The organism is Amycolatopsis sp. NPDC047767, from assembly GCF_040704195.1.
GTDB lineage: Bacteria > Actinomycetota > Actinomycetes > Mycobacteriales > Pseudonocardiaceae > Amycolatopsis.
Map to the genome: position 1 here is coordinate 173015 of NZ_JBEYSJ010000015.1, position 55878 is coordinate 228892.

Here is a 55878-nt window from a genome sequence, read left to right on the forward strand (position 1 = left end):
GCCCTGCGTGCGCGTCGTTCGGGCGCCCACCGCTGGGCTGTCGCCGCGAGGACCGCAGCGGACGCCGCCACGGCCCTCACCGCCGCGGTGGTCCCGGAAACCGCCCGGCCGGTCGGCGAGGAACCGCCGGAGGTCGCCTTCCTGCTGCCCGGCGGCGGCACGCAGTACGTCGGCATGGGCGCCGAGCTGTACCGCGAGGATCGCGCGTACCGCGAAGCCGTCGACCGGTGCGCCGCGATCCTGCAGCCGGTGCTGGGCCACGACATCCGCACGACCCTGCACGACGAGGCCGACCCGTTCAGCGTGGAGTCGTTCCTCGCGCTCGCCGTCGTCGAATACGCCCTCGCGGCCTCCCTGATGGCGAGCGGGGTCCGGCCGAGTGCGCTGCTGGGGCACTCCCTCGGCGAGTACGTCGCCGCGTGCCTGTCCGGCGTGATGACCCTCGAAGAGATGCTGCCGCTGCTGGCCACGCGCGTCCGCCTGATGATCTCGGCGGGCGGGGCGACGGTAAGCGTGGCACTGTCCGAACAGGACACCGCACCGCTGCTGGACGAGCGGCTTTCCTTGACCGCCGTGAACTCGCCGGCTTCGTGCACGGTGGCCGGGCCCGCCGACGCCGTGGACGCGCTCGTCGAACGGCTCGTCGCCGACGGCGTCACCCACCGCCGCATGCGCCTGCCCGCCGCCGCGCACTCCGCCGTGCTGGACCCGGTGCTGGACGACCTGGCTGCGGCCTTCCGCGGCGTCGCGCTGCGGCCGCCCCGGATTCCCTACGTCACCAACGTAACCGGCACCTGGGTCACCGCCGAGCAAGCCACCTCGGTCGAGCACTGGGTCGCGCACACCCGCCGCACAGTCCGCTTCGCCGACGGCGTGGAGACCCTGCGCGCCGGCACCGACCCGGTGCTGGTGGAGATCGGCCCGGGTGACGTCCTCTCCCGGCTGGCCGCGGCCGTCGGCGACGGCCGTCCGGCTCGCGCCACCGTGCCGACCATGCGTCACGCGCGAGCCACCGGACCCGACGCGCGCGTGCGGACGGAAGCCCTGGCCCGCCTGTGGTCCGCCGGTGCCGCGGTCGACATCGGTGCCGTGCCGGACGAACCCGTGTCGCGCGCCGCGCTGCCCGACCTCCCCGGCTACGCCTTCGCCCGGGACCGGCACTGGATCGACTCACCCGCCGTCCGCGCGCTCGGCACCACAAACCCGGAACCGCGCGAAAACGTCCGCGACACCGCGTCGCGGCGCACCCCACGGCCGGCGCTGCCCGTGCCCCACGTGCCGCCCGGCACCGACCTGGAACGAGCGGTGACGGCCGAGTGGGAGGCCGTGCTCGGCGTCGACGGGATCGGGCTCGACGACAACTTCTTCGACCTCGGCGGCGACTCGATGCGGGCGGTGCTGCTCGGCGGCCGGATGCGCAACGCCGGTGTCCTCGACGTGCCGGCCGCCGCCCTGCTCGCCACGCCCACGATCGCCGGGCTGCTCGACCGCACCGGGCGCGGCGGCGCCGTCGGACAGGAGGCCTTCGCGCCGGTTCTGCCGATGCGCGAAGGCGGAGACCTGCCGCCGCTGTTCTGCGTGCACCCCGTGAGCGGCGTCGCCTGGCGCTACGCGGGGCTGCTGCCGAACCTCGACCCGCGCCGGCCCGTCTACGGGCTGCAGGCCCTCGGCCTCGACGGCACCCGGGCCGCCGCGGCGGACGCCGGCGAGGTGCTGCGCGACGCGCTGGAGCGGATCCGGGAGCTGCAGCCGCACGGGCCGTACCACCTGCTCGGCTGGTCGTTCGGCGGCGCGGTTGCCCACCGCCTGGCCACGGCGCTGGAAGACGCCGGCGAGGAGGTCGCACTGCTGGCCATGCTCGACACACCTCAACCCGACGTCGGCGCGCTGGACGGTCAAGCGGTCGAAGCGCAGGCCGCCGCGCTCGTGCTGCGCCTGGCCGGCCTCGACGTGCCCGCGCCGGCCACGGTCGACGAGTCGCTGGCCCTGCTCGACTCGTCGCACCGGGACCCCGACGCGGTGCCCGGCACGCTCACCCGGGACGAGGCCATCGCCGTGGCGAAGGTCGTGCGCAACAACCTACGGATCGCCCCCGCGCTCGTGCCGGACCGGCTGCGTGGCGACGTGCTGTTCGTCAGCGCCACCGAGGTCGGCGCCGACGAGCCCGAGGTGGCGGGCGGTCCCGCCGACCGGGCCGCGGCCTGGCGCCCGTTCGCGGGCGGCGTCTTCGAAGAGGTGCCGCTGGCCTGCTCGCACTACGCGTTGACCGACTCCGGGCCGATCGCCCGGATCGCTGAAGCACTGGAAGCGCATCTCCGGCGCACGGGCCGGTAATCCGACCGTCCACTCCGAACCCGAGGAGCCCCGATGCTCGACTCCGTCCGCCTGCTCTGCCCGCTCGAGGTGATGCACGTCGAGGAACGCAGCCGCGCGGTCCTCACCGTCGGCGTCGAGGGTGTGCTCGACCTGGCCGTCCTGAATTCGGCCTGGTCCCGGATCCTCGACCAGCACCCCACGGTGGCCAGCCGGATCGTGCCGCACGGCGACGGCTACGCGCTCGAATCCCTGGCCGAGCGGCCCGTCGTCGTCGAGCTGCAATCCGACGACGACGTGCTCACGGCCGTGGCCTCGTGGGCGCTGCCCGTCGGCGCCCCGGTCGCCCGGCTGTTCGCCGCGGTGGACGGTGCGGCCGCGACCGTCGGCCTGAGCGTCGACCACGTGGCGACCGACGCCAAGAGCGCGCTGAGCCTGTTCACCACCCTCTGGCAGCACTACGCCGCCGTCCTCGCCGGACAGCCCGCGCCGCCCGCGGCGAAGGAGTGGCCCGCCACAGTTTCGTCACAGCTGCCTGAAGTCCCCGAGGAGACCGTGCAGGCGTTGCTGACACAGCGCCTGGAGCGCGCGCGGACCCGGCCGGTCCCGCTGGTGCCCTACCACGCGGCCGGCGCCGACGCGCCCCCGCCGGGACAGCAGCCCGTGCACAACACCCGCGTGACGCTGTCGCCCGAGCAGACCGCCGACCTCGCAGCCGGCGCGCGCTCACTGGACACGACCGTGCACGGCGTCGTGGCCGCGGCCCTGCTGCTCGCCACGCACGACGCGCTCGGCGGCGGCGAAACCCGCGCGCTCGGGTGCTTGTCTTCGGTCGACCTGCGCTCGCGCGTCGAACCCCCGGTGCCGGCCGACGTGATGCTGTCCTACGTCTCACCCTTCCCCGACGTGCTCGACGTGGCCGGGGACCTCGACCTGGACGGCATCAGCCGCCTGGCCCGGCAGGTGATCGGCCACCTGCGCGACGCGACGGCCGACGGCGGCTGGGCCGTCGAGACCGCGTTGCTGGGCCACCTCGGCGAGCACCCGGAGCTGATGGACACCACGCTGTTCGTGTCGAACATGGGCCGCATCGACGGTCCCCCGTCCCCGCCGGGGCTGCGCCTGCACGACGCCATGATCATCCCCGGACGCGAGGACTACTTCCCCCAGTTCGGCATGGGTCCGCTGTTCGCGTGCGTCACCGCGATCGACGGCGTCTTCGCCATCGACCTGCCCTACACCCCCGTGTGCTTCGCGCCCGCCCAGATGGAGCGCGTACGGGCGCGGACGCTGGCGGCGCTGGAGCAGGTCGTCGCCGCCGGAGCCCGCGCCACCCAGCCCGCCTGACCGACAACCCGGAGGACTCCCGTGCCAGACCCGACCGATCGCCTCGCCCTCGTCACCGGAGCCGGCCGTGGCATCGGCCGCGCCGTCGCCGCGCGGCTCGCCGCGGACGGCGTCGTCGTCGCTGTCCACTACGGACAGGACGACGAGGCCGCCCGGCTGACCGTGAAACAGATCCAGGACGCCGGTGGCCGGGCCTTTCCGCTGCGGGCCGAGTTCGGCCGGCTGAGCGCGCTCGACGAGCTGTGGCGCGGCTACGACGAGGCTGTCGCGGCGCTGCTCGGCACAGCGGGGCCGGCGCCGGTGGACATCCTGGTCAACAACGCCGGCATCACCGTGCCCCACGGCGTGCGGGAGCTCACGGAGGCCGACTGGGACCGGCTGTTCGCCGTCAACGCGAAGGCGCCGTTCTTCCTCGTCCAAAGTGCACTGTCCCGCCTGCGCGACGGCGGCCGGATCGTCAACGTCACCACCGCGGCGACCCGGGTGGCCATGCCGATGATCTCCGCGTACACCATGACGAAGGCGGCGCTGGAGACGTTCACCGTCGACCTCGCCGTCGAGCTGGGCCCGCGTGGCATAACCGTCAACTCGGTCGCCCCGGGCTTCACCGACACCGACATCAACCCCGCCATGAAGGACCCGGCCGGCCGCAAGGCGATGGCCGCGTCCAGCGCGCTCAAGCGCGTCGGCACGCCGGGTGAGGTGGCGGACGTGATCTCGTACCTGGCGAGCCCGGGTGGCCGCTGGGTCACCGGGCAACGCTTCGAAGCGTCCGGCGGGGTGAGCCTCGGTCTGTGACCATCCTTTGAGGACGGTGGCCCGACCTGTGGAACTCCACGGGCCGGGCCACCGTCGGCTCAACCCTGGCGCGGCGTGAAGCGCACCGGCAGCGAACGCAGGCCCCGCATGATGAAGCCGAAGTTGCGGACCAGCGGGGTCTCCTCGTCGAGCCGCAGATCGTCGACACCACCCAGCAGGGCCCGCAGCGCGACCTCGCCCTTCACGCGGGCCATCACGGCGCCCAGGCAGTAGTGGATGCCGTGGCCGAAGGCCAGCTGACCCCGCACCTCGCGGTGGACGTCGAACACTTCGGGGTTCTCGAACTGCGCGGGGTCACGCAGCGCGCTCGCGAGCGACACGAGCACGACCTCGCCCTTGCGCACGCGCATCCCGCCGATCTCCATCGGTTCCAGCGCGTAACGCGGAGTGGCGGTCTCCACCGGCGGATCGAAACGCAGGATCTCCTCCACCGCCTGGGGAACCAGCTCCGAGTCCGCCCGCAGCTGCGCCATCGCGGCGGGATGTTCCAGCAGGGCCAGCAACCCGTTGCCGATCAGGTTGACCGTGGTGTCCTGCGCCCCGTACATGAGCTGAAAGGCCATGGAGACCAGTTCGCGGTCGGAGAGGCGATCGCTGCCGTCGCGGATCCCGACGAGCGCGGACAACAGGTGCCCGTCGGGCTCGGCGCGCTTGCGCTCGACGAGTTCGGCCAGCTCGGCCGTGAGGTCCGCGAACACCGCGGGCATCCGTTCCATGTCCTCGGGCTCGGCCAGGCACAGCAGCCGCAGATACTCCTCGAAGCGGGCGCGGTGGTCGTCGGGCACGCCGAGCAGGTCGCAGATGATCCGCGCGGGCAACGGGAAGGCGAACTCGCGGATGAGGTCGGCGCTGCCGCGGCCGGCGAAGTTCGCGACCAGCTCGTCGGCGACCTCCATGATGCGCGGGCGCATCTCCACCATCGACCGTGAGGTGAACGCGCGGGAAACCAGGCGGCGCAGGCGTTCGTGGTCGGGCGGGTCGGTCATCAGCAGCATCCGGTTCACCAGCGCGTCCGGATCCTCCGGCACCAGCGCCAGCTCCCGCCACGAGTCCTCGGCGTGCACGGTCTCCTTGGAGAACCGCTCGTCGGCGAGCACCGCCTTCGCCAGCTCGTACCCTGTGACGAGCCACACATTCGCACCCAGCGTCATCCGCACGCGATGCGCCGGCGCCGCCTCGCGCAGCGTGCGGTACCAGGGGAACGGATCGGTCTTGAAGTCCTGGTCGAAGATCTCGAAGACCGGCAGCTCGCGCGCCGAGGCCTCGTCGACGGTCATGGCAGATGCTCCTCTCCGCCCGGGCTTTCCCCGTGCCGCAAGGCGACGCTAACCACGCAGATCTAGGGAATGTGCCAAAACCCGGTTGGTAGACCAGATTCCACGTCAGCCGACTCAGGACGAAGGTGACCTACAGCCATGATCGACGGATTCGTCCCCTGGCCCCCCGACACCGCCGAGCGCTACCACTCCGCCGGGACCTGGGCCGGTGAGACGCTGGGCGCCCTGCTCCGCGCCGAAGCCGCGCGGACCCCGGACAACGTCGCCCTGCTCGACGGCGACCGGTCTTTCACCTACGCCGAGCTCGACGGCTGGGTCGACCGCCTCGCCGGCGGCTTCTCCGCCGCCGGCCTCAGCGCGGGCGACCGCGTCGTGCTCCAGCTGCCCAACATCGCCGAGCACGTGGCGGTCTCGTTCGCGTTCTTCCGCCTCGGCGTGCTCCCGGTCTTCACGCTGCCCAACCACCGCATGGCCGAGCTGGACCACATCTGCGGCCTCACCGGCGCGGCCGCCTACGTCACGATCGAGCGGTTCCTCGGGTACGACCACCGCGGTCTCGCGAAGGCCTTGCAGGCCAAGCACGAATCGCTGCGGCACGTGTTCGTGGTCGGCGACCCGGGCGATTTCTCCCCGCTGCCCGAAGCACCCTCGGCTCCGGACACGCCGGGGCCGGACGCCTCGGACGTCGCCTTCTTCCTGCTTTCCGGCGGGACCACGGCGCTGCCGAAGCTGATCCCGCGCACTCACGACGACTACGTCTACCAAGCGCGCACGGCCGCGGAGATCTGCGAGTACACCGCGGAAACCCGCTACCTCGCCACGCTGCCGATCGCCTTCAACTTCACCTGGGGCTGCCCCGGCGTCGTGGGCGCGCTCGCGAACGGCGCGGCGATCGTGCTGAGCACCGTGCCCGACCCGCAGGTGTGCTTCCCGCTGATCGCCCGCCACGGCGTCACCACGACGTCGATCGTGCCGACCATCGCGCACTCCTGGGTCGGCGCCGCGCCGGAGCACCGTGACAGTCTCGCGTCGCTGGAGCTGGTGCAGGTCGGCAGCGCGGTGCTGCACCGCACGCTCGCCGAGGAGATCGAACCGGTCCTCACCGCGCGCCTGCAGCAGGTGTTCGGCATGTCCGAGGGCCTGCTGTGCCTCACGCGCCGCACGGACTCGCCGGAAACCGTGCTCTCCACGCAGGGACTGCCGATCTCGAAGCACGACGAGCTGCGCGTGGTCGACCTCGAAGGCAACGAGGTCCCCGCCGGCGAGGCGGGCGAACTGCTCACCCGCGGTCCGTACACGCTGCGCGGCTACTACCGCGCCGAGCAGCACAACGCGGGCGCGTTCACCGAGGACGGCTTCTACCGGACCGGCGATCTCGTGCGGGTCACCGAATCCGGCCACGTCGTGGTCGCGGGCCGCGCGAAGGACGTCATCGTCCGCGGCGGCGACAAGGTCTCCGCCGCCGAGCTCGAAGGGCACCTGACCAGCCACGACCGGATCGAGCAGGCCGCCGTGGTGCCGATGGCCGACGAGGTCCTGGGCGAGCGCACCTGCGCGGTGCTCATCCCGGACGGCACCCCGCCCACGCTCGGCGAGCTGCGGCGCTACCTGCGCGACCGCGGGCTGGCGTCGTACAAGTTCCCGGACCGGGTCGTGACCGTCGAGGCGTTCCCGAAGAGCGGGCTGGGCAAGGTGGACAAGAAGGTGCTCGTGAAGCAGCTCGGCCTCGACGCCCCGCCCGCCCCGGACGGCGCCGGGCCCGAACCCGAACTGGCCGGTGCCCGGGACGCCGCCCGGTCGTGAGCCAGACAGCGGCCGACCGCGTGCTGAACGTCCACCCGAGCCGGGGCAGCCTGCTCGGCGAGGAGGAAGCCGCCGCCGTCATCGAAGTGCTCCGCTCCGACGCACCGCTGTCGATGGGGCCGGTGCGCGAAGAGTTCGAGCACGCCTTCGCGCGGCACGTCGGCGCCGCGCACGCCCTGACGGTGACCAGCGGGACCGTGGCGCTGGAGTTCGCGATCCGCCTGCTGGACCTGCGGGCGGGCGACGAGGTCGTGGTGACGCCGCAGACCTACCACGCCACCGCGCAGCCGCTGCTCGCCACGGGCGCGACGGTGCGGTTCTGCGACGTGGCACCGGACAGCCTCAACATGGACCCGGACGTGCTGGAAACGCTGGTGAACGAGCGCACCAAGGCCGTGATCCTCGTCCACTACGGCGGCAACCCCGCCGACATGGACCGGATCGCCGCGATCGCGGCGGCGCACGGCGCCCTCGTGGTGGAGGACTGCGCGCACGCGCTCGGCGCCGAGTACCGCGGCCGCCGTCCCGGCTCGCTCGCCGACCTGTCGTGCTTCAGCTTCCAGGCGTCCAAGAACATCACCACCCTCGGCGAAGGCGGCATGGTGTGCACGCCGTCGGCCGAGCTGGCGCGGCGGATCGACCGCATCCGTTCCAACGCGGTCGACGGGTCCTTCACCCCGGCCGTGCTGCGCGAGGCACCGGCGGCGCTGCCGTGGATGGCGTACTCCGCCTACGCGTACGAGGAGGACTGCACGGCGCTGCGCGGCAGCGGAACGAACGCCGCGCTGTCCGAGGTCGCCTGCGCGGTCGGGCTGGTGCAGCTCGGCCGCTTGCCCGAGTTCGTCGCCCGCCGGCGCGCCATCGCGGCGGAGCTCGACGACGTCTGCCGCCGCTTCGGCGCGGTGCCGCTGACCGCCGCGGCCGGGTCGGTGCACCCGTACCACCTCTACACCGCGCTCGTCCCGGGCGAGGGCCGGCGCGACCGGGTGCTCGACGCCCTGGACCGCACCGGCACCCCCGCGCAGCTGCGGTACCACCCGGTGCACCTGCTGCCCGAGTGGCGGCTGCGCGGCCACCGCGAAGGCGAGTGCCCCGTCGCGGAACGGCTGTGGTTCGGCGAGCACCTCAACCTCCCCTGCCACCCCGCACTGACCGACGCGCAGGTCGAACTGGTCTGCGCGAACCTGGGCGCCGCGCTGAGCGGACAGGACTTCACCGCCCATCGAGAGAAGGAACCGTCGTGCCCCTGATCCAGGTCAGCCTCTACGAGGACCAGCTCACCGCCGACACCCGCAAGGCCTTGATCGAAGAGCTCACCGAGGCCGTGGTCCGGGCGTTCGGCCCCGAAAAACGCGACGTGACGTGGGTGACCCTCACCGGGGTCCCTCGCGACCAGTGGGGAATCGGAGGTACCCCCGGATGACGACCACCGACGAGCGGGCGACCGGCGTGGCGCGGCCCGCCGCCGACCCGACGATCGAGCTCGACGGGCGCAACCTGTCGCTGGCCGCCGTGCGGCGCGTCGCGACCCGGCCCGGCCGGCAGCGGGTCACCCTGTCGGCCGCGGCGGCCGAGCGGATGACCGCGTCGCAGGAGTCGAAGGACCGCATCGTCGCCTCCGGCATCCCGATCTACGGCGTCACGACCGGCTTCGGCGACAGCAGCGGCCGGCAGGTCAGCGCGGACAAAGCCGCGGCGCTGCAGGAGAACCTGCTGCGGTTCCTGCGCGTCGGCACCGGCGCCGCCGCGCCCGACGAGGTCGTGCGCGCCACCATGCTGATCCGCGCGAACAGCGCCGCCCGCGGCACCTCGGGCATCCGGCTGGAGCCGGTGGAGCTGATCCTTTCCCTGCTGCAGCACGATCTGCTGCCGGTGATCCCCGAACGCGGGTCCGTCGGGGCCAGTGGTGACCTCGCGCCGCTGAGCTACCTCGCGGCCGCGCTGACCGGCGAGGGCACGCTGTGCCGCCAGGGCCGGGCGCTCGACGCGGCAGACGCCCTCCGGGCCGCCGGGCTCGCCTCCGTTTCCTTGCGGGCCAAAGAAGGGCTCGCCCTCGTGAACGGGACCTCGTTCATGGCGGGCTACGCCGCGCTGGCGATCGCCGAGGCGGCCGAGCTGGCGTGGGCCGCGGAGCTGTGCACCGCACTGTCCACAGAGGTCCGCCGCGGCAGCCGGGACCAGTTCACCGCGTTCCCGCACGAGCACAAACCGCACCCGGGCCAGCTGGGGAGCGCCGCGAGCGTGTACCGGATGCTGGCCGGCTCGCCCGCCGTGGTCAGCGACGTCGACCTCGTCGGTCCGGGCTCCAGCGACGAACGCCGGTACCTCGAGCTCGAACGCCGCATCCAGGACCCGTACTCGATCCGCTGCGCCCCGCACGTGATCGGCGTGCTGCGCGACACCCTCACCTGGGCCGAGGACTGGCTGACCACCGAGATCAACTCGTCCAACGACAATCCGCTCTTCGACGCGGACACCGACACCGTGCACTACAGCGGCAACTTCTACGGCGGCCACGTCGCCCAGGCGACCCAGGCGGTGTCCACCGCGGCGGCCGGCATCGCCGACCTGCTCGACCGGCAGCTGGCCATCCTCGTCGACGAGAAGTTCAGCTACCGGCTGACCCCGAACCTGGTCGTGCCGACCGCGCCGGACGACCCGGAGGCGGGCCTGCACCACGGGTTCAAGGGCGCGCAGATCGCCGCGTCCGCGCTCACGGCCGAGGCCCTGCACCTGACGACGCCGATGAGCTCGTTCTCCCGCTCGACCGAGGCGCACAACCAGGACAAGGTCAGCATGGGCACGATCGCCGCCCGCCACGCGCACACCGTCGTGCACCTGACGAGCCAGGTCACCGCCATCCACCTGCTCGCGCTGTGCCAGGCGGCGGACCTGAGCGGCGTCGATCAGCTCGGCGGGGCGACGCGCGCGGCGCACACGTACGTGCGCGGGCACTCCGATTTCCTGGCCGCCGACCGGCCACTCGACACCGAGATCGAAGCCGTCGCCGCGCTCGTGCGCAGCGGCGAGCTCCGGCGCGCCGTCCACCACCACGTCTGACGGGCCGGGAGGAGCCGTCATGCCGAACCCCGCCGCGCTGTTCGCGCCCGCCCGCATCGTGCGGCGCGACCGGCCGGACGGCACCGTGCTGCTCGAGTCGGCCCGGCAGCTGGAGGCGTACCCCGCGTCCGTGGCCGGCCACCTGCGCCACTGGGCCGCGGTCGACCCCGCACGAACGCTCGTGGCCGAACGAGGACCGGACGGCGAGTGGACGCAGTGCACCTACGGCGAGGCCGCCGTGGCGACGGCCGCGATCGGGCAGGCTCTGCTCGATCGCGGCCTGTCGGCGCGGCGGCCGCTGCTGATCCTTTCGGGCAACTCCACCGGGCACCTGCTGATGACCCTCGGGGCGCTCGGCGCGGGCATCCCCGTGGCGCCGGTCAGCGTGGCGTATTCGTTGCTGAGCAAGGATCACGCGCGGATCCGGGCGATCTCCGAACTGGTGCGGCCCGGTGCCGTCTACGCCGAGGACGCTCAGCGGTTCGGCCCCGCCCTTGCCGCGCTGGGTGCCCCGGTGGTCATTTCCGTTCGCGGTGGTCCGGCCGAGCACTCGCTCACGTCATTGCGCGGCACCGTTCCGTCGGCCGCGATGGAGGCGGCGTACGCGGCGGTCACCGGCTCGACGGTCGCGAAGATCCTGTTCACCTCGGGCTCGACCGGCGCGCCGAAGGGAGTCGTGACCACGCACGGCATGCTGTGCGCCAATCAGCAGATGATGCGCCAGGTGTGGCCGTTCCTCGCCGAGGAGCGGCCGGTGCTGCTCGACTGGCTGCCGTGGAGCCACACGTTCGGCGGCAACCACAACGTGAACCTGGTGCTGGCCAACGGCGGCACCCTGTTCCTCGACGACGGCCGTCCCGCGCCCGACCTGTTCGGCCGCACCCTGGCCAACCTGCGCGACGTCTCCCCGACCATCGCGTTCAACGTCCCCGCCGGCTACGCGCAACTGGTGCCGGCCCTGGAAACCGACCGCCGGCTCGCAGAACGGTTCTTCGCACGGCTGCGGCTCGCGTTCAACGCCGCCGCGGCCCTGCCGCCCGCTCTGCGTACCCGGCTGGAGGCCCTCGGCCGCGCGGTCACCGGCCGGGACGTGCCCGTGACCGGCTCGTGGGGCACCACCGAAACGTCCCCCGCTTCCACCAGCGCGCACTACCCGTTCACCGATCCGCGGTGCATCGGCGTTCCGCTGCCGGGGGTGACGGTGAAGCTCGTGCCGACGGAGCCGGGCACCTTCGAGATCCGCGTCCGCGGCCCGCACGTGACCCCGGGTTACCTGGACCGTCCGGACCTCAGCGAGGCCGCGTTCGACGCCGAAGGGTTCTACTGCCCCGGCGACGCCGTCGCGTTCGCCGGCGGGACCGACCCCGGCCTGGTGTACCGCGGCCGGCTGGCGGAGGACTTCAAGCTCTCCACCGGCACGTTCGTCCGAGTCGAGGCCGTCCGCACCGCGCTCCTGTCGGCCACGCCGATCCTCGCGGACGCCGTGATCACCGGCGAGGACCGCGACGAGGTGTGCGCCCTGGCGTGGCTCAACGCGGCCGAGACCGCCCGGGTGCTCGGCGCCGTCCCATCCCCGGCCGGCGAGATCGTGCACTCCCCCGCGCTGGCCGACCACCTGGGCCCGGCCTTGGCACAGCTCAACCGCGCCGCCGGCTCGGCCTCCCGCGTCCGGCGGCTGCTGGTGCTGGCCCGCCCGGCGGACCTGGACTCAGGCGAGATCACGGACAAGGGCTACGTGAACCAGCGACGGGTGCTCGCGGCGCGAGCTGCGCTGGTTTCTCAGCTCTACGCGGATCCCCTGCCGGACACCGTGATCACGCCGTCGCCGGCGAGATAAGGCAACCTCAGACCTTTCCGCAACGGCACGATATCCCCGACACCACAATGAGTTGTCTTTTCCAACTCACTCTGGGACGGTGGTGAAAGTCCCCCACCGCAAGGGAGACGGGAACGGAGAACAGGGATGAGTTCGGACACGGTCTTGGTCACCGGAGCGACCGGGCGGCACGGGGGCACCGGCGCGCACGTGGTGCGGCGGTTGCTGGAGAGCGGGATTCCGGTGCGGGCCTTGGTCCGCGGGCACGATGAGCGGTCCGAGCGGGTGGCCGCGCTCGGGGCCGAGGTCGTGGTCGGCGATCTGAACGACTACCGGACGCTGGTGCCGGCGTTGGACGGCGTGGCGCAGGCGTACCTCACCTACCCGGTCGACGCCGGGATCGTCCAGGCCGCGGCGAACTACGCGGAGGCGGTGCGCGAAACGGGCGGAAACCCGCGGACCGTCGTGATGTCGATGGGCCCGTCGACGCGTACGCATCCGAGCCACCTCGGCCGGGGCCAGTGGCTGTCGGAGGAAGTGCTGCAGTGGGCCGGGCTGGACGTGACGATCCTGCGCATGGCCGCGGTGTTCCACGAGGACCTGCCGTTGTTCTCGACGCAGTCGGTGCGCCACGAGAGCGTGATCCGCAACTGCTTCGCGGAAAAGCCGGTGAGCTGGCTGAACGCGCTCGACGCCGCCGAGTTCTGCGTCGCGGCCCTGCTGCACCCGGAACTGTTCGCCGGCGCGCCGGTGCACTACCTGCCCGGCCCGGAGTTCTTCGACTTCCACCAGGTCGCCAAGGTGTTCAGCGACGTGCTCGGCCGGCCGGTCCACTTCGAACCGGTCAGCCGCGAAGCCTGGGAGAAGGAGCTGCTCGACCTGGCCGCCTCGCCGCAGGCGGGCCTGCTCAAGGCCGACATGTCGCGCCACATCACCGCGTGCGGCTACGCCGTCGCCGAGGGGCTGGAGCGCGGCAACACGAAGTACACCGACACCGACGCGTTCCGGCGCATCACCGGCCGCACCCCGACCACCCTGCACGACTACCTCACCGAACACGCGGCCGTCTTCCGCTGACCCGCCGCGCACGTCGCGGTCAGCCCGAGGTGCGGTTGGCCGCGTCGGGTGTTCACTGGCCACAGTGGTCCTCCCGAGTGGGTGTGACTTTCGTTCGGCGCTCGCACGACCGCCGTCATACGCGGGCCGGCGGGCGCGGCCTAACGTCGGCCGCAGCACGCGAAGGGACACCGCCACGATGGACAGCGACCTCATTCCGAAGCCCGTGAACGACGGCGGGCTGTGGGCCGACGACCTGCACGAAGGGATGCCGTTCCGGTCCGTGACCCACGCCGTGACCGAAGAGCAGATCGTCGCCTTCGCGACGGCGTTCGACCCGCAGCTCTACCACCTCGACGGCGAAGGCGCGCGCGGCACGTTCTTCGACGGCCTCGTCGCGAGCGGCTGGCACACGGCGGCGATCACCATGCGCCTGCTGGTCACCTCCGCGCTGCCGCTCGCCACGGGGATCGTCGGGGCGGCCATCGACCTGGCCTGGCCGTCGGCGGCGCGCGCGGGCGACCTGCTGCACGTCGAGGGGCAGATCGACAAGCTCACCTTCTCGCGGTCGCGGCCCTCGCGCGCCACCGTGCTGATGTCGTACAAGACGGAGAACCAGGACGGCGACGTCCGGCAGAGCACGTCCGCGCGCGTCCTGGCCTTCCGGCGGCCCGGGCGTTAGGCGAGCGGCGAGAACACCAGGCTGCCGTTGTGCCCGCCGAAGCCGAAGCTGTTGGACAGCACCGGGCCCGGCGTCCACGGCGTCAGCGACCGGGCCACGTCGACGTCCAGCGCGGGGTCCTGTGTGGACAGTCCGAGCGTCGGCGGGATCAGCTCGTGCGCCATCGTCAGTGCGACGGCGACGGCCTCCACCGCGCCGGCCGAGCCGAACGAGTGTCCGGTGGCGCCCTTGATGCTGGTCACCAGCGGCCGGGAGGCGCCGAACACGCGGCGGATGGCGCGCGCTTCGGCCGCGTCGTTGAGGGCGGTCGACGTGCCGTGGGCGTTGATGTGCGTGATGTCCTGCGAGGTGTAGCCGGCGTCCTCGATCGCCATGCGCATGCAGCGCTCGGCGCCCGCACCGTCGGGGGCGGGCGCGGTGACGTGGTAGGCGTCGGCGGTCGAGGCGGTGCCGTCGATGGTCAGGTAGATGCTCGCGCCACGCTCCAAGGCGAGCTCCAGCGGTTCGAGCACGAGGATGCCGGCCGCCTCAGACGCGGCGAGGCCGTCTCTGTCCACATCGAACGGACGCGAGATCCCACTGCGGCTCAGCGCGCGCATGTTGGTGAACCCGGCCACGCACACGGGCGTGAGGCTGGAGTCGCTGCCACCCGCGAGCACGAGGTCGGCGCCGCCCGAGGCGATGAGCTTGGCACCCGCGGCGATCGCATCGGTGCCGGCCGCGCAGGCCGTGGTGATCACCGACGCACTGCCCTGGAAGCCGTAGCGGATGCTGAGCGCGGCGGCGCCGGCGTTCGGCATCGTCATGGGCACCGTGTGCGGGGAGACCTTGCGTTCCCCGTGCGCGGCCAGGACCCCGGCCTGCGACTCCAGTGTGGACACACCGCCGATGCCCGTGCCGAGCGAGACGGCGGCGCGTTCGGCATCGCGCACCGCCACCGTCGGCTCGATCTCGCCGGTCAGCAGCCCCGCGTCCGCCAGCGCCTCGTCGGCGGCCGCGACCGCCATCTGCGTCGCGAGGTCCGCCGTGCGCGCCGCCTTGTGCGACATCCAGCGCCGCGGGTCGAAGCCGCTGAGCCGCCGCACGTTCGCCGCGGCGGCCGGACGCGACAGCCCGTCCCAGAACTCCTTCACGCCGATGCCGGCCGGCGACACGACACCGATCCCGGTCACCGCGACGCGCCGGTTGAGGGCTGGCTTCATGCACGTGCTCCTTCGAAAACAGGCCCGAGCTCTGGCTAGGCTTTTGCACAGTCAGGTGTAGTCTACGGGACGACGGCGCCGGAGCCGCACCGACCGAACTCAGGTCACACCGGCGGTTGACGAGTGAGTTGCATTGCGCAACCCTGAGGGCACGCAGCAACTTCACCGGAGAAGGAAAGCAGGCGGGACCGTGCTTGTCGGCATCTACAACGAGTACAGCGCGAAAGGCAGCTTCCGCGACCTGGCCGACGACGTCGTCGCCTACGAACGCGCCGGCGCGGACATCGCCTACGTCGCCGAGGTGTACACGTTCGACGCGGTGAGCCAGCTCGGCGCGCTCGCGGCGCTCACGAGCACCATCCGCATCGGCTCGGCGATCCTGCCGATCTACACGCGCACGCCGTCGCTGATCGCGATGACCGCCGCGGGCCTGGACCACGTGAGCGACGGCCGGTTCATCCTCGGCCTCGGCGCGTCGGGCCCGCAGGTGATCGAAGGGTTCCACGGCGTCCCCTACACCGCGCCGCTCGGGCGCACGCGCGAGGTCGTCGAGATCTGCCGCCAGGTCTGGCGGCGCGAACGCGTCGTGCACCAGGGCAAGCACTACCGCATCCCGCTGCCCGAGGACGAGGGCACCGGCCTGGGTAAGCCGCTCAAGCTGATCAACACGCCGGTGCGCAGCCGGATCCCGATCCTGATCGCGTCGATCGGGCCCCGGAACGTCGCCATGACCGCGGAGCTCGCGGACATCTGGCAGCCGTTCTTCTTCCTGCCGGAGAAGGCGAAGGACGTCTGGGGCCAGTCACTGGCCGACGGCGCTGCGAAGCGCGCCGACGACCTGCCTCCGCTGCAGATCGAGGCCCAGGCGGTCTTCCGCGTCACCGACGATCCGCAGCCGATGCTGGACGCGATGCGCCCGACGCTCGCGCTGTACATCGGCGGCATGGGCGCGAAGGGCCGCAACTTCTACAACGACCTCGTCCGCCGCTACGGCTTCGAGGCCGAGGCGGAGAAGATCCAGGACCTCTACCTCGCGGGCAAGAAGCAGGAAGCGGAAGCGGCGGTCCCGGAAGAGCTGCTCCGCTCGATCTCGTTGATCGGCCCCGAAAGCCACGTCCGCGAGCGCATCGCCGCGTACCGGGAAGCCGGCGTCACCACGCTCACCATCACCCCGGCCGGTGCGACGCGCGACGAGCGGGCCGGCGTCGTCGAGCAGTTCCGTGCACTGGTGGACGAGAGCTGACGATGCCACCGTCATTCACGAGCCTGGTCGAATCGGGCCTCACCGCGGCGGATCTGCTGGCGGCCGGGGCGCCCGGCGCGGTGTTCGACAGCGCGGTCACCGACTGGCCGGGCCTGTCCCGCGAGCAGGCCGCGACCCTGCTCGCCGCGGAAACGACCGGGGTCGAGCACTCCGCGATCACCGAACGGTTCACCGGCAGGCGCGCCGAGGGCCTGATGCTCACCGGCGAGGTCGAGGGCGAGCCCATCCGGCAGATCCTCCTGGCCACCACCGACGAATCCGGGCGCTTGACCGCGGTCAAGAGCTTCCTCAACGCCACGCAGCCGTTCACCACGTTGCGAAACCGCGCGAAGGCCGCGTTCGACGACGTTCCGCCCGAGGCCTGGGCGGTGCCGCGGCTCCCGCCGGACACCGGCGAGTACTCGGCCAAGCCCAACCACCAGTACAGCCCGGCACTCAGCTTCCACAGCCCGATCCTGCGCAAGAGCGTCTCCCCCGAACCGCTGGCGAGCCGCGTCCTCGGCCACGCGACGTCGGTCTACGGCGCCCGGGACTGGAGCGAGCTCAGCCTGGACCGCGGCGACCGCCGCATCGGCTACTTCACCGGCGACATCCAGGGCAAGCCCGTCTCGATCGCGTCCGTGATGCGCTTCGACGACGACGGGCTGGTCGACGTCCTCGCCTGCTCCCGCCCCTGGTCCTCGGCGGTGGCGATCTACTCGCGCATCAAGGCCCGCCTCGGCGAGGAGCTCGGCCCCGACTATTTCTGGGCCGCTCAGCCGGACTACGACGGCTACCTCTGACCCGGGGAACCGCCGTGCCGCCACCACGGCGTGGTGGTAGACCGCCCGCGGGCACAACACCCTGGGGTTTGCCCGACCTGCTGCGGCCGATCACGAACGCTCGGCGGCGTTCCGGCAGCGGCTGAGGAGCGCCCACGGTGAGCTGAGCGTCGTAGGTGCGCACCGAGATCTCGTGGAGCTGGTGGCGGGCGACCGCATCGCACGTCCGCGGCGACTACGAAGTGCCCCACCACCTCCATCCGCCGGAATCAGCGCCCCCGCAACGGGTTCCTCCGGCTCGGCGTAGGCGTGCAGCAGCGGCAGGAGCGAGTACTGCTTCTGCTTCTCCGGCAACGCGCGGATCGCCGTCTCGAACCGCCCAGTACGCGTGATCCGGGCCGGCGTCGCGCAGCGCGGCCAGCCAGGCCACCAGGGCCGCCCGTTCGCGAGATTCCGCCCGGCGGCGACCACCGCGCGCGGAACCACGTGTGGTAGTCCTCGACGCGGCTGATCCGGTGGCCGGCGGCGACCAGCCAGTCCACATAGGTGTCGAGCGAGACGCCGTCCTCGTGCGAGTTCAGCACGTTGTAGGTCCGGTAGCCTTCGGTCTCCAGGCCGAGCGCCGTGATCGCCTCGGCGGTGAAGTCCACGGGCAGCCCGTCGAAGTGCGCCGGCCCCGGTCCACTGTAGAACGAGCGCGGCGCGATGCCCGTGACGATCAGGCTCAGCACCAGGCGCGTGAACATGTCGGGCACGTTCAGCTGCCCGGTGTAACGGCTGTGCGCCAGGATCAGGTCCGAGCGGAACGTGGTCACCGGCAGGTCCACCGCATCGTTGGCCTCGCGCAGCAGCACCTCCCCCGCCCACTTGCTGGTGCCGTAACCGTTGGCGTAGCTGTCGTCGAGTGTCTTCGAAGGACTCGTCTCGCGGATGTCCGACACCTCGTCGCCCGACGCGGCCTGCGCGGCCACGGCGAACGTCGACAGGTAGGTGATCGGCTTGAGCCGCGCGGTGATCGCGAGCCGGATCAGCTCCGCGGTGCCCACGACGTTGGGGCCGAAGAGCTGGTCGTAGGGCAGCACGTGGTTGACCAGCGCGGCCGGGTGCACGATGAGGTCGACGGTGTCGGCCAGCAGCTGCCACACCGGCTCCTCCAGGCCCAGGTCGGCCGAGCCGATGTCGCCCGCCAGCACCTCCAGGTGGCCGGCGGCCAGCTCACGGAAGTGCTGCAGCAGCGCGATGTCGCCCGTGTCGAACGCCTCCTCGAGCCGCGCGTACGCCGCTTCCGCGGTGCGCCCGCGCACGAGGCAGACGAGTTTGCCGCCGGTTTCGGCAAGGCGTTCCAGCCATTCCAGGCAGAGGAAGCGGCCGAGGTACCCGTTGGCTCCGGTCAGCAGGACCGTGCGCACGGTTCCGGTGGCACGCGGCAGGTTCTTCGCCAACGCCAGGGTCTCGGCGTCGACGAACTTGCCGAGCGTGAGGTCGGCGGCGTGGACGACGGTGCTCCCGGCGCCGTGCACGGTGGCGAACGTCGGCCGCTTCACACCCGGCTGCCGCGCGTCCTCGATGTGCCGGGCGATCGCGCGCAGGTCGTTGGCCGGGCTGATCACCACGTCGACCGGAACGTCGACGCCGAAGATGTCGCGCAGCAGGTTCGAGAACGACAGCGCCGACAGCGAGTCACCGCCGAGGTCGCTGAAGCGCGCGTCCGGACCCAGTTCCGCCGCCGACGCGCCGAGCAGCGCCTCCGCCGCGCGCGCCACGGTCTCCACCACCGGCCGGTCAACTCCGAGCTGCCGCAGCTCCCGCAGCTCACTGCCTTCGCGGTCGGCGATCTCGGCGTACAGCGCTTCCAGGCGCTCTCCGTAGTGCTTCTTCAACGCCGGGCGCTGCAGCTTCTTGATCCCGGTGAGCAGTCCGTTGACGGTGCTGAACGGCTCGGTCTCGACCAGGAAGTCGCGCGGGATCTCGTACGAGTTGAGCTCGGCCTCCTTGGCCGCCTGCTGCAGTGAATCGCTCAGCCGGCGCTTCAGCGCGGCGGGGTCGCCCTCGGCGAGCGCGGCCCGCGTCGGCACGATCACCGCGAGCAGGTGCGAGCGCTCGCTGCTGCCGTAGACGTAGATCTGCTCCACCAGCGGGGCCGCCGCGAACACGGCCTCCAGTTTGGACACCGCGACGAACTCGCCCTGCGACAGCTTCAGCACGTTCTTGCGCCGGTCGACGTACACGAGCTCGCCCGAGCTGTGCTCCGCCATGATGTCGCCGGTGTGGTAGTAGCCCTCGGCGTCGAACACCTCGGCCGTGGTGTCCGGCCGGCGGTAGTACCCGGTGACGAGCGTGCCGCCCTGGACCACCAGCTCGCCTCGCGGGTGCGGCAGGTCGGTGGAGAAGTAGCCGAGCTCCGGCGCGTCGAGCAGCCGGTAGCCGGACACCCGGTGCGGCCACATCTTCCCGTCGAGCATGACCACACCGCCGGTTTCGGTGGCACCGTAGCCGTCGTGCATCGGGACGTGCAGCAGGGACTCCATAAACGTGGTCAGCTCCGCCGAAAGCGGCGCGGACCCGAAGCCGGCCCACAGGATCCGGCCGCCGAGCGTCTTCTCGCGCAGCTCGGTCTTCACCTCTTCGTCGAGGCCTTCGCGGAACCCACCGGCGGCGATGCGGCCGTCGAGCTCGCTGCGGTAGTGCTGGAACAGCATTTCGCAGATCCGCGGCACGACCAGCAGCTCGGTCGGGCGCACCAGCGAGTAGTCCTCCAGCATGGTGGACAGGTCGCTCTTGCCCACCAGGTAGACGGTGCCACCGCACCCCAGCGTGCTGGCCATCACGTTCTGGCCGACGACGTGGCTCATCGGCAGGAAGTCGAGCACGATCGCGGGGTTGTCGCGGCCGGGCATGAAATCGCGCCACAGCTCGCGGGAGACGCGCTCGGTGTACATGGCGCCCTTGGGTGTGCCCGTGCTGCCCGAGGTGTAGATGAGCATCGCGAGCGGATCGGGGTCGGCGAGGTCGGCGGTGGCGAGCGGCGCGGCCGGCAGCGCGCAGCCGCGTCCGACGACGGCGGGCAGGACGTCGAGCACGACGTCACTGCCGGCCTCGGAAAGCCGGGCGCGCGCCGCGTCGACGCTGTCGCGGTGTGCGTCGACCTCGGCGGTGTAGTCGAAGACCACGAGCCGCAGCACCGACGGGCTCGCGAGGACGAGGTCGACCGCCGGGCCGAGGTACTCCGGGCTCGCCACGAGCACCTTGGCGCCGGTCTCCTCGATGATGGGCTTGAGCGTGCCGGCGGCGGCTCCGGCCTGCAGGGGCACGGAAACCGCGCCCAGCCGGACGCAGGCGAGCTCGACCGCGACGTAGTCGGAGCTGACGAAACCCAGCGTGGCCACGAAATCGCCCCGGCGCAGCGGCGTGTGCGGGTCGTGGTGCCATTCGCTCGCGACGGCGGTCGCGCGGGCCCAGAGGTCGCCGTAGCTGATCGTCTCGAAGCGTGGCAGCAACCGGACCTCGGTCCGGCCCGTGGCCGGGTCGGTGAAGGTCTCCCGCGCGCGCTCGCCCAGCGCGGGCCGGTCGGCGTAGCCCGCCATGACGGCGGCCACGCTCTCCGCCAGCGACAGGCCCGGCCGGAACGCCGCCTCGCGGACGTCGGCCCGGGGAATCGCGTCGCGAACCTGTGAATCGTTTTCGCACAGCTGCGCCGTCCGCTGCTCGTACTGCCCCCGGGCGTCTTGTGGATGAATGGTGGTCATGACTTTCCTCCCCGAAAGCGAGTGGCCGGCCGGGATTCCGGCCGCGAAGTGGGTTGAGAAACAAAACCTACTACGGGGTGGAAAGTTTTTGCCATCCCCGAATGTGATCTTGAGGGCGCCGTGTCCTATTGGTCGGGAAAAAAGATCAAGTATTCTTTCCGCCCGGCGAAATTCCCGGAAACGGGCAGCACAAAGGCCGTCCTGACCACTCTGCCAGGACGGTTTTTCGTGAATGAATCGCGCTTTTCGATTGGCGTTTTCGGCAAATCCGGTGAACGGACCACCGTCGGCAGAAGATCGGCGCGGCGAACGAACCGGTCAGGCCGACGCTGTTTCCGAGCGACGGCGGGCGGCCGTGTGCCGCACGAAGGCCACGGTCGGAACCGCCATGACCACGAGGACGACTCCGCCCACGAGCAGTCCCACGTGGACAGCGTCGGTGAACGCGGAGGCCACGGAACTCGTGACCGTGGTCGTCAAGGAAGCCGGGACTCCGGCGGTGCTGCCGCCGTGGCTCGCACCGTCCACGATCCGGCGCGTCACCCCGACGGGCACCCGGGCGTCGAGGAGCCGGTCGGACAGGTTCTTCGGGAACTTCGTCGTGACGATCGTGCCCAGCACACTCGGGCCGAGGACACTGCCCAGCTGCCGGAACATGTTCACCGCGGCGCTGGCCATACCCGCCTGCTGCGTGGGGACGCTGTTCACCGCGGCCGCGGTCGAGGGCGCCACGAGCAGCCCGGAACCGAACCCGACGATCAGCAGGCCGGGCCACACCTGCCCGAACCCCGGCGTCGGCCCCGTGACCAGAAGCAGCAGCGCGCCGGCCCCCATGATCACCAGTCCGCCGGTGAGCATGGTGACGAAGCCGATGCGCCGCACGAGCCGGGCGGCCACGGCGCTGACCACGATGTAGGTGCCGAACATGACCAGCATCCGCACGCCGGTGGCCAGCGCGCCGAGGTGCTGCACGCGTTCCAGATAAAGCACGCTCACCAGCGAGATCCCGACGAAGCCGAACATCGTGGTGGTCGCGACCCCCATGACCGCCGCGAACGAGGAACTCTTGAACAGCCGCAGGTCCAGCATCGGGTCGTGGTGTCGCAGCTCGACGCGGACGAACGCCGCGAGCGACACCGCGAAAACCACGTACACGGCGATGATCTGTGCGGCCGCGTAGCCGACGGACCCGCCTTCGATGATCGCGTAGGTCGCCGACGCGACGACGATCGTGCCCAGCACCACGCCGGCCGGGTCGAGCCGCCGGGTCGGGTGCTTGCTCTCCGCCACCAGCACCGGCGTCAGCGCGATCGCGACGACGCCGAGCACGACGTTGGTCAGGAACACCGCGTGCCAGCTCGAGTGGTCGAGGAGGATCCCTGCCACCGGCGGCCCGATCGCCAGCCCCAGCCCCGAACAGCTCGCCCACACGCTGATCGCGCTCGTGCGTTCGCGCGGATCGGTGAAGGAGTGGCTGACGATCGACAGGCTGGCGGGCAGGATCGCGGCGCCGCCGACGCCCATGAGCGCCTGGGCCGCGATCAGCAGGCCCGCGCTGTCGGAGAAGAACGCCAGGGCGCTGCTCGCGGCGAACACCACCACCCCGGCGAGGAACACGGCGCGGCGGCCGATCAGGTCGCCCAGCGTGCCCGCCGTGAGCACCAGGCTCACCACGACGAGCGTGTACGCGCTGCTGACCCACACCAGCTGAGCCGACGACGTGTGCAGATCGGACTGGATGGCCGGCAGTGCGGAGATCATCGACGAGACGTTGACGAACGCCATCATCACGCCGAGACAGACCACCGCCAGCGCCCACCACCGGCCGCGCGAGGGAGCTTCGGTTCCGGGTCTCGCGGCCCCTGACCTGGCCATGGCCACCTGCTGACTTTCCAAAGACATAGCCAGCACGCTAGCAGCCTGACTATGGTGAACGCTAGACAGGTACAGTGTCGGTCATGGCACACACACAGGAGCCCGAGGCGGACCTTCCCGTCGTGACGCGGGTCGGCGGGTTCGTCGACCGCGACGCGTGGACCGCCGAGGGCTGGTGCAAGATCGAGCGCGCGCTGGAGCTCGTCGGCACGCGGTCGGCGATGATCCTGCTGCGCGAGGCGTTCTACGGCGGCCGGCGCTTCGACGAGCTCACCCGGCGCACCGGGCTGAGCGACGCCGTCGCGGCGAAACGGCTCAAGCAGCTCGTGGACGACGGCCTGCTGCGCCAGCAGCCCTACCGCGAGCCCGGGTCGCGCACCCGCCACGAGTACGTGCTGACCGAGCGGGGCCGCTCGCTGTTCCCCGTGGTGGTCGCGATGATGAGCTGGGGCGCCACGTTGGCGGGCCCGACCGGCGGTGTCGAGCTGGTGCACGCCGGCTGCGGGGAACCGCTTCTCGCCGCCGTCCGCTGCGCGGCGGGCCACGACGTGACCATGGCGGACACCGAGGCGCGGATCTCTCGCGAGGCCAAGCGGACGCGGCGGGCGTAGCCTCCCCCGGCTGTCGCGAATGGACCGGCTCACGGCGCCGACCGCCGGCGCCGGGCGCGGGAAGCCCGCAGGTTGGCGATGTTGCCGCAGACTTTGACGTCGTGCCAGACGCGGCTGTTGTTGCGGGACCGGTCATAGAACGCGATCGGGCACGCCGAGCTGCGGCAGGTCTTCAGGCGCCGCCATTCGTCCAGCCCGTCGGCGCGGTGGATCTCGAGCAGCACCGCACCGCCGACGAGCTGCCAGCCGCTCCCGGCCGGTTCGAGGTCCAGCCGGCCGTCGGGGGCGGTGCCCGCGGCGACCGTCAGCCCGGACAACGCTGGCAGCACCGGCTCGCCGTCGGTCCGCACAACGGCCGCGAGCTGTTCGCGCAACTGACGGAGTTCGCCGACATCCGCGGTCCGCAGCCGCACCCGACGTCGGCGATGGCCTCCGGCTTCCGCCCACTCCGCCATCGCCGCGGCCGCCCAGCGCTGCGCCGAGGCCACTGTGGACAGCAGATCGACGAACCCTTTCGCCGGGCTCGGCCGCGTGTTCAGCAGGTCCTGCACGAGCGCCAGGCCACCCGGCGCGGCCGCGATGCCGAACCGCTCACCGGCCGGCCAAGCCAGGGAGAAGCCAGGCAGCTCGGACGAGATCGCCCCCGTCACGGAGCGGGAACGAAACGCGGCCCGCTGGTCACGAAGTCGGCGCGGTTCGCCCGGACGAACTCCTCGACCGAGAGCGGCGGCCGTCCGCCGACCCTCTCGACGACGTCGTTCGTGCCGGAGAACACGCCGTTGCGGTAGTCGATCGCGACGTTCGACAGGTGCTGCACGAGGTGCGCGTCGGTGCCCCGCTGCAGCCCCGAAGCGGCGAACTCCTCGACGCTGATCGGCTCGTAGTGCACCGGGTGGCCCAGCTCGGCCGCCATGGCCTTGGCGATGTCGTGGTGGTTCATCTCGACCGGGCCGTGCAACGAGTACGCCGCGCGGTTGTGCGGTTCGGGCTGCAGGAGCAGCGCGGCGATCACGCGCGACTGGTCGGCCGACGCGATCGGCGCGTGGCGGCCCTCGCCGAACGGCAGGCGCAAGTAGCCCTCGCCGTCGCGCTTCTCCCACCACAGCTTCAGCCACTCGGCGAAGAACGTCGGGCGGATGTGGGTGGTGAGCAGGTCGGTCCGGTCCAGCAGCCGTTCGCACAGCCAGTGCTGGCGCGCGGCGTTGCTGCCGGCCTCCCGGCGGGCCGAGATCTGGGACATGTTCACCACCGAGCGCACCCCGGCCTCGGTCGCGGCCTGCGCGAAGATCACGGTCGACTCCACCAGGCCCGGCAGGATCGGGTGGCAGAAGTACGCGCCGGTGACGCCCCGCAGCGCGGTGGTCATGCCGTCGAGGTCGTGCAGGTCGGCCACGACCACCTCGGCACCGGCCTCGGCCAGCGCGCGGGAGCGGTCGTCGTCGCGATGGACCATCGCCCGGACGCGGTGGCCGCCTTCGAGCAGCAGCTTGAGCGCGCCGCCCCCGGTCTTGCCGGTCGCGCCGGTGATCAGGAACAGCCTGTCGTCGTGGGACACTGCAACACCTTTCGCACTACGGGAAGTCATCGGGACAGGTCGCGGACGAACTCCGAGACCGCGGAGCCGATCAGGTCCGGGCTGTCCTCCTGCACGAAGTGGATGCCGGGCACCGTGATTTCCGTCTGGTTGGGCCAGGCCCGGCAGAACTCCCGCTGGCGGGAGCCGAGGATGGCGCCGGGTTCGGCGTTGACGAACAGCTTGGGCACGGCCGAGGTCGCCAGCCACCGGCCGTACCGCTCGACCACCGCCACCACGTCGGCCGGCTCACCCTCGATGGGCAGCTGGCGCGGCCAGCTCAACGTGGGCCGGCGGCTCTCCCCCGGCGTGCGGTACGGCGCACGGTAGACCGCCATCTCCTCGTCGCTCAGCTCGCGCAGAACCGCGCCCGGCAGCACCTGCTCGACGAACGCGTTGCCGTCGAGGATCATCGCTTCCCCTCGCGGAGAGCGGAAACCCTGGAACGTGCCGCGGAAGGACTCCCGCCGGTCGGCCCACGTCATCGGGGCCACGATCGACTCCATGTACGCGATCCCGGCGACCCGGTCCTGGTGCTGGTACGCCCAGTCGAAGCCGAGCGCCGAACCCCAGTCGTGCACCACGAACACGACGTCGTCGCCGAGGTCGAGGTGCTCCCACAGCGCGAACAGGTACTCCCGCTGCTCGAAGTAGGAGTAGCGGTCAGGGCCCGACGGTTCCAGCCGGCCGGAGTCACCCATGCCGACGAGGTCGCACGCGATCAGCCGGCCCTGGCCCGCCAGGTGCGGCATCACGTTGCGCCACAGGTAGGACGAGGTCGGGTTGCCGTGCTGGAACACGATGGCCGGGCCCTCGCCCTCGTCGAGGTACGCCATGCGCACCCCGTCGATCTCGGCGAACTTCTTCTCTGCGTACGGTTTGGTGTTCACTCTCGCCCTCCCTCGAAGGACAGTGCTTCGCCGGAGAACTCGACGGCGAGGTCGCTGAAGTCGACGATGATGGTCGGCCGGGACGCAGGCTTTCCGTCCACGATGGGGAGCACGTAGCGGTGTGTCGGGAACACCAGGCCGGAAACCCGTCGGTGCGCCTCCGTGTGGTGCGTCGCGGGCAGGTTGCCGAGCACGTAGGGCGCGTAGTCGACGCGGCGCTGCAGGCCGCGTTCGTCGTAGTAGAACGTCTGCTGCGTGCTGTGCGTGGCCAGGTGCGAGGGGAACGTGACGTGCAGCCGCCGCCAGTGGTGGCCGCCGCCCTGCCACGGCTCGAGCTCCTCGGTCCGCACGCCGGGCAGCGTCAGCAGGTGCGGGTTGGTGAGGTAGTTCCACATGCCGTACCCCGCGAAGTACAGGGCGTGCAACGCGTCCCACCTCATCCCGCGGGCGCGCGGCGGAAAGGACTCGCGCGGCGTGCGGCGTTCCTGGAGCACGGCACCGTCGGCGTCTTCGATCGTGACGCGCTTGGGCGTGTACACCCCGCGCAGCCCGCGGCCGGTGAAGTCGGCGAACACCGTGCGCTGCCGGTGTACGTCGACGGCCAGGTCGACACCGGCGAACGTCTTCTCCTGGCCGAGGCCCGTCCACGTGGGACCGACCATGTGCAGGTGCGCCCGGATCGTCCGCGCTCTGCTCCACTGCTCGCGGCCGCCGTGCGTTTCCAGCACCAGGTCCAGCAACCCGGTGCGCTGACCGTCGTTCACCGATCCCGCCCTTCCGCCGGTCCTGCGCGCAGACTCAGACGGCGGCCTTGTCGTCGACCAGGTTGCCCTTCATGAGCCACACGGGACCCTCGGCGTAGGTGCTCGCCTCGGCGAAGAACGCGCCGAAGTACGGGCCCTGGGCGTGGGTGTTGAACGCCTCGACGTCGGCGTAGACCTCGTTGAGGTAGAAGACGTCCGGGTTCTCCTCGTCCGCGATGACCTCGAAGCGGATCGAGCCGGGCTCGTTGGCCAGGGAGTCGACGCCGGTCTTGCGGGCCACGCGCACGAAGTCGTCGCGGTGGCCGGGCTGGACGGTGAAGGAAACGAGGAACTGGTACATCGCTGGTTCTCCTGGGATCAGACAGAGGGTGAGCAACAGAGGCAAACGCAGTTCAGTCAATGAACTGCGGCCGACTGTAGCACAACTCCAGTTCAGTGAGCGAACTGGCGGAGTAGACTGCCCGTATGTCCCTTCCCAGTACCTACGCGGACCGCAACTGCTCCCTGGCGCGAGCCCTGGAGATCGTCGGTGAGCGGTGGACCCTGCTCATCGTGCGCGACGCGTTCTACGGCGTCCGCCGCTTCGGGGACTTCGCGACCCAGCTCGGCATCCCCCGCGCCGTGCTGACGGCCCGGCTGAAGCTCCTCGTCCGCGAAGGCGTGCTCACCCGCGACGAGAGCGCGGGCACCGTCGAGTACGTGCTCACCGACAAAGGCGTCGCACTGTGGCCGATCGTCCGCTCGCTCATCAACTGGGGTGACGACTTCTACTCGCCGGCCGGGGTGAAGCGCGCGCTGCGCCACGACGCGGACGGCGCGTTGCTCGACCACGAGGGCCGGTGCGAGAAGTGCGGCGAGCTCGTCGCGCCCGCCGACACCCGCATCGAACCCGGCCCCGGCTTCACGCCGACCGGCGCCGAGCTCGACCCGGTGTCCGCCGCGCTCAACGTCCCGCGGCGGCTCCTCGAGCCGATCCCGGCGTCGCGCGGCTGACCGCCGGTCGACGGGCCGGCTACCAGTCGAGGGGCACGGCCACGAACGGCTTGTCCTCCGGCGCCACCTTCCGCGCCTCCAGCACCTGCTTCGCGGGCGCACCGGCGGGGACGCGCAGCGGCGGCTCGGGCTGCTCGATGGTGTCGGCGACCGTCGCGGCCACCGACTCCGGCGTCACGACCTCACCGCGCAGCACGGGGAGTTGCCGGTACAGCCCCGAATAGGGGTCGTCGTCCTTCACGTGCACCTTGGCGCGTTCGCCGCCGCCGGAGGAGACCGCGCCCGGCTCCACGAGGCTCACCCGGATGCCGAAGCGGCCGGTCTCGATGGCGAGCGTCTCGGCGAGCGCCTCCAGCGCCCACTTGGTCGCGCCGTACGGGCCGATCATCGGCAGCACCATCCGGCCCTGGATGCTGGAGACGAACACCAGCCGGCCCGAACCCCGCTCGCGCATGGCCGGCAGCACGCCCTGCACCACCCGGAGCGCGCCCAGCGTGTTGAGCTCGAACAGCCGCGCGACCTCGTCGAGCGGCACGCTTTCCAGTGGTGCGCGGACACTTTCCCCGGCGTTGCTGACCACGACGTCGATCTCGCCGGCTTCGCGGATGGCCGCGTCGACGCTTTCCTGATCGGTCACGTCGAGGCGCAGGCGCTGGTCGACGGGCAGGTCGGCGAGCGCCTCCGGACGGCGGGCGGTGGCGATCACGCGGTGCCCGCGCCCGGCCAGCTCGATCGCGATGGCGCGGCCGATGCCCTTGGACGCGCCGGTGATGAGGACGGACGACATGGTGGTTCTCCTTGTCGGATAAAAGGGTTCGGGCTTGGTCGGGCCACAGTGGACATCGGCCGGGCAGGAGCTTCGGCGCAACCGCGTCAGCCCGGAGGCGTTCCCCGTTCGATCAGCATCACGTGGTTGCCGTCCGGATCGGTCAGCCGGACGTGCCCGTCGTCGCCCGGCAACGTCCGCCCACCGGCCGCGAGCGCCTGGGCCAGCGCGGCCGGCAGATCGTCGACCAGCACGGCGAACGCGGGCTGGGCCGGACGTTTCGTATCGGCCGGGCCACACAGGGAAAGCGCCACGTGGTCGGAGGACACCCCGGCCCACCGATCGCCGTCGACCCCGCGCTCGACGCAGCCGAGCGCGGCGTAGAAGGCCCGCGAAGTGGCCACATCGGACACTGGCAAGACGCAGAACCTGATCGAGTTCACACCGTCTCCTTGGCTCAGCTCGCCCGGGCGAGCGGCAGGGCGTGCAGGTCGCCGTCGTGGAACACCAGCGGCCGGCGGCCGAACGTCTCGACGGCTTCGACGCGGCCGACGGCGATCTCGTGGTCGCCGCCGGCGTACACGCCGTCCATCGAGCAGCTCAGCACCGCCGCGATCCCGTCGAGCTCGGGCAGCCCGTCGCGCCGGTGCCAGGCCAGGCCCCCGAACTTGTCGCCGCCGGAGCGTGCGAACACGCGGGCGACGTCGTGCTGGTCGGCGGCCAGCATCTGCACCAGGAACCGGCCGGCGGACCGGATGTGCGGCCACGTCGTGGACGACAGCGCGGCGCAGAACAACACCAGCGGCGGGTCGAGCGACAACGAGGTGAACGAGTTCACCGCGAGGCCGACGGGCGCGCCGTCCGGCCCGGCGCTCGTCACCACGGCGACACCGGTCGGCCACGCCCCGCAGGTCCGGCGCAGCTCGTCCGCGCCGACGCCGCCGCTAGCCACGGCCCGCCCCCGCGGCCGCCGTCGACAGCCCGGCGAGCTTCGGCTTGACGTCACTGGCGAACGTCTCGATGCCGCGCACCGTCTCCTCGTGCTCCAGGAACCCGGCCTGGCCCATGAGCAGCAGGTGCCCGAAGCCGCCGACGCGCTCGTAGAACCGCTCGATCTGCCCGCGCACCGTGTCGGCGCTGCCGGCGAACACGATCCCGCCGTCGATCATGTCCTGCAGCGTCATGGTGTTGAAGTCGTAGGCCGAGCGTTCCCCGGCCAGCCCCGCCGCGCGCACGAAGTACGGCGTGTACCCCGGCGGCTGCACGTGGTGGAACGGCACCTTGTTGGCCTTGACGTACCACATCAGCTTTTCCGCCCCGGCCAGGCCTTCCTCGTCCGTCTGTCCCGTGTAGACCAGGGCGGCGTAGGCGAAGCGGTCGTCACCGGGGACTGGCCGGCCCAGCTGCGCGCACTTGGCGCGGTAGGCGTCGAAGACCTTCCGGGTGCCGTCGAAGCCGGTGAGGAACGACGCGATCACGTGGCCGTTCTCCGCGATCCGGGCGGCACTGGGCGCGGTCATCGCCGTGACCCAGACGGGCGGGTGCGGCTGCTGGTAGGCGCGCGGCCAGATGTTCACGTGGCGCTGCTGGAAGAACCGGCCCTCCCAGTTGAACGGGCCGTCGTGCGTCGTCCACGCCTTGAGGATGAGGTCGTGCGCCTCCCACATCCGCTCGCTCATCATCACCGGCTTGCTGTTCACCGCCGAAACCTCGTACGGCACCCCGCGCACGAAGCCGACTTCCAGCCGGCCGCGGCTGAGCACGTCGACCAGCGCCATCTCCTCGGCCACGCGGACGGGGTCCTTGCGGTTGGCGATGGGGTTGCCCAGGATCAGGATGCGGGCGTGCTCGGTGGTGCGCGCCAGCACGCCGGCGATGACCGGGGCGGCCGGGTCGAGGCAGGTCGCCGTCTGGTGGTGCTCGTTGATCATCACGTTCAGGCCGGCCTGGTCCGCCACCTGCCACTCGGCGAGGTAACGGTCCCAGAGCTGCGCCGCACGCTCCGGGTCGATCACGCCGTTGGGCAGCTGGACGCGGACGGACTCGTAGGTGTCCTCCGGGGGCAGGTACGGGTAGGCGGTTTCGCTGAAGTGCCAGAATTCCATGGGATCGTCTCCGAAATCGGGTCAGCGCGAGAAGTCGCGGATGAGTTCGGCCAGTTCGGCGGGGCGTTCGACCTGGGGCCGGTGCCCCGCGCCCGGGAGCACCTCGAACCGCGCGCCGGGGATGGCCTCGGCGAACGCGCGGCCGTAGTCCGGGGTCACGATGCGGTCCGAACCGCCCCACACCACCAGGGTGGGCACGTCGATGCGGTGCAGCCACCGGCGCAGGCGCGGGTTGTGCAGGTAGGGCTCCCAGCCGTAGCAGGCCAGGGCTTCCTCGTTGCGGGCGATGCGCAGCACGGTGTCGCGCTCGGCCGCGGTGAGGTCGCCCGGGCCGGCGGCCGGGTCGTGGAAGGTGCGCGCGTCGAGCTCTTCGCGCGTGAGGTGGAAGACGTCGGCGATCTCCCGGTCGGTCGGGCCGCCGGTCTTGATGCCCACGGGGTCGACCAGCACCACGCGCGAAAGCCGGGCGGTGGAGCGGATGGCGATCTCCGCGGCGAGCCAGCCACCGAACTGGCAGCCGACCAGCGTGACGTCGTGCGCGCCGATCCGGTCCAGCCAGTCGAGGTAGACGTAGGCGAGGTCTTCGACGCTGTCGAGCCATTCGGGCCGGGGCGAGAGGTCGAAGCCGGGGTGGCTGGGGGCGAGCACCGTGCTGGTCGCGCCGAGGTGCTCGGCGAAGCCCCGGTCGTCGCGCACGCCTTCGACGCCGTGCAGCAGCAACGCCGTGGGGCCCGAGCCGGTGGTGGTGACGTCGAGAACCACCCCGTCGGACACGGTGGTCCCGGTGGTCTCGTCGGTGAGGGTCAGCATGCGTGCGGTCCTTTCGCAGCTTCGGAGGGAACGGGGAGGCGCAGGCCGAGATCGCGGGCGATCCCGGCGCTGAGCCACTCGTCGTGGGGGTCGAGGGCCTGGTGGGTGGCCAGGGGGCCGCGCAGCCGGCGGGCCGGGCCGACGGCGGCGCCGGGGCGCAGGTAGAGCACGGCGCCGCGGCCGGCGTCGGCGACCCGGCGCAGCGCCGTGTGGAGCTGGTCCTCGCACCCGCAGAGCCGGGAGCCGAGGGCTTCGCCGAGCACGCACTCGACGTGCACGGCGACCGGTGCGTCGTCGTGCCCGGCGGGCTCGCCGAGGACGAGGGCCAGGTGTTCGCCGCCGAGCACGTCGCGGTAGCCGAGGGTGCGGAACCGCCCTTCCGGCAAGGGCAGCACGGTCTCGACCACCCGCGTCACGCCTTGGTGGGCGCGGTGGGCGATCACGTCGGCGACGTCGAGGATCGGGATCCCGAGACGTTGCGCCAGCGCGGTCAGGTACGGCCGGCGCGCGGGCTCGCCGGCCTCGTCGAGGACCTCGCAGATCGCCGCGGCGGGCCGCAGCCCGGCCAGCGTGACCAGGTCGAGCGACGCTTCGGTGTGGCCGCGCCGGGCGAACGAGCCGCCCGGGTCGGCGCGCAGCGGGAAGATGTGGCCGGGCCGCACGAAGTCCTCGGGCCGGCTGCCGGGATCGGCGATGGCCTTGAGCGTGGCGCTGCGGTCCTTCACGGAGATCCCGGTGCCGCCGTTGGCGATGTCGACCGAGACCGTGAACGCGGTGTGGTGCGGGGCGTCGTTGCGGCTCACCATGGGTTGCAGCCGCAGCCGATCCGTGGTGGCTCCGTCGACGGCCACACACAGCAGGCCGCGCCCGTGGGTGATCATCGTGTTCACCACGGCCGGGTCCGCGTGCTCGGCGGCCACGACGAGATCGCCTTCGGCCTCGCGATCGTCGTCGTCCAGCAGCAGCACGAGCGCGCCGGCCCGGAGCGCGGCGAGCGCCGCGTCCACTCGTGGTCCGGTCATCACCGCCTCCAAACGTCGTTGTCCAGGCGATGGTGCTCCGCGAACGGGGGTTCGTCTGTGACTTGCGTTCACCTGCGCGGTGACCGGAAGCTCGGCGGGTGCGCAGCTGTGCGGACACGTGAGGGGTGGTGCCGGACCCGGCACCGCCCCTCACCCGTTTTCCTACTGCGCCGCGGGAATGTCCTGCCGGTCCGCGTCTCCGTGCGGTGTCACGGAAGCACCGTCAGCGGGCGCACCAGGCCGGGGAACCAGCGCCAGGGCCGCCGCGCACAACACCAGCACCAGCACGCAGAAGGCGAAGAACCACGCCGGGCCCACCGTCGCGCCGATGATCCAGCCGCCCGTCAGCGGCCCGAAGATCGCCCCGACGCGGCCGAGGCCGTTGTTGAGGCCGAAAGCGGTGCCCCGCACGGGAGCGGGCACGCCGATGGCCACCACGTTGCCGATCATCGTCGTGGTCGAGCCCGCGCCGGCGCCCAGCAGGGCCACCGCGATCCACGCGATCCCCGGCGTGCTCGCGCCGACGACGCAGCCCAGCAGCCCGATCAGCCCCAGCCCCGTCGACAGCAGCCCGGCGGTCCGGGCACCGGCCCGGTCGGCGAAGAGCCCGAACGCCAGCGAACCGATCAGCGCCGAGACCGTCAGCACGAGACTGAACTGCAGCGACGACGTCAGGGTGTAGCCGAGTTCCTTCATGGACGTCGTGAGCCAGGTCGACATCCCGTTCCACACCAGCATGTTCGCGGTCGTCGCGAGGATGCAGGCGATCAGCAGGCGCCGGTGCCGGGCCGTCATGACCTGGGCGAACCGGACCTTCGCAGGTCGGACGCCGCCCGCGGCCGGGTGTTTCGGGATGACCAGCGCGGTGGCGGCCAAGGCCACCAGGGAAATCCCCGCCCCGATCCAGAACAGGGCCCGCCAGCCGAGGGTCGGCAGCACGGGGATGGCGATCAGCGACGCGCCGGCGCCGCCGATGAGGATGCCGGAGCTGATCCACGTCAGCGCCAGGTTCATCCTCGCGGACGGAGCGGAGACGCGGGCTGCCATGATCGCGGCCGGGATGTTGCCGCCCACGGCCAGGCCCAGCACGAACCGGAACACGCCGAGCTCGATCGGCGACCGCGCGACCGCACAGGCCGCCACCGCCAGAGCGAGGAACACCGTCATCGTCAGGAGGATTCGCCGGGCGCCGAAGCGGTCGACGAACCGTCCACTCGCGACAGAGCCGATGAGCATGCCGAGGTAGGTGGCGCTCCCGATCAGCCCGGCGGCCGATGTGGAGAGGTTCCACCCGGGCTCCACCAGGAGCCCGGGCAGAACGACGCCGAAGACGACGATGTCGTACCCCTCGGCGAAAATGGTCAAGGCGGCGACAGTCGTGATCAGATGCCAACCGTGGAGCTTCGTCGATCCAGGCACAGCGATACTCCCTCAGGGATTCGGGAAAAACGATCCAGCTGCGACCCCCCTGGCACTGTTTCGATTGATACTAATCCGACCACAGTCACGGCCGAATGGCTTCGTGGCAACAGTTACGTGCCGCGTAGAGGTCGGCCTACTTTTGGCCGGATTAGTAATCGAAAAACATTCCTGCCACCAAAGCGGCAAGTCTCAGAGCGACGTCCAGGAATCGATGCGGAACGCACCGCCGGCGTTGCTGATCCGCGCACCCCGCCCACCCGGGAAGTGCCCGCCGTACACCGGCGCGGAGTTCTCCACCGCCCACCCGAGCAGCCGGGTGCGCGACCGCGCCGCCGTTTCGCCGTCGGCGTCGAGTGCGTTGCGCTGCCCCGGGTCCAGGATCTGCATCGGGTGGTGCACGAGGTCACCGGCGAGCAGCGCGTGCTCGCCGCCCGACGAGATGGTGACCACGCACGCCCCGGGCGAATGCCCCGGAGACGCCACGAGCCGCAGCGCGTCGTCGATCACGTGCTCTTCGCCGTCCCACAGCTGGGACTTCGCGTTCTGCACGACCGGCAGCACGCTGTCGTGGAACGTGGTCACGTAGCCGAACGGGTCCGGTGCGTCGGCGGACTTCGCCATCTCGGCCAGGTAGTCGAAGTCGACCTTGGGCAGCAGGTACGTGGCGTTCGGGAACGTCGGGCGCCACTCGCCGTCCTCCAGCGTGGTGTTCCAGCCGACGTGGTCGGGGTGCAGGTGCGTGCACACGACCAGGTCGATGTCCTCGGGCCGGGTGCCCAGCGCGGCGAGATTGTCGAGGTAGCCGGTGTCGAGGTGGTCGAACGGCGGCACGCCCGGACGCGGTTTCGCGTTGCCGATCCCGGTGTCGACCAGGATCGTCCGGCCGCCGCTGCGGACGAGGAAGCTCTGCGCGCACAACCACGCGTCCTCCGAGTCCGGCGACCAGAAGTCCGGTTCGAGCCAGCGCCGCTCCGCCTCCCACGCCTGCCGGTCCGAGTCGGGCAGCAGGTCGGGCCGCGTGAACAGCTTGCCGGTCCACTCGTCGACCCGGTCGAGGGTGACGTCCCCGAGGGACATCGTCGCATCGGTCATGAAGATTTCCTTTCCACTACACCGAAAGGCCCGTCAGCCTTTGGTCGGTTCTCCGTGGCCCGCGGCCATCTCGTGCAGCCGGGCGGGATCGACGAGCCGCAGCCCGGCGGGCGTCCGCTCGATCAGGCCCTGCTCACGCAACGTCCGCAGCGCCCGCGCGATGACCTCCCGCACCGAGCCGATCGACTGCGCCAGCTCGTGCTGGTCGGTCGCCACCACGAGCCCCTCGTCGGTGCGCTCGGCGAGCTCGAGCAGGTGCCGGCACACGCGCTGCAGCACGGGCTCGAAGATGTTGCCGCCCAGCACGTCGATGACCTCGAACGAGATCTGCGCCAGCTGCCCGGCCAGGTGCCACGCGATGGCCGCGTCCGCGGAGGCGAGCTCGCGCAGCAGCGCGCCGCTCATCATCGTGAGGTCGCAGTCGGTCACGGCGTAGGCGGTCCACGGGGTGGTGCCGGCGATGGCCGAGGGCAGGCCGAGGATCTGGCCTTCGCCGGCGTAGCGGATGGTGGCCGTGCGCCCGTCCGCCGTCACCAGCTGCACGCGCACATGTCCACTGTGGACGAGAGCGAACGTCGGCCCGGCGTAGGCTTCGCCGATGCTCTGTCCGGCCGGCACCCCGACCACCACCGACGAGGCCAGCAGGGCGTCGCGGACCTCGCCCGGCAGCTCGGCGAGCGGGCTCGCCTGCCAGGCGCGCGCGCTGCGTTCTCGTTGTGAAGCCTTCACCGGTGCTCCCCGTTCGCGAGCCGTGGTCCTCACGCGTCCGCGGTGACCCACAGGTGGTCGGTTTCCGCCGTGGCGTGGCGCAACGGCCGCACGCCGGTGTAGGTCTCCGACTCGTACCAGCGGTCGAACTCGGCCCGGCTCGAGAACTCGATGAGGATCAGCCGGCCCGGCGACTCCCGGCCCTCGACGGTCTTGTTGTCGTCGCAGAGAGCCTTGATCGAAGCGTCGAACCCGGCGAGGCTGTCGGTGGCGGCCCGGATGTAGGCCTGGTGGCCCTCGGGGTCGTGGACGTTGGTCCCGGCCAGCATGTACACACTCATCTCGTTCCTCCTTGAACGCCGACAAGAGCAGCACGTCGCCATGAAGAGAAACACGCCGGCCACCGGCGGGCAAAGGCACGAGTAACCCAGGTTACGCGGGCGGTTGACCGCGGTGGCGCGCCGGGAAGAAGGCCACGGAGAAGCCGGAAAAACCGTGGTACAAACGCGAGTGGTGAAGGGAGCGGACCATGGGTGACGATCACCGGCTCGGCCGGCGCGCCCGCGGCTGGCTCCGGTTCCTGCACCGCAAGGCCACGACCCCGGACGACTGGTCCTCGAGCGGCCGGCCCGCGCCGTGGTGGGACGACAAGAGCACTCCGCCCGTGCTGAACTTCGCCCGCTTCGACCTCTCCGAGTCCAGTTACGCCGTACCGATGATGGCCGACGTGACACCCGCCTGGCGCGAGGTGTACGTCGACATCATGGACGGCTTGCTCAGCCGCCACACCACGCACTGGGCGGCCATCGACTGGCTCACCCAGATCGGGCACGACCCCGACCGGGCGCGCTACCCGGAGAAGTTCATCAAGCTCTGGCTCCCCCGCCACCTGGCCGGCGAGTACGACATGCCCGGCTGGACGGCCAACGGTGTCGAACCGTGGGGCCTCGCCCCCGATCCCGTCGGTGCCGAGGGGAACCTGTTTTTCAAGGGCTGGCTCAACCTGCTGCTCGGCTTCCACGGCTACGTCTCGCGCGACCGGAAGTGGAACGAGCCGTTCAGCGTCGCCGGCCTCGACGACACCACGTACTCCTGGACCCACGACGGCATCAACGCCCTGCTCACCCGCCAGTGGACCGAACGCCCCGAGGGCCCGCACTGCGAGAACACCAAGATCTGGCCGTACTGCCTCAGCGCTGCCGGCCTGGGCCTGCGGATGCACGACATCCTCACCGGCGGCGGCGACCATTGGGTCTACGACAACTGGGTCGAGATCCTGCGGCAGCGGTACCTCGGCATGACCGCGGGCGGCACCGTCGAGTGGACCGCGCTCTACTACGACCCGCTCGCCGACTACGTCCACCGCGCCGGCCCGACGTCGGGGCTCTCGATCGCGGTGTACATGCTGCCGCAGAACCCCGTGCTGGCCGAAGCGCTGTACCGCACCGCCGTGGACAAGATCGGCTGGAGCGACCCGACGCGCCCGGTGCGTTCCCTGCCGGACCCGCGGTTCCTGCTGCTGGGCATCGTGCTGGCGCGCGAGTTCGGCGACTACGTCACGTTCGCGAACCTCGACGCCTACGCGGAAGAGCACTTCCGGCCCGGCTTCTTCGGCTCCGCGGCCGACGACTTCGGCTGGGGCTTCGGGCTCGACGAGCCGTTCCCCCGCGGCCAGCTCAACGGGCTGCTGATGATGGCCGAGATCGGCGGGCCCGGGGCGTGGTCGCGCGTGTTCACCGAGCCGAACCTGGCGAAGTTCGACCAGCCCACAGTGTCCGAAGTGGACTTCCCGTACCTCGGCATCGACATGGCGTACAACGAGGGCGAAACCGGCATCCTGCACATCGGCACGTACGCGGCCACGTCGTCACACCGGGGCCGCGCGACCACGTTCCGCGTCTCGCAGCTCGCCGACACGGCCACCTGCGTACTGCGCTGCGACGGCGCGCCTTACGAACGCTGGCGCGCGCTCGACCGCCACACCATCGAGGTCGACCTCGTCATCGGCGACCACGAGCTCCAGGTCTTCCCAGCTCCACCGACTGCCACCACCATCCCCATCGGCACGGAACGAGGCCACGATGTCCACCCCCGGCTCCAGCTCGTCGACCCCGGTGTCCACTCCGGACTGGCCGGCACTCGCCGCCCGGCTGACCAAGGTGCTGCACCTGGCGGCGCCGCCGGTCGCCTTGACCTTCCGTTCGGTGGCGGATCGATCCCCCGGCCACCCTGCGCCTGCTGCTGAGTCCGGCCTCCCGCCGGCACCGGCCAACGAACACGGCCGCACCGGCGCCGTCCCCGCCGGCTGCGTGTTCTGGATCCAGGGCGCACAGGCGCCGGTCACGACCTACGCGGCCGACCACGCCAACTGCAGCGTCGGCAGCCTCACCCACGGCTTCCGCACGCTGGACGAGGTCGCGGCCAACGACGACGTGCAAGCGCTGCTCGAAGCCGGCTGGGTCGGTCACGACGACGTGGTGACGCTGCCCGTGGTCGCCGAACGCACGGAGTCGGTGCACTACGCCCCGCTCGGCTCGGTCACCGAAACCCCCGACGTCGTGCTGATCCGCACCAACGCCCGCGGCCTCATGACGGTCAAGGACGCCGTGCCGGACCTGCCGGTCGAGGGCAAACCGCAGTGCCACATCGTCGCGATGGCCCAGCAGGGCCGGGTCGCCGCCAGCGTCGGGTGCGCGCTCAGCCGGGCCCGCACCGGAATCCGGGCCGACGAGGCCACGTGCGTGTTCCCCGGCTCCCTGCTGCCCGAGCTGATCGACCGGATCGAGCACCACGCCAGGCTCGACGCGCGCATGGCCCAGTACGCGGGAGCCGACGCGCAGCGCTTCGCCTGAGACCGGGCGGGCTCAGGAAACCCCGGCCAGCCACCCGATGACGAGCTCCGCCAGCGCCTCGCTGTTGTCCTCGCTCATCAGCATGTGCCCGTTGCCCGTGTGCTCCGGATCGTCGAGGAAGCGGTAGGTGACGTCGGCGCCGTGCGCGGACAGCCACTCGGCGGTGGCGGCGTCGGCCGCACGCGGGTGGTCCGTGTCGCGGTCGCCGGTGAGCACCAGCACGGGCTTGCCGTCGAAGCGGCCGGCCCCGCGCAGCTGGCTGCCGCGCAGATTCTGGCGCTGCGCAAGGAGCCCGGCGGGGATGGGGCCGAGCTGCCGGCTGTAGGTCGCCACCGCGTCGGCCGGAAACCGCGTGCTGGCGCCGATCATCTTCGCCCGGGCGAACGCGTCGCTCGGCCACCACAGGCCGCGCTTCGGGAGCCGCCAGCGCAGGGCCAGGCCCTGGATCTCGACGTCGTCCGCGGTCTCCTCCAGCACGGCCGGCTCCGGCTGGATGTCACCGGGCGGGCCGGGCGCGAGCGCGACCAGCGCGGCGATCCGGTCCCCGTGCGTGGCCAGCAGGCGGAACCCGAACGGCCCGGACATCGAGTGCACGACGAGCACCACCGGCTCGTCCTGCGCTTCGAGCAGCGCCCCGAGCGCGGCACAGACGACCTCGCCCGTGACCTCGTCCGGCGGCAGCGACGTGCTGCGCCCGGTGCCGGGCCAGTCCGGTACGAGCACCCGGTGGCCGTGCCCGGCGAACGTGTGGGCCCAGCCCGGGCGGCCGTCCGGAGTGGACAGATAACACGCACCGGTCACGCTGCCGCCGTGCACGAGGACGACACTGCGCGCCGGCGCGTGGTCCGGCCGCAGCTCGTCGTAGTACAGCGGTGCCAGGAAACCGGTGCGGTGCCTCACGCCGTGGCCTGCAGCAGCGCCTTCGCGAGCTCCGCCGGGTGCGTGAGCATGGCCTCGTGGCTGCCGGGGCACTCGACGATCCGCGGGTCGGCCAGGCGGTTCGCCGACCGCTCGTAGGCCGTCTTCGGCACGGCCTGGTCCTGCTGCAGGAAAACGTAGCTGCTGGGCACGCCCGAGGTGAAGAACCGCGAAAGCCGGACGGGCTCGGTGAGCCAGCCCAGCGGGCTCGGCACGATCCGCGCGGCCACGCTCGCGGCGAGCGCCTCGTCGGCGTCCTGCAGGAACGCGCCCAGGAACATCTCGGGCGGCAGCGTCACGGAGTTGTCGCTGCTCTGCCCGGCCAGCGCGGTGACCGCGCCGACGAGCTCGTCCGGCAGGAGGTCGTTGATGCACTCGCCGTCGGCCAGCACCCACGCGTCGACGAACACGGTGCGCTCCACGCGTTCGGGCTGCCGTTCCGCGACGAGCTGGATCACCGGTCCGCCGCCGCTGTGGCCGACGAGGACGAACCGGTCGAAACCCTGGCCCTCGATCCGGCCGATCAGGTCGTCGACCATGGTGGTGAGCGTGATGCCGGAGCGGTCGACGTCGCCGTCCTCCTGCCCGCGCAGGGTCGGCGCGAACACGTCGTGACCGGCGGCGCGCAGCTGCTCGGCCACGCCGTCCCACGCCCAGCCGCCCTGCCACCCGCCGTGGACGAGCACGATCTTCATGGGAGCTCCTCGTTGAGTATCTACTGTGGACAGTCTTACGCCTGCAGCGGTTCCCGCAACCCGGCGGGCAACGCGCGGGCGTGCCCCACCTCGACGGCGTCGCGGGCGGTGCCGAGGTAGTGGCGGCTCACGTCGTCGTCGGCGAGCAGGGCCGCCGCGGTGTCGGTGCGGGTGATGGAGCCGTTCTCCATCACCACGCCGTGGTCGGCGATGCCGAGCGCGGCGGCGGCGTTCTGCTCGGCGAGCAGGATCGTCACGCCGTCGCGCGCGAGCTGCTGCAGCACGCCGAGGATCTCGGTGACCAGCAAGGGCGCGATGCCGAGCGACGGTTCGTCGAGCAGCAGCACCTTCGGTTCCCGCACGAGCGCCCGCGCGATGGCCAGCATCTGCTGCTGGCCGCCGGACAGCAGCCCGGACTGGCGGGTGGCGAACTCACGCAGGATCGGGAACAGGCCGTAGACGCGCTCCAGCCGCTCGGTCACCGCCGTGCCGCGCACCCCGGTGCCGTGCAGCCCGACCTGCAGGTTCTCCGCCACGGTGAGGTCGCCGAACAGCTGCCGCCCGGCCGGGACCAGGCACACGCCGCGGCGCGCCACCTCGTGCGCGGCGAGCCCGGCGACCGGTTCGCCGCCCAGCGTCACCTCCCCGGCGGCCGGCCGGTGCAGGCCGGCGAGGCACTTGAGCAGCGTGGTCTTGCCCGCGCCGTTGGCGCCGATCATCGCGACCATCTTGCCGTCGGGGACCTCGCAGGACACGTCGTGCAGCACGCGGGTGGAGCCGTAGCGGGCGTCGAGGCCGCGCACGGTGAGGTTCATGGCTTCACTCCCAGATAGGCCTCGATCACGGCCGGGTCGGCCTGCACGCGCTGCGGCACGTCGTCGGCGATCACGCGGCCGGCGTCGAGGACGGTGACGTGGTCGCTCACGGTCATGACCAGCTCGATGTTGTGCTCGATCACCACCAGCGAGATGCCGCCCGCGCACACGGCCCGCAGCGCGGCCGCGAGCTCACCGGTCTCCGTGTCGTCGAGCCCCGCCGCCGGTTCGTCCAGCAGCAGCAACGTCGGCCCGCCCGCGAGACCCCGTGCGACCTCGACCAGCCGCTGGGCCCCGGCGGGCAGCTCACCCGCGAGGCTGTCGGCGAACGCGCCGAGCTCCAGGAACTCCAGCAGCTCGTCGGCGCGGCGGCCGAGCGCGCGTTCCTCGCGGCGGGTGCGCGGCAGGCGCAGGCCGTCGGAGAGGAACCGCGCGCGGGTGAAGCGGTAGCCGCCGAGCATCACGTTCTCGCGTACGGTCAGCGTGCCCACCAGCCGCGCGGACTGGAAGGTGCGCGCGAGGCCGAGCCCGGGCAGCCGGTGCGGGCGGATGCCGGTGATGTCGCGGCCGGCGAACTCGACGCGGCCGGCGTCGGGCGCGGTGAACCCGGTCATGAGGTCGAGCAGCGTGGTCTTGCCGGCGCCGTTGGGGCCGATGATCGCGCGCACGGTGCCGGGGGCGACGGTGAAGCTCACGTCGTCGACCGCGGTCACGCCGCCGAAGCGGCGGGTCAGGCCGTGCACGGCCAGCAGCGGGGTCTCGGTGGTCATCGCTGCACCGCTTTCTTGACCGCGCCCCAGATCCCGCGCGGCAGGTAGGTGATCACGAGGATGAGCACGACCCCGGCCACGAACGGCGACCAGGACGCGAAGCTCTGCCCCACCTCCGGCAGCCCCTGGATCACGAGCGCGCCCAGCAGCGGCCCGACGATCGTGCGCGCGCCGCCCAGCGCGAGCATGATCACGATGCTCAGCGCCACCGTCACCCCGACCACCTCGGGCGAGATGAACCGCAGGTAGAACGCGTAGAGGCTGCCACCGAGCGAGGCGTAGACGGCGGAGACCACGAACGCGCTGGTCTTGTAGCGCGCCGCGTTGATGCCGAGCATCGTCGCGGCCGCGGGGTCGGCGGCGATGGCTGACAGCGCGCGCCCGGTCTGGGAGCGCTGCAGGTTGCCGACGAACCACGCGCCGAGCCCGCACACCACGAGCAGCAGGTAGTAGTTGGCCTGGTCGCTGAACACGTCGAACGTGCCCAGGCGCAGGCTCGGCACGCCGACCAGACCCGAGGGCCCGCCGGTGAACCCGGTGAGCCCCGACGCGAGCGACTCGGTGATCACGGCCAGCCCCAGCGTCGCCAGTGCGAGGTAGTAGCCCCGCAGCCGCAGGAACACCGTGCCGAGCCCGGCCGCGACCGCCGCCGAGACCACGGCCATCACGATCATCGCCACCAGCGTCGGCCAGTGCCAGCGCAGCGTGAGCAGCCCCGCGCCGTAGCCGCCGATCGCCATGAACAGCGTCTGTCCCAGCGAGACCTGGCCCGCGTACCCCATGAGCAGGTTGAGCCCGAGCACGATCAGGAAGAAGATCCCGGCGATCACGAGCAGGCCCAGCCAGCCCGGGACCAGCAGCGGCAGCACGAGGGCGACCACCACGGCGACGGCCGCGAGGACCAGCCGCTGCGGCGACCGGCCACGGCGGACCTGCGGGCGGGCCGCGGTCGTGGGGGTGGTCTTTTCCTGCGTCGTCATCGGCGCACCTCGCTCGTCTTGCCCAGCAGCCCGGTCGGTCGCACGAGCAGGAGCACGATGAGCACGGCCATCGCGATCACCTGCGCGAGGTCGCCGCTGGTGTAGCGGCTGAAAAGTCCTTGCAGCAGACCGAGAACCAGCCCTCCGACGACCGCGCCGGCCGTGCTGCCGAGGCCACCCGCGACCGCCGCGATGAACCCGGCGACCGCGTACGGCGTCACCGTGGAGAACTGGAGGAACGTCGCCGGGATGACCGTTGTGCCGGCCAGCGCCGCCATCGCGCCGGCGAGGCTGAACGCGATCAGCCGGATGCGCCCGACGTTGATCCCTTGCAGCGCGGCGGCTTCCGGGTTGCTCGCCGTCGCGCGCATCGTCAGCCCGAGGCTCGTGCGCTGCACCAGGAACCACAGCGCCGCCACCGTCACCACGAGCGCGCCGATGATCCACAGGTACTGCGACACGATGCGCACCCCGCCGATCGTGATCGCCGTGTCGCCGCTGAAGGGCTGCATCGTGTACGGCAGGTTGCCCCACACGAGCAGCAGCAGCCCGCCGATGGCCTGCAACAGGCCGACGGTGACCAGCAGCATCCGGTCCGGCGTCGCGCGGGCCGCGGCCGGCGCCATCACCAGCCGTTCCACCACGGCCATGAGCAACGCGAAGAGCGGCACCACGATCACCACGGTGACCAGCGGCGGCACACCCAGCCACTGCTGGATGGACACGGCCAGCAGCGCCGCGAGCACCACGAACCCGCCCTGGGCGAGGTTGATGATGCGGCTGATCGAGTAGACGAGCGAGACGCCCAGCGCGATCAGCGCGTACACGCCCCCGTCGGCGAGGCCGCCGACGATGACCTGGATCAGTCCGGACATGGCCGTGCTCATCTCCCCACGAAAGTCAGCCGGCCACCGGTCGCGCGCACGATGCCGACGTCGTCGGCGCCGATCCCGCGGTGGTTGTCCCGGGCGAACGAATAAGTGCCGACGACACCCGAGACCCCGCGCAGGCTCTCCAGCGCGTCACGGGTTCCGGCGACGTCGCCGTGAGCCTTCTCCAGCGCCTGCGCGACGAGCAGCACGCCGTCGTAGGCGACGCCGGGGCCGAAGTCGGGGTCGGCGCCGTAGCGGGCGCGGAACTCGTCGTGGTAAGCGCGTTCCAGCTGCTGCACCTCGGTGCTGGTGTTCTGCTGCTGGAACCAGAAGTCGCGCGTCGCCGGGATGAGCAGCGTTTCCGGCGTGTAGTCGGCGATGCGGCGCAGGAACGCGTAGGTGAGGTTGCCGTCGGTGGTGGCGACCGGGAGCTTGAGTCCCATCTGGTCGATGCCCTTGAACGCGACACCCGCGGCGGCGCCGCTGCTCCAGACCACCAGCGCCTGCGGCTTGCCCGAGGTGGTGGCCTGCAGCTGAGACGTCACCGACACCGCGGTGGGGCTGTAGCTGGCTTGTCCCACCACGGAAACGCCCGTGTGCGCGGCGGCCGACTGGATCGCGTGCGCGCCGTCGAGGCCGCTCGCGTCGGTGGTGTAGATCAGCCCGACGCGCGTGATGCCCTGGCTCTTCCAGTACGCCAGCAGCCGTTCGGCGAGCGTGTCGGTCGGCGCGCTGGCCGACCACTGGTACGAGCCCGGTTTCGGCTTCACGCCGGGGGAAAGGCAGTAGTCGATCAGCTGCGCGCTGGAGGCCAGCGGGATCACGGCCTGGCACGGACCCGACAGCGACGGCCCGACGAGCGCGTCGACGCTGCCGAGCATCTTGCGCGTCTGCAACACGGCCTGCGCGGGATTGCTCTGGTCGTCGGCGGTGCGCAGCCGCAGCTGCTTGCCGTTGACGCCGCCGCGCGCGTTGATCTGGTCCACTGCCAGCTGCGCGCCCTGCAGCTCGCCGACGCCGAGCTGGCTGCCGGTGCCGGTCTGGCTGGTGATGAGGCCCAGGGTGTAGGCGGAGCCGTCGGAGGCGGCTGAGGCGGAGCAGCCGGCCGTGGCGAGTGCGAGAGCCGCGAACACGAAGCCGAAGCGGCGCCGTGGTGGGGACGGTCTCGACGGCGGGGAGAACTGAACAGCAACGGTCATTGTTCACCAGTCTTCTGCGATGAAGAAGTGCGCTCTGTCTAACAGAGGTTTAGAACAGGGTCAAGGCACAGGTTCGCCGTGCGTTCCCAGCGTTTCCGAACGGTTGCGGACCGCGTTTTCCGCGCCTCGCAAAAGCCGAGCCGTCTTCGAGTTCTTGGCTGCCGGACAGGGGTTCGGAGCGCGAACAGCCCGCGGCACGGCGATCACCGCGCCCCGCCGGGTTCGCCGCTTGCCGTACGATTCTGCTATGAAGAAGCCCGCTCTCGACCCCGCCGGCGCGCACTCGCCCGCACCGCAGTACCCGATCGACTCGGTCGACAAGGCGCTTCGGATCCTCCTGCTGCTGGGGGATCGCCCCGAGCTGCGGATGACGGACGTCGCCGAGTACCTGGGTGTCGCCTCCTCCACCGCCCACCGGCTGCTGGCGATGCTGCAGTACCGCGGCTTCATCCGGCAGGACGCGCGGACGAAGACGTACCGGCCGGGCACCTCGCTCACGGCCGTCGCGTTCGCGATCCTGCAGCGGTTCGACGTGCGCGAAACGCTGCGGCCGTTCCTCGAGAAGCTCAACAACGAGTTCGCCGAGACCGTGCACCTCGCGATCCTCGACGGCACCACGGTGCGGTTCATCGAGGCCATCGAAAGCCCGCGCGCGGTCCGGGTGGCCTCGCGGCTGGGCCAGGCGATGCCCGCCAACTGCACCTCGACCGGCAAGGCGCTGCTCGCCGAGCTGTCCACCGAGGACCTGCGCCGGATGTACCCGGACGAGCGGCTGGAGACGCTCACGCCGAACTCGATCGGCACCCGCGCCGAGCTGGAGCTGGAGATCGAGAGCGTGCGCCGGCGCGGGTACGCGACCAGCAGCGAGGAGAGCGAGGAAGGCGTGGCGTCGGTCGCCGTCGCCTTCCCCGCCGGGAACCTCCCCGCGCGGCTCGCGCTGAACGTCTCGCTGCCGGTCGGGCGGCTGTCGCGCGCCGAGGTCCGGCAGATCGGCGAACGTCTCAAGGAGACGGTCGCCGAAGCCACGCCGCTGCTGCATTAACCGCTGGTGCTCTGGCCGAGCCGGGCGAGCTCGTGGCGCCACGCCACGCCCTCGTTGAAGGCCGGCCCCAGGTCGGGCAGCTCCGCCAGATCCTCCGGTGGCAGGTCGGCGAGCCGGCCGCCGGCGCTCACCACGTCGAGCGCCATCCGCGCGAGCGTGTCCACGGACAGCGCGCGCAGCACGGCTTCCTGCACCGAACCGCCACTGCTCGTGAGCCCGTGCCCGCGCAGCAGCACGACCGGCCGGCCGGCCATCGCCGCCACCATTTCCTTCGCCAGCGTGCGGTTGCGGACCAGGACCCCGCGCGGGTACACGGGCACGCCGCCGGCCGCGAGCTTGGCGCCGGGGATGTCGTAGGCGCCGACGATCGGCCGGATCGCCAGCCCCGCCAGGTCCGCCGCGACGACCGACGGCGGGTGGGCGTGCACCACGGCCTGCACCTCGGGGTCGGTGCGCAGCACCTCGGTGTGCAGGGGCAGCTCGTTGGGGACCGACCAGCCGTCGAGCTCACCCGCCGCGGCGGCCGCGCCGTCGAGGTCGACCAGCCGGATGTCCTCGGGTGACGTCCACGCCAGCCCTCGTTCCTGCGGTCCGCGGCAGCGGACGAGCAGACGGCTGTCATCGATGCGCAGGGAAACGTGGCCCAGGAAGCCTTCCGCCAGCCCGCGGGCGGCGAGCACACGACAGGCGTCGGAGACGAGCTGCCGTTCCTTCGGAAACTCGGTCATGCGGCGCTCACCGGGGCGATCAGCTTGTCCAGCACGGAAAGTCCTTCCTCGTAAGGGGTTCCGGCGGTGATGAGCCGCCGTGCGGCGACGAGCAGCTTCGGCCAGTTCACCGTGACGGCCGCGGAAAGCCGGCCGGTTTCGTCGCGGTAGAGCGCGGCGAACCGCGGCGGGTCGGTGGCGGGGTCGCCCGCCAGCTCGAAGCCGGTGGCGCGGCTCGGCCGTCCGGCGATCTGGATCTTCCAGTCGTACTGGTCGCTCCACGCGTATTCGGTCGGCCGGTACTGCACCGGCTCGTCCGGGTGGACGACGTTGTGGGCCACGCAGGCCGCCTGCTCGACGGCGTTGGTCCAGTGCTCCACGCGCACGTGTTCGCCGTGGCCGGCGTGGAACCAGCGGGCGACGTCGCCGACGCCGAAGATCTCCGGGTGCCCGGTGGCGTGGCAGAACTCGTCGCACACGAGGCCGTTGTCCAGCTCCAGCCCCGAACCGGCGAGCCACTCGACCGACGGCACCGCGCCGATGCCGACGACCACCGTGCCCGCGGGCAGCACCGTCCCGTCGGTGAGCGTGACCTCCAGCGCGCCCACGCGGCCGGACACGGCCTGGACGCCGGTGCCGAAGCGCGTCTCGACGCCGTGGCGCCGGTGCACGTCGCCGACCAGCCGGCCCACTTCGTCACCGAGCACGCGCCCGATCGGCGCCGGCAGCGGGTCGACGACCGTGACCGCGCGGCCGGCGGCGTGGGCGGTGGCCGCGACCTCGGCGCCGATGAACCCGCCGCCGACGACCACGAGCGGCCCCGGTTCGGCGAGCGCGTCCTTCAGGCCCGTGCCGTCGGCGAGGGTGCGGAGCACGTGCACGCCGGATTCGGCGGCCCACGGCGACGGCCGCGCGGTGGCGCCGGTGGCGATCACCAGGGTGTCGTAGCCGAGGGTCGTCCCGTCGGCCAGCTCGACGGTGCGCGCGGCCGGGTCGAGGCCTGTCGCCGCGACGCCGAGCCGCAGCTCGATGCGTTCCGCGGCGGCTTCCTCCTCCGTGAGCAGCGCCAGCCGGTCGTGCTCCCAGGTACCGGCGAGGAACTGCTTGGACAGCGGCGGTTTGTCGTAGGGCAGGTGCGGCTCGGCTCCGACGAGCACGATCCGGCCGTCGTGGCCCTGCGCCCGCAGGGCCTGCGCCGTGCGGACGCCACCCACCGACGCGCCGACGATCACGACCGTGCTCATCCGTCGACCACCCCCAGCGCCTTGACCGGGCAGCTGCGCGCGGCCGCTTCGACGCGGGCGCGGTCGGCCTCGGGGATGGTTTCGGTCAGCAGGACGACTTTGCCGTCGTCGTCGATGTCGTAGACGTCGGCGGCGGTGGTGAGGCAGTTGCCGTAGCCCTGGCAGAGGTCGGTGTCGGCGGTGAGCTTGGCCATCGGTCTTTCCGTTTCGGGTTCAGGATCGTTTGCGGGGCGCGGAAACGCCGATGCCGCCGTCGGGGTGGACGGCCTGACCGGTGATGCCGCGGGCGCGGTCGGAGGCGAGGAACACGTAGCTCCACGCGTGGTCCTCGCCGCTGAGCGCCACGTGCAGGGGCACGCGGGCGGCGAGCTCCTCGGCCCGCCGCGGCGCGTCGCCGAGACTGCGTTCGGCGGTGCCGAGACTGGGCAGGCCGCGCAGGTCGGTGCCCAGCGTGCCGCCGGGCGCGACGCCGTTCACGCGGATCTCCGGCGCGAGGTCGTGCGCGAGCGCGGTGACGAGCCCGCGCACGGCGAACTTCGACGACAGGTACAGCACGCCGCCGCGGCCCGGGTAGTACGACGACGTCGACTCGGTCAGCAGCACCACGCCGTGGCCCGAGCGCTTCAGCTCCGGCAGCGCGGCCTTCACCGAGTGCAGGTGGCTCTTGACGTTGGTGCGGAACATCTCGTCGAACGCGTCGTCGAGCACGGCGGCGTCGAGGTCTTCGATGCTGCGGTAGAAGTCGAACACGCCGACGCAGTTGACGAGCACGTCGAGCCCGCCGAACGCGGCGACGGCGGCGGCCACCGCGGTGTCGTTCGCCGCCCGCGTGGTCGCGTCGCCGACGGTCACCGGCACGTCCGGCACCTCGGCTTCGAGCGCGGCCGCCTTGGCCGCGTCGCGTTCGAGCACGGCGACCCGGGCGCCTTCCGAGCGGAACGCGTCGACCACGGCCCGGCCGATGCCCGAGCCGGCGCCGACGATCAGCGCACGCCGGCCCTCCAGCCAGCCGGTCACGCGTCCTCCCCCGAGTCCGGCTCCGCCGCCACGAGCGGGCCGAACGGGTGGCCGATCATGGCGGAGAACGTCTCGGTGTTCTGCCAGGTCAGCGCCTCCAGCTCCAGCGGGCACAAGGCCACCCACTGGCCCGACTTCGGCGACTCGATCAGCAGCCGGGCGCCGTTGCGCGTGTCGACGCGCCGCACCAGGATCTCGGCGAACTCGTTGCCGAGCCGGATCACCTCGCCCGTGGTGCGGGCGACCAGTTCGTCGTGTTCCGCGGCAGCCGCGGCCGCCGCGCGGGCGTCCTCGGCCTCGCCTTCCCAGGAGAGGTTCACAGGAAGATCGCCAGGTTCTGCATGCGGATCACCGAATCGTCGACGAGGATCGTGCGCCGTGCGAGCTGCCAGCCGTCGGAAGTCCGGCGCAGCAGGTCCTCGCGGCCGGCCGAGACGATCGAGCCGGCCAGCACGTCGCCGCGGCTGCGGAACAGCAGCGTCGCCGATTCGACGACCAGGTGGTCGTCGTCTTCGGTCGCGAAGGTGCGCACGTTGGACAGGTGGTGGCGCAGGCGCGAAGGCGGGTCCTCGGTCCAGGCGTGCTCGGTCAGGAACCGCGCGACGCGCCGCGACAGCGAGTACTTGTCCTCGTCGAAGTGCGCCATGCCCGGCGCGGTGTCGAAGCCCGCGCCCAGCGCGGTGGTGACGCGCACCGGCATCAGGTAGTGGATGTCCTCGGTGAGCGTGGTGAGCCACTGCTCGTAGTCCTGCGCGTCGAGCAGCCACGCCTCGTCGACCAGCCACTGGTGCGCCTGCAGGTGGCGGGCGTCGTCGAACGGCAGCGGCCGGCCGGTGCGCTGGATTCGCGACGCGTGCGCGCCGAGGGCGGAACGGCTGGAGTGCGTCTCGGTGGTCATGCCTGCACCGCCTCGGCGGTCTCGGCCGGCGCGCCGACCTCCAGGGCGGTGGCCGATTTCGTCGGCTGTTCGAGGTAGTCGGCCCAGCGGTTGAGCAGCTCGCGCTGGTTGTACTCGCCGTAGCCGGTGTGCGCGACGCCCGGGCCGTGGAACTGCTCCGGGGTGAGCGCGGGCACGACCTCGGTGTCGTCTTCGAGGATGCCCATGCGGCTGTTGAGCTTGAGCCGCCGCGCCATCGAGCCGGCGGCGGTGTTGGTGAGCGAGACCCAGTTCTCGACGTCGTCCTGCTCGAACATGCCGGTGGAGCCGAAGCACATCAGGTAAGCCTTGTAGGACAGGGCCTTGTACTCCTCGGGCGCCTCGGCGTCGACCGCGAACCACGACAGCACCTCGGTCTCGTTCTCGCTGATCGGCTGCCACTGCCGGACGGAGATGAACGGCAGCACGTCGTCGGAATCCGCGACGCGCGGCCAGTTGTGCACGAACGACAGGTTCGGGAACACCGACGCGGCGGAGATCATGAAGCCGTCCTCGCCGATCACCTGCTGCTGGGCCTCGGAGAACGTGGTCTTCATGCGGTCGACCATCTCCTGCGGGTAGCCGACGTAGCGCGTGCGCTCGTCGAACCCGCCCGGCGGCAGCTTGTAGGTCGTCCCGCCGCCGTTGCCGGCCCAGTACGTGGCGCCGTCCTTGCGCTTCTCCGCCTTCGGCTCGCGGAACAGGCCGATCTCCACGACGGAGGTGTGCGTCTGCGGCGTGTGGTACATGTCGCCGGCGAAGTTCTCGGCGCCGATCTTCCAGTTGGCCTTCACGCGCCAGCGCTGCGGGCCGCGCAGCTCGATGCCGCTGGGGCTCTGCTTGGTGTAGAAGTCCAGGTAGAAGCGGAAATCGCCGAGGAAGTCCACCAGCGGCGGAGCCTCCGGGTCGAGCGAGATGAAGATCATCCCGTTGTAGGTGTCGAGGTTCGGCGCCGGCAGCAACCGCTGGCCCTTGCGCTTGAACCCGGCCTCGCCGCCGTAGGCCTCCTGGTGGAACGGCAGCCCGACGATCCGGCCGTCGTTGCGGTAGGACCAGCCGTGGTACGGGCACCGGAAGTGCGACGCGTTGCCCATCTCCGCACGGCAGACCTGCATGCCGCGGTGCAGACACATGTTGAAGTGCGCCCGGATCTCGCCCTTCTCGTCGCGCGTGACGATGAACGAGTCGTCCAGCACGCGGCGCACCACGTAGTCGCCGGGCTTGGCGATCTCCGACTCGTGGGCCACGAAGAGCCACGCCCGGCCGAAGACGCGTTCCCTCTCCAGCTCGAAGATCTCCCGGTCGTTGTAGATGTGCGCCGGGATCATCCCGCGCCGCACGTCGGACAGGGTGCCGGACTGATCCGTCATCGTCGACTCTCCTCAAACCCGCAAACTCTGTAGAGCAGAACTAACCTCTGAACAGTAGAGCAGACGCGGAGATCGGGAGTCAATTGCCGGGCCCGACCTCGCCGTGCGAGCCAGGACACGCCGAAGAGCGCCGCCGAGGACAGCTCGGCGGCGCTCTTCGGATGGGTGTGGCCGGTTACTCGGGCTTGCGGTACCGGCGCGCGAGGAAGGCCAGGACGTCTTCCACGAACCGCTGCGCGTGCTCGATGTTGGGCAGGTGGCCGCACTCGCTGTACACGCGCAGCTCGGCGTCGGGGATGCGCGCGGTGATCTCGTCGGCGTACCCGGGCTCGCGCAGCGGGTCCTCGGCGCCGGCGATCACCAGCGTCGGCACGACGAAGCGTTCGTAGGCGATCGGGTCCTTCTTGCCGAAGTGCTCGCCGCCGTGGTCCGGCGTCACCGGTTTCGGCGGCCGCAGCCGTGCGGACGCCGCACACTCCCAGGCGCCGGGTTCGAGGCTCATGCGGTGGCGCCGGCGCACGTACTCGGGATCGTCGGCCCAGCGGCTGGAGTACATCGCCGTGCGCAGGATCCTCGCCATCCCGGCTTCGGTGAGGTCGTAGTCCTGGATGGCGGCGCGGGCCTCGTTGAACGGGATGAACCCGCCGCCGCTGGCCAGCACCGCCGCGGCGGCGGGCAGCAGCGGCGCGTCGGACGCGAGGTCTTCGGCCAGGTAGGTCCCGCCCATCGAGTTGCCGACGAAAGCCGCGGACTGGATGCCCAGCGCCCGGACGGTGGCCGCGATGTGCCGCACGCGCCGGCCCTTCGGGTCGGCGAAGTCGATCACCTTGTCGGTCTTGCCGTAACCGAGCCAGTCGGGCGCGTACACGTGATACCCGGCGCCGGCCAGGCCCGGGATGGTCTCCGTCCACGAACCTTCGGCCGACGACCCGTACTCCCCCGAGTGCAGCAGGACCACGGGCGGCCCGTCGACCGGCCCCGCCTCGAGGTAGTGGGTGCGCATGCCGTCGACGGTGACGAATCGGCTCTCGGCCACGGGTCCTCCTCTGCGGTGGGTCCCCGGAGGATCGCCGCGCGGGCCGTCCTCCGTCAGCGACCTGGCTCCCGTCCGGGTGTAACCCGAGGCACACGACCCCCGCTCGACCTGGGGTTCCCGACCTGGGTGCAGCCGTGACCCGACCCAGGTCACTGCGGTTTCGATCAAGCCGGTGAACCCTGGCCTGACCGTGCTGGAACCCGCTTCGAGGAGAAGCCCATGTCGACGTCACACACCCGGCGCTACGTCCTCGCCGCCCGGCCCGCCACCACGACCGGGCCGCTCGAAGAGGGGGTGCTGCGCTACGAGGACCACGCGCCCGTGCCCGCGCTGCGGGACGGCCAGGTGGTGGTGAAGGTCGGTTGGCTGTCGCTGGACGTCGCCACCCGCGGCTGGATGAACGACGTGCGCAACTACCTGCCGCCCGCACCGCTGGGCGAGGCGATGCGCGCGCTCGGCGCCGGCGTCGTCACCGAGTCGCGTTACCCCGGCCTGGTCGCCGGCGACCGCGTGTCCGGGCTGCTGGGCTGGCAGGAGGACGCGGTGGTCGACGGCTCGACCCTGCGGAAGGTGCCCGACGGCGTGCCGCTGCAGGCCGCGCTGCACGTGCTCGGCATTTCCGGCCAGACGGCCTGGCTGGGCCTGCACGACATCGGGCAGCCGAAGCCCGGTGAGACGGTGGTCGTCACCGCCGCGGGCGGCGCCGTGGGCTCGATCGCGGTGCAGCTCGCCGTCGCCGCGGGCGCCCGCGTGATCGGCGTCGCGGGCACGCCGGAGAAGTGCGATCTCGTGCGGTCGCTGGGCGCGGCCGACTGCGTGAACTACCGCACGCAGGACGTCGAAGCCACGATCGCCGAGCTCGCCCCCGACCGCGTGGACGTCGTGTTCGACAACGTCGGCGGCGCCACCCTCGACGCCCTGCTGCCCCACCTCGCGGTCAACGCCCGCGTCGTCCTCTGCGGCGCGGTCTCCCGCTACGGCAACGGCGGCCCGGTCCCGCTGCGGAACTGGTTCCACCTGCTGCCGAACCGCGTGCGCATGGAGGGCTTCATCTACATGGACCACGCCGCCCGCTTCGACGAGGTCGAGGCCGACCTCCTGCCCCGCGTCCGCGCCGGCGAGCTGCGCTGCCAGGAACACGTGATCGACGGCCTGAAGTCCGCCCCGGACGGCATTCAGGTCCTGCTGAACGGCACCAACAACGGCAAGGTGCTCGTGCGGCTGGGCGACTGACCCATCCCCTCAGCTCGCCCGGTTCACTCGCCCGAGGTCTTCGAGGTGTCCAGCCCCGCGGCCACACCTTCGAGGACCTCGGGCCGCACGATCAGCAAGCCGCCCTTCGGCAACCGGCGCAGCACACCGCGTTCGCGCAGGGACCGCAGCGACCGCGCCACCACCTCGCGCACCGAGCCCACCGACTGGGCGAGCTCGTGCTGGTCGGCCATCACCACGAGACCCTCCGGCTGCCGCACCGCCAGCTCCAGCAGGTGGCGGCTCACGCGCTGGTCGATGGTGCCGAACACGTTGGCGCCCAGGGTGTCGATGACCTCGTAGCAGACGCGCGCCATCTGGCGGGCCAGTGACCACGCGACGCGCGCGTCGGTCTGGCCGAAGCGGCGCAGGGTCTCGGGGTTGAGGAACGTGATGCGGCATTCGGTGATCGCGTAGCCGAGCCACGGCGAGCCGTTGGCGATCGCCGAGGTGAGGCCGAGGATCTGGCCGGCGCCGGCGTAGCGCACGGTGGCGGTGCGGCCGTCGGGTCCACTGAGGACCACGCGGGTGAGTCCGGAGTGGATCAACGCCAGCGTGGGGCGGTTGTTCTCGCCGATGACGTTGCCGGCCGGGACGGTGACCACGAAGGCTTCCGCGAGCATCGCGTCGCGGACGTCCTCCGGCAGCTCGGCGAGGTGGCTGTGGCGCCACGCCTCCAGCGACCCGCCCAGTGCCCCGCCGCTGTGCACCGCGTACATCCCGGTACCTCCTGGCCGGCCGGTCGATTTCGAACCCACTCGACTTTACCTGTCGCCGCGACCACGGCAAACGCGGTCGCGCAGCTGCCTTGACAGCGAAGTTACGAAAGGTAAGCTACGGTTCGTAACTTAGCCGGGGTTCGAGCCGGCGATCCGACAGGAAGAGGGCCATGCGGAGTCATCTCAACGGCATCGACCACTGCTGCGTGCTGGTCCGGGACTTCGACCGGGCGCGGGACACGTCCACCCGCCTGGGGTTCACCGTGTCCCCCTTCGGCCGGCACACCGCCGAAATGGGCACCGGCAACCACAACGTCCTGTTCGAGCAGGACTACTTCGAGCTGCTCGGCGTCCGGGAACCCACCGGGTACAACGAGGACATCCGCGCCGCGCTGAGCGTGCGCGAGGGCATCGCGGCCGCCGCGCTGCGCACGGACGACACCGCGGCGGCGGCCGCCGAGTGGCAGGCCGCGGGCCTCGCCACGACGGAACCCCAGACCGTGCGACGGCCGGTCGAGCTCCCCGACGGCACCGAGGTCGAGGCGGTCTTCTCGATCGCCCGGCTCACCGACGTCCGCGGGTACCTGCAGCTGTTCTCCAGCGAGATCCGGACGCCCGAGCACACATGGCTCCCGGAGCTGATGAAGCACCCGAACACGGCCTGGGGCATCGACCACGTCGCGATCGTCGCCGAGGACGCCGCGGCGTCCGCTGCGGATGTTGCCCGCGTGTTCGAAACCGAACCCGAAGCGCACGCCGGGACGATCTCGGTACCCACCGGCGGCAGCCCGATCGTCTACCTCGGCCCGGCCTCGTTCGCCGCGACCTACCCCGGCATTGCCCTGCCACCGGCCGGACTCACGGTGCTGGCGGTCAAGGTGTCCGACCAGGACACCGCCGCTGCGCACCTTCGCACATCCGATGTTCCTTTCACGACAACAGAAGGCGGTCTTGTGGTGGCGCCCGAACACGCGAACGGGGTCCTGCTGGTGCTCCGCGCCGCCGCGCACGCCGGGGAGGACGCGTGAAGTCGTCGAACTACAAGCGGCGCACCGTCGGCGACCGCGCGCTGCGTCCGGAAACGCTCATGATGGGGTTCGGATATTCCCCCGCGTTGTCGAAGGCGCACTCAAACCACCGGTTTTTCTCACCTCGACGTTCGTTTTCGAAACCGCGCAACAGGGCAAGGACCAGTTCGACCTCACGTCCGGCCGGCGCCAGGCCCGCGACGGCGAACAGGCCGGCCTCGTCTACTCCCGCTTCAACAACCCGAACTTCGAGATCCTGGAAGACCGCGTCGCCGTCTGGGACGACGCCGAACGCGGCGCCGTCTTCGCCTCGGGCATGGCCGCGATCGCCACCACGCTGCTCACGTTCTGCAAGCCCGGCGACGTCGTGCTGCACTCGCGCCCCCTCTACGGCGGCACGGAAACCCTGATCCGCAACACGCTTTCCGCCTTCGGGATCGGTTCCGCCGGCTTCACCGACGGCACCGACGCCGCGCACGTCGAGGCCGCCGCCGACACGGCGATGGAGCAGGGCACCGTCAGCGTGCTCTTCGCCGAGACCCCCGCCAACCCGACGGGCGGGCTGATCGACCTCAAGGTGCTCTCGGCCGTCGCGGACCTGATCGGCACGCGGCAGGGCAAGCGGCCGCTGGTGATCGTCGACAACACGTTGCTGGGCCCCATGTTCCAG

At 71.6% G+C, this 55878-nt stretch carries 55 protein-coding genes (2 of these 55 only partly in view); 20 read left to right on the top strand and 35 right to left on the bottom strand.

Annotation, left to right across the window (positions count from 1 at the left end):
* The 3 genes in view from AB0878_RS26465 to AB0878_RS26475 are tightly spaced (at most 33 nt apart) and all read left to right on the top strand, a layout consistent with a single transcriptional unit that may run on beyond the window.
* A protein-coding gene (locus tag AB0878_RS26465; protein ID WP_366582928.1) for an alpha/beta fold hydrolase crosses the window boundary here: on the top strand, positions 1 to 2334 show its 3' portion. Its footprint begins 1461 nt before the window's first position; 2334 of the gene's 3795 nt are visible here — the last part of the coding sequence; its start codon lies beyond the left edge, outside the window; it ends in the stop codon at positions 2332 to 2334.
* Between the two features lie 33 nt (positions 2335 to 2367).
* Entirely contained in the window at positions 2368 to 3660 is a 1293-nt protein-coding gene (locus AB0878_RS26470; RefSeq protein ID WP_366582929.1) for a hypothetical protein, read from the top strand.
* 21 nt (positions 3661 to 3681) lie between these two features.
* A complete protein-coding gene (locus AB0878_RS26475) occupies positions 3682 to 4458 on the top strand; it encodes an SDR family oxidoreductase (protein WP_366582930.1) in 777 nt (258 codons plus the stop codon).
* A gap of 59 nt (positions 4459 to 4517) precedes the next feature.
* Here AB0878_RS26475 and AB0878_RS26480 read toward each other — a convergent pair whose 3' ends face one another.
* On the bottom strand, positions 4518 to 5756 hold the full coding sequence (locus AB0878_RS26480) for a cytochrome P450 (RefSeq protein ID WP_366582931.1): 1239 nt from the start codon (positions 5754 to 5756) through the stop codon (positions 4518 to 4520).
* A 138-nt stretch (positions 5757 to 5894) separates the two neighbouring features.
* Between AB0878_RS26480 and AB0878_RS26485 the strand changes: the two genes are divergently transcribed.
* The 7 genes from AB0878_RS26485 to AB0878_RS26515 all read left to right on the top strand — a co-directional run bounded on the left by AB0878_RS26485 (position 5895) and on the right by AB0878_RS26515 (position 14173).
* Positions 5895 to 7559 (top strand): AMP-binding protein, encoded by a 1665-nt coding sequence (locus AB0878_RS26485; protein ID WP_366582932.1) that lies wholly within the window; start codon positions 5895 to 5897, stop codon positions 7557 to 7559.
* Positions 7556 to 8809 carry a DegT/DnrJ/EryC1/StrS family aminotransferase gene (locus tag AB0878_RS26490; RefSeq protein ID WP_366582933.1) on the top strand — a complete coding sequence of 418 codons (1254 nt, stop codon included), beginning with the start codon at positions 7556 to 7558 and terminating at the stop codon, positions 8807 to 8809. The genes AB0878_RS26485 and AB0878_RS26490 overlap by 4 nt, the downstream gene beginning before the upstream one ends.
* Entirely contained in the window at positions 8800 to 8982 is a 183-nt protein-coding gene (locus AB0878_RS26495) for a tautomerase family protein (RefSeq protein WP_366582934.1), read from the top strand. Before AB0878_RS26490 ends, AB0878_RS26495 begins: the two co-directional genes overlap by 10 nt.
* Positions 8979 to 10619: an aromatic amino acid ammonia-lyase gene (locus AB0878_RS26500; protein WP_366582935.1), complete on the top strand. Its 1641-nt coding sequence runs from the start codon at positions 8979 to 8981 to the stop codon at positions 10617 to 10619. Before AB0878_RS26495 ends, AB0878_RS26500 begins: the two co-directional genes overlap by 4 nt.
* Positions 10620 to 10638: 19 nt before the next feature.
* Positions 10639 to 12456, top strand: a complete 1818-nt coding sequence (locus tag AB0878_RS26505) for a feruloyl-CoA synthase (protein ID WP_366582936.1) — start codon at positions 10639 to 10641, stop codon at positions 12454 to 12456.
* Positions 12457 to 12582: 126 nt separating this feature from the next.
* The gene (locus AB0878_RS26510; RefSeq protein WP_366582937.1) at positions 12583 to 13512 is read left to right on the top strand and encodes an NmrA family NAD(P)-binding protein; all 930 of its coding nucleotides are present in this window, start codon (positions 12583 to 12585) and stop codon (positions 13510 to 13512) included.
* Between the two features lie 178 nt (positions 13513 to 13690).
* Entirely contained in the window at positions 13691 to 14173 is a 483-nt protein-coding gene (locus tag AB0878_RS26515; RefSeq protein WP_366582938.1) for a MaoC/PaaZ C-terminal domain-containing protein, read from the top strand.
* Here the strand turns inward: AB0878_RS26515 and AB0878_RS26520 are convergent.
* Positions 14170 to 15375: a beta-ketoacyl-[acyl-carrier-protein] synthase family protein gene (locus AB0878_RS26520; protein ID WP_366582939.1), complete on the bottom strand. Its 1206-nt coding sequence runs from the start codon at positions 15373 to 15375 to the stop codon at positions 14170 to 14172. The genes AB0878_RS26515 and AB0878_RS26520 overlap by 4 nt on opposite strands.
* A 190-nt stretch (positions 15376 to 15565) precedes the next feature.
* On the opposite strand from AB0878_RS26520, the gene AB0878_RS26525 reads away from it, so the two are divergent.
* Positions 15566 to 16618: an LLM class F420-dependent oxidoreductase gene (locus tag AB0878_RS26525; RefSeq protein WP_366582940.1), complete on the top strand. Its 1053-nt coding sequence runs from the start codon at positions 15566 to 15568 to the stop codon at positions 16616 to 16618.
* A gap of 2 nt (positions 16619 to 16620) precedes the next feature.
* Complete coding sequence (locus AB0878_RS26530) at positions 16621 to 17421, top strand: hypothetical protein (RefSeq protein ID WP_366582941.1); 801 nt, start codon at positions 16621 to 16623, stop codon at positions 17419 to 17421.
* Between the two features lie 248 nt (positions 17422 to 17669).
* On the opposite strand, the gene car is transcribed toward AB0878_RS26530, so the two are convergent.
* Together car and AB0878_RS26540 are read right to left on the bottom strand one after the other, a co-directional pair.
* Positions 17670 to 21146 carry a carboxylic acid reductase gene (car, locus tag AB0878_RS26535; protein ID WP_366582942.1) on the bottom strand — a complete coding sequence of 1159 codons (3477 nt, stop codon included), beginning with the start codon at positions 21144 to 21146 and terminating at the stop codon, positions 17670 to 17672.
* 318 nt (positions 21147 to 21464) lie between these two features.
* Complete coding sequence (locus tag AB0878_RS26540; protein ID WP_366582943.1) at positions 21465 to 23048, bottom strand: MFS transporter; 1584 nt, start codon at positions 23046 to 23048, stop codon at positions 21465 to 21467.
* Between the two features lie 56 nt (positions 23049 to 23104).
* Here AB0878_RS26540 and AB0878_RS26545 point away from each other — a divergent pair, with 56 nt between their 5' ends.
* Positions 23105 to 23632 (top strand): helix-turn-helix domain-containing protein, encoded by a 528-nt coding sequence (locus tag AB0878_RS26545; protein ID WP_366582944.1) that lies wholly within the window; start codon positions 23105 to 23107, stop codon positions 23630 to 23632.
* A gap of 29 nt (positions 23633 to 23661) precedes the next feature.
* Here AB0878_RS26545 and AB0878_RS26550 read toward each other — a convergent pair whose 3' ends face one another.
* The 5 genes from AB0878_RS26550 to AB0878_RS26570 are packed head-to-tail and all read right to left on the bottom strand — an operon-like array spanning position 23662 to position 27199.
* Complete coding sequence (locus tag AB0878_RS26550) at positions 23662 to 24282, bottom strand: CGNR zinc finger domain-containing protein (protein WP_366582945.1); 621 nt, start codon at positions 24280 to 24282, stop codon at positions 23662 to 23664.
* Positions 24279 to 25187, bottom strand: a complete 909-nt coding sequence (locus tag AB0878_RS26555) for an NmrA family NAD(P)-binding protein (RefSeq protein WP_366582946.1) — start codon at positions 25185 to 25187, stop codon at positions 24279 to 24281. Before AB0878_RS26555 ends, AB0878_RS26550 begins: the two co-directional genes overlap by 4 nt.
* Before the next feature lie 26 nt (positions 25188 to 25213).
* Positions 25214 to 26095 (bottom strand): haloalkane dehalogenase, encoded by an 882-nt coding sequence (locus AB0878_RS26560; RefSeq protein WP_366582947.1) that lies wholly within the window; start codon positions 26093 to 26095, stop codon positions 25214 to 25216.
* Entirely contained in the window at positions 26092 to 26859 is a 768-nt protein-coding gene (locus AB0878_RS26565; protein ID WP_366582948.1) for a hypothetical protein, read from the bottom strand. Before AB0878_RS26565 ends, AB0878_RS26560 begins: the two co-directional genes overlap by 4 nt.
* Before the next feature lie 34 nt (positions 26860 to 26893).
* Complete coding sequence (locus tag AB0878_RS26570; RefSeq protein ID WP_366582949.1) at positions 26894 to 27199, bottom strand: putative quinol monooxygenase; 306 nt, start codon at positions 27197 to 27199, stop codon at positions 26894 to 26896.
* Positions 27200 to 27324: 125 nt separating this feature from the next.
* On the opposite strand from AB0878_RS26570, the gene AB0878_RS26575 reads away from it, so the two are divergent.
* Entirely contained in the window at positions 27325 to 27852 is a 528-nt protein-coding gene (locus AB0878_RS26575) for a helix-turn-helix domain-containing protein (RefSeq protein ID WP_366582950.1), read from the top strand.
* A gap of 19 nt (positions 27853 to 27871) precedes the next feature.
* Here AB0878_RS26575 and AB0878_RS26580 read toward each other — a convergent pair whose 3' ends face one another.
* From AB0878_RS26580 to AB0878_RS26625, 10 genes are all read right to left on the bottom strand, one after another.
* Positions 27872 to 28639 carry an SDR family oxidoreductase gene (locus AB0878_RS26580; protein ID WP_366582951.1) on the bottom strand — a complete coding sequence of 256 codons (768 nt, stop codon included), beginning with the start codon at positions 28637 to 28639 and terminating at the stop codon, positions 27872 to 27874.
* Positions 28640 to 28725: 86 nt separating this feature from the next.
* Entirely contained in the window at positions 28726 to 29061 is a 336-nt protein-coding gene (locus AB0878_RS26585) for a VOC family protein (protein ID WP_366582952.1), read from the bottom strand.
* A 14-nt stretch (positions 29062 to 29075) separates the two neighbouring features.
* Positions 29076 to 29570 carry a flavin reductase family protein gene (locus AB0878_RS26590; RefSeq protein WP_366582953.1) on the bottom strand — a complete coding sequence of 165 codons (495 nt, stop codon included), beginning with the start codon at positions 29568 to 29570 and terminating at the stop codon, positions 29076 to 29078.
* Complete coding sequence (locus tag AB0878_RS26595) at positions 29563 to 30723, bottom strand: LLM class flavin-dependent oxidoreductase (RefSeq protein ID WP_366582954.1); 1161 nt, start codon at positions 30721 to 30723, stop codon at positions 29563 to 29565. The genes AB0878_RS26590 and AB0878_RS26595 overlap by 8 nt, the downstream gene beginning before the upstream one ends.
* A gap of 21 nt (positions 30724 to 30744) precedes the next feature.
* On the bottom strand, positions 30745 to 31533 hold the full coding sequence (locus AB0878_RS26600) for an alpha/beta hydrolase (protein WP_366582955.1): 789 nt from the start codon (positions 31531 to 31533) through the stop codon (positions 30745 to 30747).
* Positions 31527 to 32555, bottom strand: coding sequence for a 3,4-dihydroxy-2-butanone-4-phosphate synthase (gene ribB, locus AB0878_RS26605; RefSeq protein ID WP_366582956.1), 1029 nt, complete (start codon positions 32553 to 32555; stop codon positions 31527 to 31529). Before ribB ends, AB0878_RS26600 begins: the two co-directional genes overlap by 7 nt.
* A gap of 162 nt (positions 32556 to 32717) precedes the next feature.
* Positions 32718 to 33974 carry an MFS transporter gene (locus tag AB0878_RS26610; protein ID WP_366582957.1) on the bottom strand — a complete coding sequence of 419 codons (1257 nt, stop codon included), beginning with the start codon at positions 33972 to 33974 and terminating at the stop codon, positions 32718 to 32720.
* A gap of 192 nt (positions 33975 to 34166) precedes the next feature.
* On the bottom strand, positions 34167 to 35069 hold the full coding sequence (locus AB0878_RS26615) for an MBL fold metallo-hydrolase (RefSeq protein WP_366582958.1): 903 nt from the start codon (positions 35067 to 35069) through the stop codon (positions 34167 to 34169).
* A 33-nt stretch (positions 35070 to 35102) separates the two neighbouring features.
* The gene (locus AB0878_RS26620; RefSeq protein WP_366582959.1) at positions 35103 to 35798 is read right to left on the bottom strand and encodes a Crp/Fnr family transcriptional regulator; all 696 of its coding nucleotides are present in this window, start codon (positions 35796 to 35798) and stop codon (positions 35103 to 35105) included.
* A gap of 29 nt (positions 35799 to 35827) precedes the next feature.
* Positions 35828 to 36118 carry a DUF1330 domain-containing protein gene (locus AB0878_RS26625; RefSeq protein ID WP_366582960.1) on the bottom strand — a complete coding sequence of 97 codons (291 nt, stop codon included), beginning with the start codon at positions 36116 to 36118 and terminating at the stop codon, positions 35828 to 35830.
* Positions 36119 to 36306: 188 nt separating this feature from the next.
* On the opposite strand from AB0878_RS26625, the gene AB0878_RS26630 reads away from it, so the two are divergent.
* Together AB0878_RS26630 and AB0878_RS26635 are read left to right on the top strand one after the other, a co-directional pair.
* Entirely contained in the window at positions 36307 to 38022 is a 1716-nt protein-coding gene (locus tag AB0878_RS26630) for a hypothetical protein (RefSeq protein ID WP_366582961.1), read from the top strand.
* Complete coding sequence (locus AB0878_RS26635) at positions 37982 to 38629, top strand: DUF169 domain-containing protein (RefSeq protein ID WP_366582962.1); 648 nt, start codon at positions 37982 to 37984, stop codon at positions 38627 to 38629. Before AB0878_RS26630 ends, AB0878_RS26635 begins: the two co-directional genes overlap by 41 nt.
* Positions 38630 to 38641: 12 nt before the next feature.
* On the opposite strand, the gene AB0878_RS26640 is transcribed toward AB0878_RS26635, so the two are convergent.
* Genes AB0878_RS26640 through AB0878_RS26670 form a run of 7 tightly spaced genes read right to left on the bottom strand, consistent with a single transcriptional unit; the run spans position 38642 to position 44878 of the window.
* A complete protein-coding gene (locus AB0878_RS26640; protein WP_366582963.1) occupies positions 38642 to 39529 on the bottom strand; it encodes an alpha/beta fold hydrolase in 888 nt (295 codons plus the stop codon).
* A complete protein-coding gene (locus AB0878_RS26645; RefSeq protein WP_366582964.1) occupies positions 39526 to 40242 on the bottom strand; it encodes an alpha/beta hydrolase in 717 nt (238 codons plus the stop codon). The genes AB0878_RS26640 and AB0878_RS26645 overlap by 4 nt, the downstream gene beginning before the upstream one ends.
* A 35-nt stretch (positions 40243 to 40277) precedes the next feature.
* Positions 40278 to 41057 (bottom strand): ABC transporter ATP-binding protein, encoded by a 780-nt coding sequence (locus tag AB0878_RS26650; protein ID WP_366582965.1) that lies wholly within the window; start codon positions 41055 to 41057, stop codon positions 40278 to 40280.
* The gene (locus AB0878_RS26655) at positions 41054 to 41827 is read right to left on the bottom strand and encodes an ABC transporter ATP-binding protein (RefSeq protein WP_366582966.1); all 774 of its coding nucleotides are present in this window, start codon (positions 41825 to 41827) and stop codon (positions 41054 to 41056) included. The genes AB0878_RS26650 and AB0878_RS26655 overlap by 4 nt, the downstream gene beginning before the upstream one ends.
* Entirely contained in the window at positions 41824 to 42807 is a 984-nt protein-coding gene (locus AB0878_RS26660) for a branched-chain amino acid ABC transporter permease (RefSeq protein ID WP_366582967.1), read from the bottom strand. Before AB0878_RS26660 ends, AB0878_RS26655 begins: the two co-directional genes overlap by 4 nt.
* Entirely contained in the window at positions 42804 to 43682 is an 879-nt protein-coding gene (locus tag AB0878_RS26665) for a branched-chain amino acid ABC transporter permease (protein ID WP_220243261.1), read from the bottom strand. The genes AB0878_RS26660 and AB0878_RS26665 overlap by 4 nt, the downstream gene beginning before the upstream one ends.
* A gap of 8 nt (positions 43683 to 43690) precedes the next feature.
* Entirely contained in the window at positions 43691 to 44878 is a 1188-nt protein-coding gene (locus tag AB0878_RS26670; protein WP_366582968.1) for an ABC transporter substrate-binding protein, read from the bottom strand.
* A gap of 247 nt (positions 44879 to 45125) precedes the next feature.
* Between AB0878_RS26670 and AB0878_RS26675 the strand changes: the two genes are divergently transcribed.
* Complete coding sequence (locus tag AB0878_RS26675) at positions 45126 to 45920, top strand: IclR family transcriptional regulator (RefSeq protein WP_366582969.1); 795 nt, start codon at positions 45126 to 45128, stop codon at positions 45918 to 45920.
* Here the strand turns inward: AB0878_RS26675 and AB0878_RS26680 are convergent.
* The 8 genes from AB0878_RS26680 to AB0878_RS26715 all read right to left on the bottom strand — a co-directional run bounded on the left by AB0878_RS26680 (position 45917) and on the right by AB0878_RS26715 (position 52210).
* On the bottom strand, positions 45917 to 46648 hold the full coding sequence (locus AB0878_RS26680; protein ID WP_366582970.1) for a class II aldolase/adducin family protein: 732 nt from the start codon (positions 46646 to 46648) through the stop codon (positions 45917 to 45919). The genes AB0878_RS26675 and AB0878_RS26680 overlap by 4 nt on opposite strands.
* A complete protein-coding gene (locus AB0878_RS26685; protein WP_366582971.1) occupies positions 46645 to 47871 on the bottom strand; it encodes an FAD-dependent oxidoreductase in 1227 nt (408 codons plus the stop codon). Before AB0878_RS26685 ends, AB0878_RS26680 begins: the two co-directional genes overlap by 4 nt.
* Positions 47868 to 48065, bottom strand: coding sequence for a ferredoxin (locus tag AB0878_RS26690; RefSeq protein WP_360599605.1), 198 nt, complete (start codon positions 48063 to 48065; stop codon positions 47868 to 47870). The genes AB0878_RS26685 and AB0878_RS26690 overlap by 4 nt, the downstream gene beginning before the upstream one ends.
* Positions 48066 to 48084: 19 nt before the next feature.
* Positions 48085 to 48888, bottom strand: coding sequence for a 3-(cis-5,6-dihydroxycyclohexa-1,3-dien-1-yl)propanoate dehydrogenase (gene hcaB, locus AB0878_RS26695; protein WP_366582972.1), 804 nt, complete (start codon positions 48886 to 48888; stop codon positions 48085 to 48087).
* Positions 48885 to 49208, bottom strand: a complete 324-nt coding sequence (locus tag AB0878_RS26700) for a hypothetical protein (protein ID WP_366582973.1) — start codon at positions 49206 to 49208, stop codon at positions 48885 to 48887. Before AB0878_RS26700 ends, hcaB begins: the two co-directional genes overlap by 4 nt.
* On the bottom strand, positions 49205 to 49786 hold the full coding sequence (locus AB0878_RS26705; protein WP_366582974.1) for a 3-phenylpropionate/cinnamic acid dioxygenase subunit beta: 582 nt from the start codon (positions 49784 to 49786) through the stop codon (positions 49205 to 49207). The genes AB0878_RS26700 and AB0878_RS26705 overlap by 4 nt, the downstream gene beginning before the upstream one ends.
* Complete coding sequence (locus tag AB0878_RS26710; protein ID WP_366582975.1) at positions 49783 to 51174, bottom strand: Rieske 2Fe-2S domain-containing protein; 1392 nt, start codon at positions 51172 to 51174, stop codon at positions 49783 to 49785. Before AB0878_RS26710 ends, AB0878_RS26705 begins: the two co-directional genes overlap by 4 nt.
* Before the next feature lie 175 nt (positions 51175 to 51349).
* On the bottom strand, positions 51350 to 52210 hold the full coding sequence (locus AB0878_RS26715; protein ID WP_366582976.1) for an alpha/beta hydrolase: 861 nt from the start codon (positions 52208 to 52210) through the stop codon (positions 51350 to 51352).
* A gap of 219 nt (positions 52211 to 52429) precedes the next feature.
* On the opposite strand from AB0878_RS26715, the gene AB0878_RS26720 reads away from it, so the two are divergent.
* Positions 52430 to 53443 (top strand): NADP-dependent oxidoreductase, encoded by a 1014-nt coding sequence (locus AB0878_RS26720; RefSeq protein WP_366582977.1) that lies wholly within the window; start codon positions 52430 to 52432, stop codon positions 53441 to 53443.
* Between the two features lie 23 nt (positions 53444 to 53466).
* Here the strand turns inward: AB0878_RS26720 and AB0878_RS26725 are convergent, their stop codons facing one another.
* Positions 53467 to 54180 (bottom strand): Crp/Fnr family transcriptional regulator, encoded by a 714-nt coding sequence (locus AB0878_RS26725; RefSeq protein WP_366582978.1) that lies wholly within the window; start codon positions 54178 to 54180, stop codon positions 53467 to 53469.
* Positions 54181 to 54350: 170 nt separating this feature from the next.
* On the opposite strand from AB0878_RS26725, the gene AB0878_RS26730 reads away from it, so the two are divergent.
* The gene (locus AB0878_RS26730; protein WP_366582979.1) at positions 54351 to 55208 is read left to right on the top strand and encodes a VOC family protein; all 858 of its coding nucleotides are present in this window, start codon (positions 54351 to 54353) and stop codon (positions 55206 to 55208) included.
* Positions 55102 to 55878, top strand: partial view of a cystathionine gamma-synthase family protein gene (locus AB0878_RS26735; RefSeq protein ID WP_366582980.1) — the 5' portion only. It continues 606 nt past the right edge of the window; the window shows 777 of its 1383 coding nt (coding positions 1–777); it begins with the start codon at positions 55102 to 55104; the stop codon falls past the right edge of the window. The genes AB0878_RS26730 and AB0878_RS26735 overlap by 107 nt, the downstream gene beginning before the upstream one ends.

Bases quoted from the DNA above. Each gene is read 5' to 3' on its own strand.
- AB0878_RS26675 (WP_366582969.1), top strand. From the start codon at position 45,126: ATGAAGAAGCCCGCTCTCGACCCCGCCGGCGCGCACTCGCCCGCACCG.
- AB0878_RS26485 (WP_366582932.1), top strand. From the start codon at position 5,895: ATGATCGACGGATTCGTCCCCTGGCCCCCCGACACCGCCGAGCGCTAC.
- car (WP_366582942.1), bottom strand. From the start codon at position 21,146: ATGACCACCATTCATCCACAAGACGCCCGGGGGCAGTACGAGCAGCGG.
- AB0878_RS26530 (WP_366582941.1), top strand. From the start codon at position 16,621: ATGCCACCGTCATTCACGAGCCTGGTCGAATCGGGCCTCACCGCGGCG.
- AB0878_RS26680 (WP_366582970.1), bottom strand. From the start codon at position 46,648: ATGACCGAGTTTCCGAAGGAACGGCAGCTCGTCTCCGACGCCTGTCGT.
- AB0878_RS26670 (WP_366582968.1), bottom strand. From the start codon at position 44,878: ATGACCGTTGCTGTTCAGTTCTCCCCGCCGTCGAGACCGTCCCCACCA.
- AB0878_RS26685 (WP_366582971.1), bottom strand. From the start codon at position 47,871: ATGAGCACGGTCGTGATCGTCGGCGCGTCGGTGGGTGGCGTCCGCACG.
- AB0878_RS26570 (WP_366582949.1), bottom strand. From the start codon at position 27,199: ATGTACCAGTTCCTCGTTTCCTTCACCGTCCAGCCCGGCCACCGCGAC.
- AB0878_RS26500 (WP_366582935.1), top strand. From the start codon at position 8,979: ATGACGACCACCGACGAGCGGGCGACCGGCGTGGCGCGGCCCGCCGCC.
- AB0878_RS26545 (WP_366582944.1), top strand. From the start codon at position 23,105: ATGGCACACACACAGGAGCCCGAGGCGGACCTTCCCGTCGTGACGCGG.
- AB0878_RS26595 (WP_366582954.1), bottom strand. From the start codon at position 30,723: ATGGAATTCTGGCACTTCAGCGAAACCGCCTACCCGTACCTGCCCCCG.
- AB0878_RS26520 (WP_366582939.1), bottom strand. From the start codon at position 15,375: ATGAAGCCAGCCCTCAACCGGCGCGTCGCGGTGACCGGGATCGGTGTC.
- AB0878_RS26645 (WP_366582964.1), bottom strand. From the start codon at position 40,242: ATGAAGATCGTGCTCGTCCACGGCGGGTGGCAGGGCGGCTGGGCGTGG.
- AB0878_RS26730 (WP_366582979.1), top strand. From the start codon at position 54,351: ATGCGGAGTCATCTCAACGGCATCGACCACTGCTGCGTGCTGGTCCGG.
- ribB (WP_366582956.1), bottom strand. From the start codon at position 32,555: ATGACCGGACCACGAGTGGACGCGGCGCTCGCCGCGCTCCGGGCCGGC.
- AB0878_RS26630 (WP_366582961.1), top strand. From the start codon at position 36,307: ATGGGTGACGATCACCGGCTCGGCCGGCGCGCCCGCGGCTGGCTCCGG.
- AB0878_RS26725 (WP_366582978.1), bottom strand. From the start codon at position 54,180: ATGTACGCGGTGCACAGCGGCGGGGCACTGGGCGGGTCGCTGGAGGCG.
- AB0878_RS26575 (WP_366582950.1), top strand. From the start codon at position 27,325: ATGTCCCTTCCCAGTACCTACGCGGACCGCAACTGCTCCCTGGCGCGA.
- AB0878_RS26650 (WP_366582965.1), bottom strand. From the start codon at position 41,057: ATGAACCTCACCGTGCGCGGCCTCGACGCCCGCTACGGCTCCACCCGC.
- AB0878_RS26515 (WP_366582938.1), top strand. From the start codon at position 13,691: ATGGACAGCGACCTCATTCCGAAGCCCGTGAACGACGGCGGGCTGTGG.
- AB0878_RS26600 (WP_366582955.1), bottom strand. From the start codon at position 31,533: ATGCTGACCCTCACCGACGAGACCACCGGGACCACCGTGTCCGACGGG.
- AB0878_RS26705 (WP_366582974.1), bottom strand. From the start codon at position 49,786: ATGACCACCGAGACGCACTCCAGCCGTTCCGCCCTCGGCGCGCACGCG.
- AB0878_RS26665 (WP_220243261.1), bottom strand. From the start codon at position 43,682: ATGTCCGGACTGATCCAGGTCATCGTCGGCGGCCTCGCCGACGGGGGC.
- AB0878_RS26510 (WP_366582937.1), top strand. From the start codon at position 12,583: ATGAGTTCGGACACGGTCTTGGTCACCGGAGCGACCGGGCGGCACGGG.
- AB0878_RS26655 (WP_366582966.1), bottom strand. From the start codon at position 41,827: ATGACCACCGAGACCCCGCTGCTGGCCGTGCACGGCCTGACCCGCCGC.
- AB0878_RS26480 (WP_366582931.1), bottom strand. From the start codon at position 5,756: ATGACCGTCGACGAGGCCTCGGCGCGCGAGCTGCCGGTCTTCGAGATC.
- AB0878_RS26540 (WP_366582943.1), bottom strand. From the start codon at position 23,048: ATGTCTTTGGAAAGTCAGCAGGTGGCCATGGCCAGGTCAGGGGCCGCG.
- AB0878_RS26660 (WP_366582967.1), bottom strand. From the start codon at position 42,807: ATGACGACGCAGGAAAAGACCACCCCCACGACCGCGGCCCGCCCGCAG.
- AB0878_RS26690 (WP_360599605.1), bottom strand. From the start codon at position 48,065: ATGGCCAAGCTCACCGCCGACACCGACCTCTGCCAGGGCTACGGCAAC.
- AB0878_RS26615 (WP_366582958.1), bottom strand. From the start codon at position 35,069: ATGACCGATGCGACGATGTCCCTCGGGGACGTCACCCTCGACCGGGTC.
- AB0878_RS26625 (WP_366582960.1), bottom strand. From the start codon at position 36,118: ATGAGTGTGTACATGCTGGCCGGGACCAACGTCCACGACCCCGAGGGC.
- AB0878_RS26580 (WP_366582951.1), bottom strand. From the start codon at position 28,639: ATGTCGTCCGTCCTCATCACCGGCGCGTCCAAGGGCATCGGCCGCGCC.
- AB0878_RS26470 (WP_366582929.1), top strand. From the start codon at position 2,368: ATGCTCGACTCCGTCCGCCTGCTCTGCCCGCTCGAGGTGATGCACGTC.
- AB0878_RS26720 (WP_366582977.1), top strand. From the start codon at position 52,430: ATGTCGACGTCACACACCCGGCGCTACGTCCTCGCCGCCCGGCCCGCC.
- AB0878_RS26505 (WP_366582936.1), top strand. From the start codon at position 10,639: ATGCCGAACCCCGCCGCGCTGTTCGCGCCCGCCCGCATCGTGCGGCGC.
- AB0878_RS26710 (WP_366582975.1), bottom strand. From the start codon at position 51,174: ATGACGGATCAGTCCGGCACCCTGTCCGACGTGCGGCGCGGGATGATC.